Annotated in this window: 47 protein-coding genes, 1 tRNA gene and 1 riboswitch (2 of these 49 only partly in view); of the genes, 14 read left to right on the top strand and 34 right to left on the bottom strand. The window is 63.6% G+C overall.

All coding sequences use genetic code 11. From position 1 onward, the window contains the following. From ACFOPI_RS18450 to ACFOPI_RS18470, 5 genes are all read right to left on the bottom strand, one after another. A protein-coding gene (locus tag ACFOPI_RS18450) for a MipA/OmpV family protein (protein WP_382177048.1) crosses the window boundary here: on the bottom strand, positions 1–237 show its beginning. The gene continues 612 nt to the left of window position 1, outside the view; the window shows 237 of its 849 coding nt (coding positions 1–237); it begins with the start codon at positions 235–237; the stop codon falls past the left edge of the window. Further along, the gene (locus tag ACFOPI_RS18455; protein WP_382177050.1) at positions 234–1571 is read right to left on the bottom strand and encodes an NAD(P)/FAD-dependent oxidoreductase; all 1338 of its coding nucleotides are present in this window, start codon (positions 1569–1571) and stop codon (positions 234–236) included. The genes ACFOPI_RS18450 and ACFOPI_RS18455 overlap by 4 nt, the downstream gene beginning before the upstream one ends. 76 nt (positions 1572–1647) lie before the next feature. Then, positions 1648–3291, bottom strand: coding sequence for an NAD(P)/FAD-dependent oxidoreductase (locus tag ACFOPI_RS18460; RefSeq protein WP_382177051.1), 1644 nt, complete (start codon positions 3289–3291; stop codon positions 1648–1650). 60 nt (positions 3292–3351) lie between these two features. Next, positions 3352–4149: a beta-ketoacyl synthase chain length factor gene (locus ACFOPI_RS18465; RefSeq protein WP_382177054.1), complete on the bottom strand. Its 798-nt coding sequence runs from the start codon at positions 4147–4149 to the stop codon at positions 3352–3354. Continuing rightward, on the bottom strand, positions 4146–5351 hold the full coding sequence (locus ACFOPI_RS18470) for a beta-ketoacyl-[acyl-carrier-protein] synthase family protein (RefSeq protein ID WP_382177220.1): 1206 nt from the start codon (positions 5349–5351) through the stop codon (positions 4146–4148). The genes ACFOPI_RS18465 and ACFOPI_RS18470 overlap by 4 nt, the downstream gene beginning before the upstream one ends. A 136-nt stretch (positions 5352–5487) precedes the next feature. Here ACFOPI_RS18470 and ACFOPI_RS18475 point away from each other — a divergent pair, with 136 nt between their 5' ends. From ACFOPI_RS18475 to ACFOPI_RS18485, 3 genes are all read left to right on the top strand, one after another. Next, positions 5488–6174: a hypothetical protein gene (locus ACFOPI_RS18475; RefSeq protein ID WP_382177057.1), complete on the top strand. Its 687-nt coding sequence runs from the start codon at positions 5488–5490 to the stop codon at positions 6172–6174. Positions 6175–6210: 36 nt separating this feature from the next. Beyond that, a complete protein-coding gene (dnaE, locus tag ACFOPI_RS18480) occupies positions 6211–9777 on the top strand; it encodes a DNA polymerase III subunit alpha (RefSeq protein WP_382177060.1) in 3567 nt (1188 codons plus the stop codon). 109 nt (positions 9778–9886) lie between these two features. Next, entirely contained in the window at positions 9887–12112 is a 2226-nt protein-coding gene (locus ACFOPI_RS18485) for a CHASE4 domain-containing protein (RefSeq protein ID WP_382177063.1), read from the top strand. Positions 12113–12119: 7 nt separating this feature from the next. Here the strand turns inward: ACFOPI_RS18485 and tolA are convergent, their stop codons facing one another. The 19 genes from tolA to ACFOPI_RS18580 form a co-directional block, all read right to left on the bottom strand. Continuing rightward, entirely contained in the window at positions 12120–13040 is a 921-nt protein-coding gene (gene tolA, locus ACFOPI_RS18490; protein WP_382177066.1) for a cell envelope integrity protein TolA, read from the bottom strand. 10 nt (positions 13041–13050) lie between these two features. Beyond that, positions 13051–13500, bottom strand: coding sequence for a biopolymer transporter ExbD (locus tag ACFOPI_RS18495; RefSeq protein ID WP_382177069.1), 450 nt, complete (start codon positions 13498–13500; stop codon positions 13051–13053). Between the two features lie 2 nt (positions 13501–13502). Beyond that, complete coding sequence (gene tolQ / locus ACFOPI_RS18500; protein ID WP_382177072.1) at positions 13503–14207, bottom strand: protein TolQ; 705 nt, start codon at positions 14205–14207, stop codon at positions 13503–13505. A gap of 32 nt (positions 14208–14239) precedes the next feature. Beyond that, the gene (gene ybgC, locus ACFOPI_RS18505) at positions 14240–14680 is read right to left on the bottom strand and encodes a tol-pal system-associated acyl-CoA thioesterase (RefSeq protein ID WP_382177074.1); all 441 of its coding nucleotides are present in this window, start codon (positions 14678–14680) and stop codon (positions 14240–14242) included. Further along, entirely contained in the window at positions 14677–15897 is a 1221-nt protein-coding gene (locus ACFOPI_RS18510) for a pyridoxal phosphate-dependent aminotransferase (protein WP_382177222.1), read from the bottom strand. Before ACFOPI_RS18510 ends, ybgC begins: the two co-directional genes overlap by 4 nt. 17 nt (positions 15898–15914) lie before the next feature. After that, complete coding sequence (nusB, locus tag ACFOPI_RS18515; RefSeq protein ID WP_382177077.1) at positions 15915–16412, bottom strand: transcription antitermination factor NusB; 498 nt, start codon at positions 16410–16412, stop codon at positions 15915–15917. Between the two features lie 5 nt (positions 16413–16417). Further along, on the bottom strand, positions 16418–16882 hold the full coding sequence (gene ribH, locus ACFOPI_RS18520) for a 6,7-dimethyl-8-ribityllumazine synthase (protein WP_382177080.1): 465 nt from the start codon (positions 16880–16882) through the stop codon (positions 16418–16420). Positions 16883–16904: 22 nt separating this feature from the next. Continuing rightward, positions 16905–17537: a riboflavin synthase gene (locus ACFOPI_RS18525; RefSeq protein ID WP_382177083.1), complete on the bottom strand. Its 633-nt coding sequence runs from the start codon at positions 17535–17537 to the stop codon at positions 16905–16907. Positions 17538–17604: 67 nt separating this feature from the next. Then, positions 17605–18750, bottom strand: coding sequence for a bifunctional diaminohydroxyphosphoribosylaminopyrimidine deaminase/5-amino-6-(5-phosphoribosylamino)uracil reductase RibD (gene ribD, locus ACFOPI_RS18530; RefSeq protein WP_382177086.1), 1146 nt, complete (start codon positions 18748–18750; stop codon positions 17605–17607). Positions 18751–18754: 4 nt separating this feature from the next. Next, positions 18755–19258, bottom strand: a complete 504-nt coding sequence (locus ACFOPI_RS18535) for a type IV pilin protein (protein WP_382177089.1) — start codon at positions 19256–19258, stop codon at positions 18755–18757. 19 nt (positions 19259–19277) lie between these two features. Next, positions 19278–23420 carry a pilus assembly protein gene (locus ACFOPI_RS18540; protein ID WP_382177091.1) on the bottom strand — a complete coding sequence of 1381 codons (4143 nt, stop codon included), beginning with the start codon at positions 23418–23420 and terminating at the stop codon, positions 19278–19280. A 59-nt stretch (positions 23421–23479) separates the two neighbouring features. Continuing rightward, positions 23480–24079: a pilus assembly PilX family protein gene (locus ACFOPI_RS18545; RefSeq protein WP_382177094.1), complete on the bottom strand. Its 600-nt coding sequence runs from the start codon at positions 24077–24079 to the stop codon at positions 23480–23482. A gap of 41 nt (positions 24080–24120) precedes the next feature. Beyond that, a complete protein-coding gene (locus ACFOPI_RS18550) occupies positions 24121–25089 on the bottom strand; it encodes a PilW family protein (RefSeq protein ID WP_382177096.1) in 969 nt (322 codons plus the stop codon). 2 nt (positions 25090–25091) lie between these two features. Then, positions 25092–25685: a type IV pilus modification PilV family protein gene (locus tag ACFOPI_RS18555; RefSeq protein ID WP_382177099.1), complete on the bottom strand. Its 594-nt coding sequence runs from the start codon at positions 25683–25685 to the stop codon at positions 25092–25094. Positions 25686–25771: 86 nt separating this feature from the next. Continuing rightward, the gene (locus ACFOPI_RS18560) at positions 25772–26314 is read right to left on the bottom strand and encodes a GspH/FimT family pseudopilin (RefSeq protein WP_382177102.1); all 543 of its coding nucleotides are present in this window, start codon (positions 26312–26314) and stop codon (positions 25772–25774) included. A gap of 193 nt (positions 26315–26507) precedes the next feature. Continuing rightward, entirely contained in the window at positions 26508–27047 is a 540-nt protein-coding gene (locus ACFOPI_RS18565) for a GspH/FimT family pseudopilin (protein ID WP_382177105.1), read from the bottom strand. 136 nt (positions 27048–27183) lie between these two features. After that, a complete protein-coding gene (gene nrdR, locus ACFOPI_RS18570; protein ID WP_382177108.1) occupies positions 27184–27633 on the bottom strand; it encodes a transcriptional regulator NrdR in 450 nt (149 codons plus the stop codon). Further along, positions 27630–28874 carry a serine hydroxymethyltransferase gene (gene glyA / locus ACFOPI_RS18575; RefSeq protein WP_382177111.1) on the bottom strand — a complete coding sequence of 415 codons (1245 nt, stop codon included), beginning with the start codon at positions 28872–28874 and terminating at the stop codon, positions 27630–27632. Before glyA ends, nrdR begins: the two co-directional genes overlap by 4 nt. A 60-nt stretch (positions 28875–28934) precedes the next feature. Beyond that, positions 28935–29079: riboswitch (ZMP/ZTP riboswitch) on the bottom strand. Between the two features lie 54 nt (positions 29080–29133). After that, positions 29134–30051 carry a lytic transglycosylase domain-containing protein gene (locus ACFOPI_RS18580; RefSeq protein ID WP_382177113.1) on the bottom strand — a complete coding sequence of 306 codons (918 nt, stop codon included), beginning with the start codon at positions 30049–30051 and terminating at the stop codon, positions 29134–29136. Positions 30052–30770: 719 nt separating this feature from the next. On the opposite strand from ACFOPI_RS18580, the gene ACFOPI_RS18585 reads away from it, so the two are divergent. Continuing rightward, complete coding sequence (locus ACFOPI_RS18585; RefSeq protein WP_382177116.1) at positions 30771–33440, top strand: DUF349 domain-containing protein; 2670 nt, start codon at positions 30771–30773, stop codon at positions 33438–33440. Between the two features lie 22 nt (positions 33441–33462). Here ACFOPI_RS18585 and ACFOPI_RS18590 read toward each other — a convergent pair whose 3' ends face one another. From ACFOPI_RS18590 to ACFOPI_RS18615, 6 genes are all read right to left on the bottom strand, one after another. Next, entirely contained in the window at positions 33463–34311 is an 849-nt protein-coding gene (locus ACFOPI_RS18590) for a M90 family metallopeptidase (protein ID WP_382177119.1), read from the bottom strand. Further along, positions 34308–35102 carry a UDP-2,3-diacylglucosamine diphosphatase gene (locus ACFOPI_RS18595; RefSeq protein ID WP_382177121.1) on the bottom strand — a complete coding sequence of 265 codons (795 nt, stop codon included), beginning with the start codon at positions 35100–35102 and terminating at the stop codon, positions 34308–34310. Before ACFOPI_RS18595 ends, ACFOPI_RS18590 begins: the two co-directional genes overlap by 4 nt. Positions 35103–35125: 23 nt before the next feature. After that, the gene (locus ACFOPI_RS18600; RefSeq protein WP_066261378.1) at positions 35126–35632 is read right to left on the bottom strand and encodes a peptidylprolyl isomerase; all 507 of its coding nucleotides are present in this window, start codon (positions 35630–35632) and stop codon (positions 35126–35128) included. Between the two features lie 2 nt (positions 35633–35634). Continuing rightward, the gene (locus ACFOPI_RS18605) at positions 35635–36267 is read right to left on the bottom strand and encodes a peptidylprolyl isomerase (RefSeq protein ID WP_382177225.1); all 633 of its coding nucleotides are present in this window, start codon (positions 36265–36267) and stop codon (positions 35635–35637) included. A gap of 92 nt (positions 36268–36359) precedes the next feature. Further along, positions 36360–37604, bottom strand: coding sequence for a L,D-transpeptidase family protein (locus tag ACFOPI_RS18610; protein ID WP_382177124.1), 1245 nt, complete (start codon positions 37602–37604; stop codon positions 36360–36362). Positions 37605–37837: 233 nt separating this feature from the next. Then, the gene (locus tag ACFOPI_RS18615) at positions 37838–38800 is read right to left on the bottom strand and encodes a nuclear transport factor 2 family protein (RefSeq protein WP_382177227.1); all 963 of its coding nucleotides are present in this window, start codon (positions 38798–38800) and stop codon (positions 37838–37840) included. Positions 38801–39177: 377 nt separating this feature from the next. On the opposite strand from ACFOPI_RS18615, the gene cysS reads away from it, so the two are divergent. The 7 genes from cysS (at position 39178) to ACFOPI_RS18650 (ending at position 45785) form a co-directional block, all read left to right on the top strand. Beyond that, the gene (gene cysS, locus ACFOPI_RS18620) at positions 39178–40563 is read left to right on the top strand and encodes a cysteine--tRNA ligase (protein WP_382177127.1); all 1386 of its coding nucleotides are present in this window, start codon (positions 39178–39180) and stop codon (positions 40561–40563) included. Then, complete coding sequence (locus tag ACFOPI_RS18625; protein ID WP_382177129.1) at positions 40563–41213, top strand: DNA-3-methyladenine glycosylase family protein; 651 nt, start codon at positions 40563–40565, stop codon at positions 41211–41213. Before cysS ends, ACFOPI_RS18625 begins: the two co-directional genes overlap by 1 nt. Before the next feature lie 60 nt (positions 41214–41273). Further along, positions 41274–42257, top strand: coding sequence for an acetyl-CoA carboxylase carboxyltransferase subunit alpha (locus tag ACFOPI_RS18630; protein ID WP_066158442.1), 984 nt, complete (start codon positions 41274–41276; stop codon positions 42255–42257). Between the two features lie 8 nt (positions 42258–42265). After that, positions 42266–43249 (top strand): tRNA lysidine(34) synthetase TilS, encoded by a 984-nt coding sequence (tilS, locus tag ACFOPI_RS18635; RefSeq protein ID WP_382177133.1) that lies wholly within the window; start codon positions 42266–42268, stop codon positions 43247–43249. 108 nt (positions 43250–43357) lie between these two features. Then, positions 43358–44638: an aspartate kinase gene (locus ACFOPI_RS18640; protein ID WP_382177136.1), complete on the top strand. Its 1281-nt coding sequence runs from the start codon at positions 43358–43360 to the stop codon at positions 44636–44638. A 60-nt stretch (positions 44639–44698) separates the two neighbouring features. Continuing rightward, a tRNA-Ser gene (locus ACFOPI_RS18645) sits at positions 44699–44791 on the top strand. Between the two features lie 658 nt (positions 44792–45449). Beyond that, positions 45450–45785, top strand: a complete 336-nt coding sequence (locus ACFOPI_RS18650) for a DMT family transporter (RefSeq protein ID WP_382177139.1) — start codon at positions 45450–45452, stop codon at positions 45783–45785. Positions 45786–45881: 96 nt separating this feature from the next. Here the strand turns inward: ACFOPI_RS18650 and ACFOPI_RS18655 are convergent, their stop codons facing one another. Beyond that, positions 45882–46229: a KTSC domain-containing protein gene (locus ACFOPI_RS18655; protein ID WP_382177141.1), complete on the bottom strand. Its 348-nt coding sequence runs from the start codon at positions 46227–46229 to the stop codon at positions 45882–45884. A gap of 551 nt (positions 46230–46780) precedes the next feature. Here ACFOPI_RS18655 and ACFOPI_RS18660 point away from each other — a divergent pair. Continuing rightward, positions 46781–48133 carry a hypothetical protein gene (locus tag ACFOPI_RS18660; protein WP_382177144.1) on the top strand — a complete coding sequence of 451 codons (1353 nt, stop codon included), beginning with the start codon at positions 46781–46783 and terminating at the stop codon, positions 48131–48133. Between the two features lie 279 nt (positions 48134–48412). Here the strand turns inward: ACFOPI_RS18660 and ACFOPI_RS18665 are convergent, their stop codons facing one another. Further along, positions 48413–50413, bottom strand: coding sequence for an ORC-CDC6 family AAA ATPase (locus ACFOPI_RS18665; RefSeq protein ID WP_382177147.1), 2001 nt, complete (start codon positions 50411–50413; stop codon positions 48413–48415). A gap of 745 nt (positions 50414–51158) precedes the next feature. On the opposite strand from ACFOPI_RS18665, the gene ACFOPI_RS18670 reads away from it, so the two are divergent. Next, the gene (locus tag ACFOPI_RS18670; RefSeq protein ID WP_382177150.1) at positions 51159–51611 is read left to right on the top strand and encodes a hypothetical protein; all 453 of its coding nucleotides are present in this window, start codon (positions 51159–51161) and stop codon (positions 51609–51611) included. A 1-nt stretch (position 51612) separates the two neighbouring features. Further along, positions 51613–55773 (top strand): hypothetical protein, encoded by a 4161-nt coding sequence (locus ACFOPI_RS18675; RefSeq protein ID WP_382177153.1) that lies wholly within the window; start codon positions 51613–51615, stop codon positions 55771–55773. 362 nt (positions 55774–56135) lie between these two features. Here the strand turns inward: ACFOPI_RS18675 and ACFOPI_RS18680 are convergent, their stop codons facing one another. Then, the gene (locus ACFOPI_RS18680) at positions 56136–57101 is read right to left on the bottom strand and encodes a D-2-hydroxyacid dehydrogenase (RefSeq protein WP_382177156.1); all 966 of its coding nucleotides are present in this window, start codon (positions 57099–57101) and stop codon (positions 56136–56138) included. Positions 57102–57122: 21 nt separating this feature from the next. Next, on the bottom strand, positions 57123–57671 hold the end of the coding sequence (tkt, locus tag ACFOPI_RS18685; protein ID WP_382177159.1) for a transketolase. 1434 nt of this gene lie beyond the right edge of the window; 549 of the gene's 1983 nt are visible here — the last part of the coding sequence; its start codon lies beyond the right edge, outside the window — the gene reads right to left on this strand; it ends in the stop codon at positions 57123–57125.

Raw genomic sequence — 57671 nt, forward strand, 5'->3', positions numbered from 1 at the left:
GGCGCGCACGCCGTCGCGGTCGGCCTTGAGGAACTCGCCGCGGTAGACGAAGTAGGGCGTGGGCAGCACGAAGGCCTGGCGCTGGTCCGAGCCGCGGTAGGCGGGAAAGCTCACCGCCGCCACCCCGGCGCCGGCTTCCCACAGCGGCTTGTCTTCCGCGCCCTGGGCCGGGGCGGTGGCCCCCAGCAGCAGGCCGGCCAGACCCAGAACGGACGCGAGTTGGTGGAGGGTCTTCATGCGTTGTACATGGCGGGATCGTCCACCTTGCGGATGTTGAAGCGGCGCCGCTGCCAAGCTTTGAAAGCGCGCCGGGGCTGGGTGATGTTGGCGATGTAGTACATCGCCTTGAACACGAGGATCGAGCGCCAGATCGGGGTTTTGCCGAACACATCGCCCGCCAGCACCGACAGGATGGCTTCCTTGACGCGGAACACGTTCTTCGGACCCATCAGGAAGTCGCGCATGATCGGATTGGTGACGCGGTAAATGAACCAGGAAAACTCCTTGGGCCCGTGGCGCATCACCCGGTCGAAATGTTTGAACGCGGCGGCGGCGCGCTGCGGCTGGCGCAGGCAGGTGTCGATGGTGTCGGCGCCCACCACGGCGCTGTGCATGGCGAGCCAGACGCCCGAGGAAAACACCGGGTCGATGAAGGCATAGGCGTCGCCGAGCATGAGGTAGCTCTCGCCGTGGTTGCGTTCGGAAACGTAAGAGAAGTTGCCGGTGGCTTCCACCGGGCTCACCTGCGTGGCCATGGACAGGCGCTCGGCCAGCGGCGGGCAGGTGGCGATGTTGTCCATCAGGAATTCCTGCAGGCTGCGCGCGCCCTTGGACTTCATGTGGTACGGCCAGGTGACCATCCCGATGCTGGTGGTGCCGTTGGTCAGCGGGATGAACCAGAACCAGCCGTGCGCGAACCAGAAGATGCGGATGTTGCCTTCCTCTTCGCCTTCGCCGCGGCTGGCGCCGTGGAAGTGCGCGTAGAGGGCCGAGCTGTTGTGGCGCGGGTTGCGGTGCTTGATGCGGAAGCGGTTGGCCAGGAAGGTGTCGCGCCCCGAGGCATCGACCACGAAGCGCGCGTGCCAGCGCACCGCCTGGTCATCCGCGTCCATGGCGCTGACATGGGCGCCACCGCCGTCCAGAAATTCGACCCCGGTGACCTTGACCCCCTCCAGCGCCAGGGCGCCCTTGTTGCGGGCGTGGCGGAACAGGATGTGGTCGAAGTCGGCGCGCCGCACCTGGTAGGCGGCGGGCATGGACTTGTCCCAGGCGTCGGCGAAATAGAAGGTCTGGGCGCGGCCATGCTCCATGGAGACGAACTCCGCACCCGGCTTGTGCATGCCGATGGCCTTGATCTCGTCGGCGATGCCCATCTGCTCGAACAGCGGCAGGTTGGCGGGCAGCAGGGATTCACCGATGTGAAAGCGCGGGTGGTGGGCCTTTTCGAGCAGCACCACTTGGTGGCCTTTTTCGGCGAGCAGGCTGGCCACCGTGGAGCCGGCTGGGCCGCCGCCGATGACCAGCACATCGCAGGAAGGGGCGCTGACGCTGCCCGGGGCCGGTGTGTTCATGGCGTGGGATTCGGAATGCAATGCGGAGGCCGCCGGGCGGGCGCCGGCGGAAGCCCCGCATCATAGTCCGTTGCCCTCAGCAGACCGGCTCGGGCAGCCGGCCCGGAAGCAGGGCGCAGGCCGGGTCGCTGGCGCCGGAGTCCGGCGTCACCAGCCGGCCCAGTGCGCCGGTGTCCAGCCCGGGGTGCTCGGCCAGGGCGCGACCGAGGATCTGCCCGGCCAGGGTGTGCAGCTGGGCGTTGGACGTGCGGATGCGGGCCACGAAGCCGGCGGCGTCCAGCGTGTCGTTGAGGCTGCGGTTGAGTTCGGCGAACCAGGGCAGGGCGGCCTGGTCCAGCATCACGGCCGGGTTGCGCTTCTCGCTCACCGCCGACCAGGCGCGCAGGAAGTCCTGCACTGCGCGGTTGAGCGCCTGGCACTGGGCCAGCTCGCTGCGCAGCGCGGCCAGCGACGACAGGTCGGCCAGCCGGTCGTGGAACACGAACTGCGCCAGCACACCCCAGTAATAGGTGTAGTCCCAGATCACCTTGACCGGCAGCACCTCGGGGTCGCCGAAGATCGGGTACTGGTCCTGGTAGAGCGCCAGCGTGCTTTCATAGAACGAGTGCAGCAGCTGGTCGAACACCTGTACCCGCGCACCCAGCCGCTCGCCGCGCCGGTCCATGCTGACCAGCTCGGTGATGTAGGTGTTGCTGATGGCGATGAAGTCGCTGCCGGGCGAGTAGAAGGGATCTAGGAACAGGCCGGCCTCGCCGGTCAGCGCCCAGCGGTCGGCCGAATAGACCTGCTTGCAGCCGTAGGAGAAGCGCTTGAAGAAGGCGAAGTCCTGCAGCAGGTGGCGCTTGCCGTCCAGCTCGTCGAACAGCAGCGGCTGGTAGGTCTGGAACCAGTCCATGGCCTTGTCGAACGTGTCCATGGTGTCCAGTGGGTGGATTGCCGGGTCGGCCACGATGCCGACCGAGTGCGAGCCCGAGGACAGCGGGATCAGCCAGACCCAGTAGCCCGCACCGACCAGGTGGTTGGTCGACAGCCAGCGCGCCGGTGGGTCGCAGCGCCCGCGCCACTCGGCGTTGTCGGTCCAGCGGTCGATCTCGATGCGGTCCTTGATGCGGAACCAGATCGCGTGGGCGGCGTGGTTGTTCGGTTCGGCCAGTCCCTGCTTGCGCTTGATCAGGCCGGCGCGCCCGCAGGCGTCCACCACCCAGCGGCTGCTGACCTCGTGGTTCGCCCCGTCGTGGGTGTAGCCCACGCGGTGCAGGGCGGTCGGGTCGCTGGACGACTCGGCCAGGTCGATCCGGCGCACCATCGATCCTTCGACCACCTCGATGCCGCGGCGGCGGGCCTCTTCGACCAGGAAGTTCTCGAAGATGCCGCGGTCGATCTGGTAGCTGGGCACCGAGAGGTGACGGCTGGCGCCGATCTCGGTCACCTGGTCCAGATCGCGCCGGCCTTCGGAGAAGAAGAAACGGAAGCCGAACTTGCGCAGGTGGCGCTCTCGCAGGTGCTCGCCCAGCCCGAGGACCTTGTCGAAGTAGTGCGCGCCGACCTCGACCGTCGATTCACCCACCTTGTGGACCGCATCGGGCGCGGGCTCCGAACGCCGCTCCAGCACCAGGATGTCCAGGTCGGGCTCTCTCTGTCGCAGTTGCAGGGCCAGCGTCAGGCCGGCCAGTCCACCACCGAGGATCACGACGTCGCGGGAAGGGTGTTGCGGATTCATGGCGGCAGTATCGCCGCATTGTTTCGTTGTGCGGCCTTTGGAACAGGGAAACCCAGGGCTTCAGGGGGCGATGAGCAGGTCCAGCGACTGGTGGGCCGACAGGGGCCAGCGCAGCCGCGCCGCTTGCTCCTCCGCCAGGGCCTCGAACAGCGGCAGTGCGGGCGCCATGGCGTTGTGGCTGAGGGTCTGGGCGGCGGGGCTGCGGGTGGCTGGCGGATCGCCCGCGCCTGGACTCAGTTGCCAGTCCAGCCGGGCGCTGGTGGCAGACCCGGCCTGGGGCGCCAGCACCAGCGCCACGGCCAGCGCGCCCTGGCTGCGGGTGGTGTGGGTCAGGGCGCCGACAGCGGCGGTGTCGTAGGCCACGTACAGCACGGGGCGCTGCTCCGCCTCGCACTGCACCAGCGCCTCCAGCAGGCCGTGGGCGAAGCTGTGCGCGGCGCCGCTGACCGAGGTGTTGGCCTGGCCGTTGCGGGTGAGCATGCTCCAGAACCCGGCGGGCGCGTTGTGGATGGAGTGCAGGAAGCGCGTAGGCGACACGAGGGTGGGCGTGTGCACCAGGGTGCGGCACAGCTCGTCGATCACCGGCAGGTCACCGTGGGCCGAGGCAAACACCGCCAGCAGCTGTGCCGGGTCGTGGCCGCAGGCCGCCACCGCCTCGTGGGCCGCTGCCAGGGACAGCGCCACCGTCTGGGGCGCCCGGCGTCGCTCGGCCGGTGGCAGCTGGCTGGGCGCTGGAATCGGCAGGGGCGGGTCCGCCGGTGGTGCCTCGCCCCGGAGCGCGGAACGCGCCGCGGCCCAGCCGGGCAGGGTGGGCGACCAGAGCGCGATGCCGTCGATGTGGGCGCTGAACCTGCTCATGAGCCCGCTCCGTCGTCGCGACCGAAGACCAGCACGCAGTTGCTGCCACCGAAAGCGAAGGCATGGCTGGCCACGGTGTGCACCCGCTGCTCCCGCGGCGCCAGCAGCAGCCGGCCCTGGAGGCCCGCCTCGGGCGCGCGGGTGTTCACGGTGCCGGGCAGCAGGCCGTGTTCCAGCGCCAGCAGGCTGAAGACCGCACCCAGGGCGCCGGCCGCGCCCAGGGTGTGGCCGGTCATGCCCTTGGTGGAACTGACCGGCGTGTGTGGGGGAAAGCGCCGATCGATCAGGCGCGCCTCGACCTCGTCGTTTTTCGGCGTAGCGGTGCCGTGCAGGTGCAGGTAGTCGATGTCGCCGGCGCTCAGCCCGGCTCGGGCCAGCGCCTGGTCCAGCGCGGCCTCGGCGCCGGCGCCGTCGGGGTCGGGGGCGGACAGGTGGTGGGCGTCGCTGGACTCTCCGTGGCCCAGCAGCTGCAGGCCGCCGGCGCCCCGTTCGAGCAGCGCGAAGGCCGCAGCCTCGCCGATGCTGATGCCCTGGCGCGCCTCGTCGAAGGGTCGGCAGGGGTCGGGCGACACCAGCTGCAGCGCGTGGAAGCCGAACAGCACGCTGCCGCACAGGCTGTCGACCCCGCCCACCACGGCAGCGTCCACCAGCCCCAGGCGGATCAGGCGCTCGGCGGCTGCAAACACCTTGGCGCTGGACGAGCAGGCGGTAGAAATCGTGAATGCCGGCCCCTGCAGACCCAGCACCTCCTGCACAAAACCGGTGAGCGAATGCAAGGTGTGCAACGCCGGGTTGTCGGGCTGGGGCGGGAACACGCCGGTGGCGTCGAGCGCCTGGTAGGCGTCTTCGGTGGCGCCGATGCTGGCGGTGGACGAGCCGAGCACCAGGGCCACCCGGCCGGCGCTGTGGCGCCGCACCGCGGCGCCGACCGCATCCACAAAGCCGTCGGCCTGCAGGCCCCGCCAGGCCAGGCGGTTGTTGCGGCAATCCCAGTGCGCCCAGCGCGCCGGCAGGGGTTGGTCCAGCCCGGCGACGCGGCCGACCCAGGTGTCCAGGGGCCCGGCCATCGGGTTGGCGCCGAAGTCGTGCGGTCCGAGCGGGCGCAGGCCGCTGCGGCCCTGCGCGATGGCGTCCACCATCGCCGCCCGGCCGTCGCCCAGGGCCGACACGGCGGTGAAGGCGGGGATGCGAAGCGGAGGAATGGGCACGGTGATCGGTCAGGGGATGGGGTGGTGGCGGGCATTGTAGGGAGCCGGCCAGGGGCTGCGGACAGGCCACCCCCCGGTAAAATCACGGGTCCGTTTGTATGGCGCCTCCTGGCGCGCACCTCCTTACCCCATGCCCCCTTCGACGACCGAACTGCCCCCGCCGGCGGCCTCTTCCGTGTGGCCCTGGATCAAAGGCTTGGTGGCGGCCCTGGTGGCGGTGGCCTGGGCCGTGGCGTCGCACGTCGCGGCCGGCCAGAGCGAACCCTCCGGCTGGGGCGCGGCGCTGGCGCTGGCGCCCGTGGTCACAGCCCTGGTGCTGGGCCTGTGGAGCTTGCCGGCGCGCTCGCTGGGCCTGACGGGCCTGGCTCTGATGGCGGCGCTGCTGGTCGGCGCCTGGCCCTGGCTCACCGCCCGCGTACCGCTGCTGTTCTTTCTGGATCAGACGGGCGTCTATATATTGATGGCGGTGGTGTTCGGCCGCACCCTGTGGGGGCCAGGCGAGTCGCTGGTGACACAGATGGCGCGGCTGGTCCACGGCGGGGTGCTGTCGGCCCGGCAACTGGTCTACACCCGTGGGGTCACCATCGCCTGGAGCCTGTTCTTCCTGGCCATGGCCCTGGTGTCGGTGGCGCTGTTCCTGTGGGCGCCCACGCCGGTCTGGTCGACCTTCGCCTACTTGTTGGGCGGCCCGCTGATCGGCCTGATGTTCCTGGGCGAATTCCTCTGGCGGCGCCACGCGCTGGCCGGCGAAGACAACGCCACCATCGCCGACGCCATCCGCGCCTGGAAGGCGCACAACGCCGACAAGGCGCCCTGATTCCTTTCGTCCGCCGTCCGCGGGCTTGTTGCACCGATGTTCATCCACCTGCGCCTGCACACCGAGTTTTCCGTCGTCGACGGCACCAACCGCATCGACGACGCCGTGGCGGCGGCCCAGGCCGACGGCCAGCCCGCGCTGGCGATCACCGACCTCAACAACCTGTTCGGGGCGGTCAAGTTCTACAAGGCGGCCCGCGGCGCGGGCGTCAAACCGCTTCTGGGCGCCGAGGTGTCGCTGGCGGGCTTCACCGACGAGACGCCGGGCGCCATGCCCGGTGCCCACCAGCCGCCGGCGCCGCGCGTGATCCTGCTGGTGCAGGACAAGCAGGGCTACCTCAACCTCAGCGAGCTGCTCGCCCGTGCCTGGACGCGCAGCGACGGCCGGGCCGGTGCGGTGGTGCAGCGCGAATGGCTGGAAGAACTCAACGCCGGGCTGCTGATGCTCTCCGGCGCACAGGCCGGCCCGGTGGGCCAGGCGCTGGTGCAGGGCGACGCACAGCGCGCGGCCGACCTGGCGCTGCAGCTGGCCAGCCTGTTTCCGCACCGCTTCTACATCGAGCTGCAGCGCGCTGGCCGTGCCGACGACGAGCGCCATGTGACCGCCGCCGTCCAGCTGGCCGCACGCCTGCACCTGCCGGTGGTGGCCACGCACCCGGTGCAGTTCCTGACCGCCGACGACTACGAGGCGCACGAGGCCCGGGTCTGCATCGCCGAGGGCGAGATCCTGGCCAACAACCGCCGCGTGCGCCGCTTCACGCGTGAGCAGTACTTCAAGTCCTCGGCGCAGATGGAAGCGCTGTTTGCCGACATCCCTTCGGCTGTCGCCAACACGCTGGAAATCGCCAAGCGCTGCAACCTGACCCTGGTGCTGGGCAAGCCGCAGCTGCCCAACTTCCCGATCCCGCCGGTAGACGGCCGGGTCATGTCGGTGGAGGAGTACTTCCGCCACGTGTCCTACGAGGGGCTGGAAGGGCGCCTGAAGCACCTGTTCCCCAACGAAGCCAAGCGCGAGGAACAGCGACCGCGCTATGTGGAGCGGCTGGAGTTCGAGCTCAACACCATCCTGAAGATGGGGTTCCCGGGCTACTTCCTGATCGTGTCGGACTTCATCAAGTGGGCCAAGGAAAACGGCTGCCCGGTGGGCCCGGGCCGGGGTTCCGGCGCCGGCTCCCTGGTGGCCTACGCGCTGCTCATCACCGACCTCGACCCGCTGCAGTACAACCTGCTGTTCGAGCGCTTCCTGAACCCGGAGCGGGTGTCGATGCCCGACTTCGACATCGACTTCTGCCAGTCCAACCGCGACCGGGTGATCGACTACGTCAAGGACCGCTACGGCAAGGACGCGGTGAGCCAGATCGCCACCTTCGGCACCATGGCCGCGCGCGCGGCCATCCGCGACGTGGGGCGCGTGCTCGACTTCTCCTACGGCTTCTGCGACGGCATCTCCAAGCTCATCCCCAACAAGCCGGGCATGAGCGTGACGCTGCAATACCCGCCGGTGCCCAAGAAGGACGGCGACAAGAACAACTACGCCATCGAGATGGAGCCCATCCTGGCGGAGCGCATCGAGAAGGAAGAGGACGTCAGGACCCTGATCGAGCTGGCGCAGAAGCTCGAAGGCATGACCCGCAACATCGGCATGCACGCCGGGGGCGTGCTGATCGCGCCGGGCAAGCTGACCGATTTCTGCCCGCTCTACCAGCAGCCGGGCAGCGAATCGGCGGTGAGCCAGTACGACAAGGACGACGTTGAAGCCATCGGTCTGGTGAAGTTCGACTTCCTGGGCCTGGCGACGCTGACCATCCTGGAGATCGCGCGCGAGTTCATCATGAAGCGCCACAAGGGCCAGGAGAACTTCCGCTTCGAGGACGTGCGATTGGACGACAAGGCGGTGTACGCGCTGTTCTCCAAAGGCCAGACCGAGGCCGTGTTCCAGTTTGAAAGCCGCGGCATGCAGGGCATGCTGCGCGACGCCAAACCCAGCCGGCTGGAAGACCTGATCGCCCTGAACGCGCTGTACCGGCCGGGGCCGATGGACCTGATCCCCAGCTTCGTGAACCGCAAGCACGGCAAGGAGGTGGTGGAGTACCCGCACCCGCTGGTGGAACCGGTGCTGGCCGAGACCTACGGCATCATGGTCTACCAGGAGCAGGTGATGCAGACCGCCCAGGTGCTGGGCGGCTACTCGCTCGGTGGCGCCGACATGCTGCGCCGGGCCATGGGCAAGAAGAAGCCCGAGGAGATGGCCGAACACCGTGTCATCTTCCGCAAGGGCGCAGCCGAAAAGGGCATCAGCCAGGAGAAGGCCGACGAGGTCTTCGACCTGATGGAGAAGTTCGCCGGCTACGGCTTCAACAAGTCGCACGCCGCCGCCTATTCGCTGCTGGCCTACCACACGGCCTGGCTCAAGGTGCACTACACCGCCGAGTTCTTCTGCGCCAACATGACGGTGGAAATGGACGACACCGACAAGCTCAAGGTGTTGTGGGAAGACGCGCGCAAGATGGGCATGGCCTTCGAGCCACCCGACGTGAACCGCGGCGTCTACCGTTTCGAGCCGGTCACCGACAAGCTCATCCGCTACGGCCTGGGAGCGGTCAAGGGCACGGGCCAGCAGGCGATCGAGGCCATCGTCGCTGCGCGCGAAGGGCGCGGCGAAGGCCCGAACGGCGACGAGAAGGGACCGTTCACCAGCCTGTTCAACTTCTGCCTGCGCGTGGACCGCCAGCGCATCAACAAGCGCACAGTGGAAGCGCTGATCAAGGCCGGCGCCTTCGATGCGCTCAACCTCAACCGGGCCGAGCTGCTGGCCTCGCTGGACACAGCCTTCGAGTACGCCGCGGCCACCCAGGCCAACGCCCACCAGGGCGGGCTGTTCGACATGCTGGGCGGCGACGACCATGGCTCCAGCACGCAGGAACCGGCCTACGAGACCACCACGCCCTGGGGTGTGAAGGAGCGACTGACGCACGAGAAAACCGCCATCGGCTTCTATTTCTCGGGCCATCTGTTCGACGAGGTCGAGCGCGAGGTGCGGCGCTTTGCCCGCACGCCGCTGGCCGACGTGAAGGAAAGCCGCGACCCGGTGATCCTGGCGGGCATCGTCTCGGACTTCCGCGTCATCAACGGCCAGCGCGGCAAGCTCGCCTTCTTCAAGCTCGATGACAAGAGCGGCGTGCTGGAGGTCAGTGCCGACGAGAACCTGATCAACCAGTACCGCCACCTGCTCAAGGACGACGAGCTGCTGGTCGTGCAGGCGACCGTGCAGCCCGACCGATTCTCCGGCGGCTTGCGGCTGAAGATCCAGCAGATCTGGGATCTGGCGGCCGCCCGCTGCCGCTTCGGCAAGTACCTGCGGGTGGCGGTCAACGGCCACGCACCGGCGATTGCCCAGCTGGTGCGCGACTTCCCGCCCCGGCGCGAAGAAACCGAGCAGGGCGAGCTGGTCCGGGGGCTGGGTGTGCGGCTGATGGTGGAGCGCGCCGGCGCGCGCTGCGAGCTGCAGCTGGACGACCGGGCGCTGTTTTTCCCGACCGACGCGGCGCTGGCCAGCTGGATGGCGCAGGCTCATGACCGCCGCGCCGAGATCGTGTTCGACTGACGGCTCACCGCGTTTTTGCAAAAAACCCCCACGGGTTGTCAATCCTGTCACGCCCGGGTGTGCCAGGGCGGTCAAGTCGGCGCATGCTGCGCCGATGATTTCGACAACCATGAAACTGCAATACAAAGCCTGGGCGCTGGTTTTTGCCATCGTCGGGATCGCCGCCGGCTCGGCCATGCTGGGTGCCCGATACATCGTCGGTGAGTCGTTTGACCAGCTCGAAACCGACCGGGCCCAGCGCGAAGGCGAGCGGGCGCGGCGGGTGCTCGACCAGCAGGTGCAGTCCCTCAGCGCCACCAATCGCGACTACGCCCAGTGGGCGGACGCGGTCGACTTCCTGCAGGGGCGCAAACCCGGGTTCATGGACGACAACTTCGACGCCGGCAACCTGGGGTATCTGCGCATCTCCGAAGTGGCGGTGTTTGATGCAAAAGGTGCGCTGGTCACCAGTGTCACTGTGGACGACCAAGGGCACAAGGTGGCGGTGCCAGTGGCGCGCATCGAACCGCTCAGACCTCTGGCCCGGGAGGTGCTGGCGCCATCCGAGCCTCTTTCCTCTATCCATACCCTTCGCGTGGCCGATGGTCAGCTGGACATGGTGGCCGTGGCCGCGGTGCAACGGCCCGGCGTCAGCGGGGCGCCTGTGGTCGGAGCCATCGTCATGGTCCGCCGCTTCGACCAGGCCGAACTGGCACGCTTTTCGGAAGTGCTGATGACGCCGCTGTCGTTGTCGTTCGACGCGCCCAGCCACCGCGGGGAGGAATTGCACCTCGAACCGGTCGATGATCAGCGTGCCGATCTGCACGCGGTGCTGAAGGACCACAAGGGTCAGCCGGTGGCGGAACTGGTGCTGGGGCTTGACCGTTCGCTTGCAGAACAGGCAAGGGTGCTGACCTGGCAGGGCATCGGTCTGGCGGCGCTCGCCGGGCTGTTCGCCAGCGTGTTGCTGGCGTTTCTGCTGGACCGTCTGGTGCTGCGCCGCCTGCAGAAGCTGCACCACGACGTGAAACGCATCACCGTGGACGGGCCCACTGCGGGCCACGAGGTCCGAGTGGCCGGTGACGACGAACTCACCCAGCTGGCCGAGGGCGTCAACGGTCTGCTGACACGTGTCCGGTCCGATGCCGAGGCCCAGCGCGAAGCGCACGTGCGGCAGGAAGCCCTGCAGGTGCAGCTCATGCAGTCTCAGAAGACCGAGGCGCTGGGGCGCCTGACCGGTGGCATCGCACACGACTTCAACAACTCGCTGGCAGCCATCACGGGCTGGATCCGCCTGGCCAGCGAAGACCTGGACAGCACCCACCCGAGCCACGAGGCCCTGCAGCAGGCGCTCAAGTCGACGCGCTACGCCGACGGGCTGATGCGCCAGTTGCTGGCCTTCGGCCGGCAGTCCGCACCCCGGCTGCGCCGCCTGCACTGGGCCGCCCTGATCGAGGAGACGAAGGTCATGGTCTCTGCCGGGCTGACGCGCGACTGCGAGCTGGTGGTGCACTACGAGGTCGATGACGATGAGGTCGATGCCGACCCCACACAGTTGCAGCAGGTGCTGGTGAACCTGCTGATCAATGCGGCCGATGCCATGAATGGGAAGGGGCGTATCGATCTCACACTGGGATCGGTGGAGCTTCCACCCGGGCATGGCCAGGAGCTGACCGCCGGCGCATCCGGTCTCCCCGATGGGCGCTATCTGGTGCTGCGGGTGCGCGACCATGGGCCCGGCATCCCGCACGAGCATGTGGACCGCGTGTTCGACCCCTTCTTCACCACCAAGGCCAAGGGCAGGGGCACCGGACTGGGTCTCTCGGTGGCGCAGGGCATCATGGCCCGGCACCATGGATCGCTGGGGCTGGTCAATGGCCAGGACGGTGCGTGTTTTGTGCTGTGCCTGCCCGCCAGCCGGCGTGACGAGGCGGTGGCTTCCGTCACCACCCCGGGCGGGCCTGGCAAGGGGCGCCAACTGCTGTTCGTGGACGACGACCAGTCGGTGCGCCACGCCTGGGCCGCGCTGCTGGAGCGCAAGGGCTGGCAGGTCACGCGCTCACGCGACGGCGAAGAGGCCTGGAGCCAGTTTTCGCAGACGGGCAAGCACTTCGACGTGGTACTGACCGACCAGTCGATGCCCCGTCTGGACGGGGTGGGGCTGGCCCAGCGCATCCGTGCCACGAATGCGCCGCCTCCGGTGGTGCTGATGAGTGGTCACGTTGACGAGGTCGAGGCGGGCCTGCTCAAGACCCTGTTCGCAGCCGTGCTGCACAAGCCAGTGGACCCCACCGAGCTGGACCGGGTGCTGCAGGGGCTTCCGTTGCCGGAAGAAGCGTCCGTCAACCCGGTATGAGCGCGGGTCAGTCGGTCGGGCGGACCACGATGATGATGGGAGAGGGGACCCGGCCATCGACATCGCGCGGCAGGGATCCGGTGCGATCAATGGCCTTCAGGGCCGCCTCGTCCCAGGCCGGGTTGCCGCTGCTATCGACCACGCGCCGCGAGGTGATGGTGCCGTCGGACAGCGCGCGCACCTCGATCTCCGTGCGCAGCGAGCGCGGGAAATCCTCCGTGTAGCGGATGTTGGGGCTGACCTTGGCCCGGACCCGGCCCGCGTAGCCCGACGACGGGCCACTGGACTGTTGGGCCGAGCCTCGGGCTTCGGGGCCACCGCTGGCGCCCACCTGGCCCATCATGCGGGCGATCTGGTCGCGACGCATCTTATCTGCCAGTTCATCCTGGCGACGCTCAGCTTCCCTGCGCTCCTGGTCCTGCTTTTTCCTCTTTTCGGCGAGTTCCTTCTTCTTCAGGTCGTCTGCCTTCTTCTTCTCGGCCAGTTCCTTCTCTTTCTTCTCGCGCTCAGCCTTGTCTTCGGCCGCTTTCTTCTTCTTCGCCGCCTCTTCCAGCTCGCGCTGCTTCTGTTCTTCCAGCTTTTTCTGCCTGGCCTTCTCGGTCGCGATGTCCGGCTGCTTCACCGCCGGCTGAGGCGGTGGTGGCTCGGGCTTGGGCTCCGGCTTCGGGTCGGGTTTGGGTTCCGGTCGGGGTTCCGGCTCGGGTGGCGGCGGAGGGGGTGGTTCCACCGCCCGCGGCGCGGCCTCGCGCGGCAGGGCCGACCAGATCTCGGCCTCGAATGCCACCTGAGGTTCGTCCTGCTTCCAGTGCACCCCCCAGGTGAGCGCCGCCATCAGCAGCACGTGCGCGCCCAGGGCCAGCGCCAGCGGCGTGCCCCAGCGGCCGGAGCGCGGCGGCTTGAAGTCGATGGCGTCGGTGATGATCTGCATGTCCGGGCGTTCAGCGGCTGGCCTGGACCGCCAGGCCCACGCGGTCGACGCCCGCGCGCTTGAGCGTGTCCATGGCCTTGACCACGGTGTCGTACTTGATGTCCTTGTCGGCGCTGATGACCACCGGCACGGCGTCGGCCGGGGTGCCCGCTTCGGCTGCCGTGCCCTGCAGCTTGCGGACCTCTGCCGCCAGCTGCGGCAGTTTCACGCCCTGGCCGCCCTTGCTCGCGGTGCCCAAGCGCACCTGGATGGTTTCGTCCTTGCTGATCACCACCTGCACGAAGCTCTTGGGCTGTGCGTCGGCCTGGCCCACGCTGGGCAGGCTGATCTGGCTGGGCGAGATGAGGGGGGCTGTCACCATGAAAATGATCAGCAGCACCAGCATCACGTCGATGAACGGGACCATGTTGATCTCGTTCTTGGTGCGGCGGGTGCGGCCCCGCGAGGAGACTGCGGCCATGTTCAGTGTCCCGACGGCGTGGCCTGGCTGGGCTGCTGCCCCAGGTTGCGATGCAGGATGTTGGAGAACTCTTCCATGAAGGTCTCCATGCGATTGGCCACGCGGTCGATGTCGGTGGCAAAGCGGTTGTAGGCCACCACCGCGGGGATGGCAGCGAACAGGCCGATGGCGGTGGCCACCAGGGCTTCGGCGATGCCCGGGGCCACCGTGGCCAGCGTCACCTGGGCCAGCGCGGCCAGGCCGGTGAAGGCGTGCATGATGCCCCAGACCGTACCGAACAGGCCCACATACGGTGCCACCGAGCCGACGGTGCCCAGGAAGGAGAGGTTGGTTTCCAGCACATCGAGTTCCCGCTGGAAGCTGGCCCGCATGGCGCGGCGCGCGCCGTCAAGCAGGGCACCTGCATCGCTGATACGGCGCTCGCGCAGCTTGTGGTATTCGCGCATGCCGCTGGCGAAGATGCGTTCCATCGGGCCGCCGTGGCGCGCGCTCTGGGCGGCGGCCGAGTAGAGGTCGTTCAGGTTGGTGCCCGACCAGAACTCCTTCTCAAAGTCCTCGTTGTGCCGGTTGACGCGCTTGAGGGTGAACACCTTGCGGAAGATGGCCGCCCAGCTGATCACGGACATGAGGACCAGCAGGGCCACCACGGCCTGCACGACCCAGCTCGCGTTGAGCATCAACTGGACGATGGAAAGATCTTGGGACATGTCGTTGAGGGAGTTGGAGTCGGGTCAGGGGGTCATTGGTTCCCGGGGACGAGTGCCTGCAGCACGGCCGCCGGAATGCGCTGGGGGCGAAGCTGCACCGCATCGACCCAGCCGATGCGGATGCTGCCTTCGCAAAGCAGGATCGGTGCCGAGCCGTCGGCGGGCTGCAGCGAGGCGGTCTGCTCGATTGTGAGCGAGGCCCGGCCCGGTTCGGTCACACGGGCGGTAACAGTCAGCAAATCGTCGAGCCGCGCCGGGCGGTGGTAGCGCAGCTGCGTGCCCGTCACCACAAACATGCCGCCCACCTGCTCGCGCAGCTTCTGCTGCTCCACGCCCAGGTGGCGCAGCCATTCGGTGCGCGCGCGTTCGAAGAACTTGAGGTAGTTGGCGTAGAAGACGATGCCGCCGGCATCGGTGTCTTCCCAGTAGATGCGCACGGGCCAACTGAAAACCTGATGATCCGAGTTGCTCACAGTGCGGCCTCCAGCCGGTGCACCGCTTCCTGCAGCTGGGGCAGGGCGTTGGCGGTGGAAAAGCGCAGGTAGCGGCCGGGGTTGGCCAGGCCGAAATCACGACCGGGCGTGGTGGCCAGCTGGCAGCGGCGCATCAGCTCGAAGGCCAGCGCCCAACTGCCGCCTTCTTCCGGGCGCCCATCCGGCGCCTTCAGATTCCAGCGCTCGCACAGCGTGGAGACATCGGCCCAGGCGTAGAACGCGCCGTCGGGCATCACCGGTACGGGCAAGCCCAGGCGGTCGAGCGCTGGGATGAAGAAGTCGCGCCGCGCCTTGAACTCGGCGCGGCGGCGTTCGTACTCGGCCAGGCTCTCGGGTTCGAAGCAGGCCAGCGCCGCGTGCTGGGCGACTGTGCTGGCGCAGATGAACAGGTTCTGGGCCAGACGCTCCACCGCCGGCACCAGCGCCGGTGGCAGCACCAGCCAGCCCAGGCGCCAGCCGGTCATGTTGAAGTACTTGGAGAAGCTGTTGACGCTGATCACCTCGTCGCCCAGGCCATCAGGCAGGCCCAGCGCGCTGTGGCCGTAGGCGTCGTCGTAGGACAGGCCCAGGTAGATCTCGTCCACCAGGGTGACCCCGCCTTTATCCCGCACGAAACGGGCGATGCGCTCCAGCTCGGCGCGGGCGATCGAAGTGCCGGTGGGGTTTGACGGCGAGGCCAGCAGCACGCCGCGCGTGGCTTCACCCCAGGCCGAGGCCACATGGTCGGCGCTGAGCTGGAAGCGGTCTTCGGGGCCGGACGGAATCAGCACGGGCGTGCCCTCGGCCGCCTGCACGAACTGGCGGTTGCAGGGATAGCAGGGGTCGGGCATCAGCACCTCGTCACCGGCCTCGATCAGCGCCAGGCAGGCCAGCTGCAGCGCGGCGGACGCGCCAGCCGTCACCACGATGCGGGCCGGGTCGATGTCCAGACCGAAGCGGCTGGCGTACCAGCCGCTGATGGCCTCACGCAGGGCGGGTAGGCCGGTGGCGGGTGTGTACTGGCTGCGGCCCTCCCGGATCGCGCGTTCGGCCGCGGCCTGCACCGGGCCGGGTGCGGTGAAGTCCGGCTCGCCGATGTTCAGGTAGATCATTGGCCGGTCGCCTGGCCGGGCCTGCCGCGCCATGTCGGCCGCGGCCTTGGCCAGCTCCATCACATAGAAAGGTTCCACGCGCCGGGCGCGGCGGGACAGGCGCAAAGGCTCCGGGCGCAACGTCATTCCGCCTTGGACGACTTGCGCGCGCCGGCCGGCGCAGCGGCCGCTTCGTGCGGGCGCAGCCGGGCGCCCAGCTGGTGCAGCACCCCGTTGACGTACTTGTGGCCATCGGTGCCGCCAAAGGACTTGGCCAGCTCGACGCATTCATTGATGACGACCCGCAGCGGCACGTCCAGGCAGTGCTGAAGCTCGTACGCGCCGATCCACAGAACGCCGTGTTCGATCGGCGAGATCTCGGCCATCGGCCGGTCCAGCAGCGGCGTCACCAGGGCGTCCAGCGTCTCGGCTTGCTCCACACAGCCGTGCAGCAGCGCGTCGTAGTGGGCGCTGTCTGACTTGTGGAAGCCCGAGAGATCGCGGGTGAAGCTGTCGATGTCGCTGGCGGCGTTGCGGCCCACGAGGTGCTGGTAGAGCGCTTGCAGCGCAAACTCCCGCGCCCGGGTGCGGGCTGATTTGTCGGCCGCCTTGCGCGGCTTGGTCGGGCTCTGGTCGTTCATGGGGTTCAACCGATCTGCTCCAGCACATGGGCCATTTCGACCGCCACGCGCGCCGCATCACGGCCTTTTTCGGTCTGGCGGGCCACGGCCTGTTCCAGGTTCTCGGTGGTGAGGATGGCGTTGGCGATCGGCGTGTGGGTGTCCAGCGAGACACGGGTCACACCGGCGCCCGATTCGTTGGCGACCAGTTCAAAGTGGTAGGTCTCGCCACGGATGATGCAGCCCAGCGCGATCAGGGCGTCGTACTCGTCCTGCTCGGCCATGGCCTGCAGGGCGATGGGCACTTCCAGTGCGCCCGGCACGGTGACGTGGGTGATGTGCTTCTCTTGCACACCCAGCGCGAGCAGCTCGGCGTGGCAAGCCTCGAACAGAGCGTTGGTGATGCCTTCGTTGAAGCGGGCCTGGACGATGCCAATGGAGAGCTTCTTGCCGTCGAGCAGGCTGGTGCTGCCTTTGTCTGCGCCAAACATGGGGGTCTTTCTTGGGTGATGGTCAGTTCTGGGAGGGCACTGCGCCGAGCATGCGCTCGACATAGCGGGCCACGGTGTCGATTTCGAGGTTCACCGCGCTGCCGGCGCGCAGGTCGCCCAGGGTGGTGTTCTGGACGGTGTGCGGGATCAGGTTGATGCTGAACTCGCAGCCATCCGGGCGGTCTTCAATGCGGTTGACCGTCAGGCTCACCCCGTTGATGGCGATCGAGCCCTTGTAGGCCAAGTACTTCGCCAGGGCCGGCGGCGCGAGCACACGCAGCTCCCAGCTCTCGCCCACGCGCTCGAACAGGGTGACCTGCCCGACGCCGTCGACATGGCCGGACACGATGTGGCCGCCCAGGCGGTCATTGGCGCGCAGGGCCTTTTCCAGATTGACCCGTCGGCCAGCTTCGGAAAGACCTGTGGTCTTCGAGAGGGATTCGGCCGAAACGTCGATGGTGAAGCGGGAGGCGGCGGCGTCCAGGGTCGTGACGGTCATGCAGGCGCCGTTGTGGGCGATGCTGTCGCCCAGGGCGACGTCGTCGAGGTATCCCGGCGGCGCCTCGATCGTCAGGCGCCTGCCGTGGTCCAAAGAGCTGCCCAGGGGGTGAAGGTCGGCGATGCGGCCCACACCGGTGATGATGCCGGTAAACATCCGCGTATTTTCGCAGGGTTTGGCCCGGCGCCGCGCGCGGTGCCAAAAGGCTGGCGGTTTGCAGACCTCAGGCGTGCATGAAACGGTCCCGGCCCTGCACCCGCGCCAGGATGCGCAGGTCCTCGCCCACCGGCTCCACCGAGGCGAACCGCAAGGGCAGGCGCTGGTCCAGCGACTGCAGGGGCCCCCAGTTGGCCAGCCCCGACCCGCCGACACCCAGCATCTGGGGAGCCAGGTACAGCAGGAACTCGTCGACCAGGCCTTCGCGGATGAAAGATCCGTTGAGCTTGTGGCCGGCTTCCAGGTGCAACTCGTTCACCTCCCGGGAGGCCAGGTCGCGCAGCATGGCAGCCAGATCGACCTTGCCGCCCGGGCCGGGCAGGGCGATCACGGTGGAACCCAGCTGCTCCAGCGCCGCCTGGCGGCTGGTGTCGGATGCGGCGCAGTAAATGAAGATTTGGCGCGCCAGCCCCTGCGCCGGGGCCTGGAACAGGCGGGCGGTGGGCGGGGTTTCGAGCTTGCTGTCGATGATGACCAGATGGGGCTGCCGGGGCGTCGGCACCTGCCGCACATCCAGCATGGGGTCGTCCTCCAGCACGGTACCGATGCCCGTGAGCACCGCGCAGGCGCGCGCACGCCAGGCGTGGCCGTCTGCACGGGCCGCTTCTCCGGTGATCCACTGGCTGACGCCATTCCCCAGGGCTGTCACGCCGTCGAGCGACATGGCCGCCTTCATGCGCACCCAGGGGGTGCCGCGGATCATGCGGCTGAAGAAGCCGATGTTGAGTTCGCGCGTGGCGAGGGCGACAGGGTGTTCTGACGGCAGCAGTTCCACCTCGATGCCCGCGGCGCGAAGACGTTCCAGACCTCGCCCGGCCACCTTGGGGTTGGGATCGCCCGTGGCCACCACCACCTTCGCCATGTCGGCTGCGATCAGCGCATCGCAGCAGGGAGGGGTGCGGCCATGGTGGGAACAGGGCTCCAGCGTGACGTATGCGGTCGCGCCCCGGGTGGATTCGCCACGCTGCGCCGCATCGCGCAGAGCCACTACCTCAGCGTGAGGGCCACCGGCCTGCTGGGTGTGACCTCGCCCGATTTCACGGCCATCGGGTGCGAGGATCACGCACCCAACGCGGGGGTTGGGGTTGGACAGCGTCAGGGAATGCCGAGACCTCTCAAGAGCGTCGGACAGCGGACCTTGATCCACCGGCATGCGATCAGGAGGCCTTGAAGCACTCGGCGCGCCGGGCTTCAAGCTCAGTTTCAGAAAGCCCCGTGAGCCCGGTAAGTATTTTGACGCCTGTGTTTGAGATTTGCAGATTTCCGCAGCGATCATTCGCCATGCTGCCGGTACGGGTGGCCTGCAAGGTAAACGAAGTCGCCGACGCATCTGTGGTGGTGTCCACAACCTCTCCGCCTTCTATCAACTCGATGTTGTAGGCGGCAGGTCCCATTCCTGTGCGAGGAGACGTGAGCAGGCCTGCTGGCAGCGTAATGCCCTCAAACGTATCTCGCGAACTGAAAAAACGCCTCATGTACTGCTCGGCCTCCATCAGGGCCCTCTGGGCGTCTGCCCTCCGGGATTTGGCAACCTGCTCTTGATACGACGGATAGGCAATGGCCGCGATGATTCCGATGATGGCCACCACGACCATCACTTCGATCAGTGTGAAACCGCGCTGCACCCGTTGGTGTCCGACCTTGGTATGTACTCTGTTCATGGTGAAGCTCGTTTTCTCGTCAGTTCGACGGCGGTGCACTCAGCTGGATCTGGGTACGGCTCCATGCTTTACTGGTTGGGCAGTTGTCTTCGATCGGAGGTCCTCCCAGCGGGTTTGCGCCTATTGCTCGGGTGCCGATCGCCCCGCATGGTGGATCAGGTGTGTCCTCGCCCAGGCTGCTCCCCCCGTCCAGATACCTGCGCAGATCTTTGTCGACATATCCGTCGCAGTTGCCTTTGCATTCTGTCTCGGTCGGGGGCTCCGTGGGAGTCTCGAAGGTTGGAGGAAGCACCACGGCTCGGGAGAAACCTCCGCTCTCAATACGGCCAACGACGAAGCCATCGCCCTTGCCGTCAGTGCCAGAGTTGTCGTCGTCGTCAAGGACATCGAACGATGTACCGTTCCTGGCGAGTGAACCCGTCAAAGCGTCCAGGACATATAGGTAGTTAACTGGCAGGTCAGAAATCTTGCAGATCTCTTCGTCTTCATCATCGGACTCAGCGATGGCGACAGTGCTCAAGAAGATAGAGGCCCCAAAGTTCTGCACCCGGTCAATGTTGCGTTCACCTTCGTCGAGATAGCCCAACTCGACGGTCCATCCATGGTCTGTCGTCCAGTCCACTTCATTGTTGGAAATCGTAAAGTAGTCTCCGAGGCCGGACGTCGTTCTTGATGATTGGTCAATGGTTTGCGAGACCAGGTTGGCTGCTTGACGGGTTGTGAACGACACATCGTCTGCACCCACGGGAGTCGGGTCCCAAATTCCATAGATAGCTTCCCTTTCAGCGGTGTCGCCGATATCGTCGTCATCCAACAGCATGCCCGTGGCAAACACCACGATGTTGCCTCCCTCTGGGTGCTCTTGCCAGGCTGGCGCGCCATAGATGGGGCGCTCGCCCACGGTTCTGAAAACTGGTTCTCCCCCGTATGAAACTCTCCAGTCGGCGGGCGCGCCCCGCAGGTCGAAGCGCCACAGATTTCCTTTGGCGTCGCCGGCGTAGGCACCCACAATGCGCTTTTCCTTGCGCATGAGAGTCACCGCCCCCAGGCCACGGCCTGCGTCTGCTGCCCCGGGCAAAGGTATGTTCCTGAGCAGTTCGCCGGTCGAAGCGTCCAGCACGATGAGGCCATGCTTTCTGTTGTTTGCAACGCCGTTGTAGTGACCACTGGGGAGGATGACCACCCAACTGCCGTTTTCAGTCTGACCACCGATCGCAGGGGTAGTGATGTAACCCATGGTCAGTTCCCCGTTGTTGATCTTGTCAGGACCGGTTTCCCAGGCGAAATCGCCCATTTCCGGTGTCCGGTCGGCCGTGTTGTCAGCTGTATCGCCCTTCAGTGGGGCTGTGACGGCGTACACCAGCTGCTCACCACGCCCGCCGGTTCCTACAGCCATGTGCTGCCAACCCAAGGTGGTGTCGTCGACGGGGTTTCGAATGTAGAGATCGTTCTCGCTGATGGGGCCGTCTAGGATGTACTGGAAGTCATAGTCCACCTTTGCGTAGTCCAGTAGACGTCTCATGCTGCGTCTGGGCATAAAGCCTGCCAGTTCGACTCCAGTAGAGGCACTCAACGCATGCAGAACCCCGCCGTTGGTGGCCACATACAACGATGCAGGGAAGCTGCGCCGCTTCTGCATGTAGACCTGGTAGTCGGAAGAACCCTCGACATTTCCCACCAGGTCGTAGATCAGGTCCTGATTGCCACCCATGTAAATGGACGGTGGATTGACCATGGCCGCGATGGGAGTAGCTCGCTGGCGGAACAATACATTGTCCACGTCATTCACAGGGTCTTTGCCACGCAGGTAATCGACAAAGCTGGTGTCGTTGGCAATGCGTCCGCTGTCGGGGCCTGTCTTGAGGGCTGCCTCTATGTCATCCGGCAAGCTGGTGAACGTGCCTGTGAACTCAAAAGGCGTGTTGTCGTTGCTGATGGAGTAGACGTTGCGCTCATCGTAAGTCGGCATCATTGTCGATGCGGTCCAGAGAACCTCAGATACAGAGCCATCCGCCGCCAATTCCTGTGCTTCGATGTCACCCGTGTTGTCGATGGTGCGGTAGCTGACGCTGTACTTGACACGGTCCTGGATGGTGCTGGTGGCCGCGCCTGTGGTGGAACCGCTCACGGCCACACCGGCATCGTTGCCAGAGGAATTCAGGATGTCGGACAGCACCGTATCGAAGATGTTTCGCACGTCGTCAGCGGAACGCGCGCTGAATCCCCGACCGCCGCCGGTGTAGCCAGCTTGAAGGAAGTCGTTCACCCGCAAGGTGTCGGCCACGGAAGAACTGGTCAGGTCGCCAGTGGGCCAAGAGGGTTTGGTCGCGGCGGTGTAACCATTTTGGGCGTATTCGCTCTGGTACTGGGTGATTTGATCGAAGGTCAGGGGGCTTGACGGCGCAATCTGGTAGCCGACCGTGTACGTGGTCATGTTCTGCCAGAAAGTAGGTTGGCCGGCGCGTGTGGTCACGCCATTTTCCAGCGATTCGCGCAGGTCGGTGTGCCAGAAGTACTCCGCGGTAAGGTCTGCTAGGCCGCCGGTGGCGGTGGCTGGATAGGGGGTGTACTGCTTGCGGCCCAGGGTGGTGTTGATGCCACGGCGCAGATACCTGAAATACTCGGTGGTTCCATCTGCCCTGAGGCGATCAAACCCTGGTTCATCCCCGTCCTCGTTGTCGTGATCGTCACCGGAGTTGGTCGACAACGTTCTGGTCCACGCGCCGTCCGAGAACAGCAGGTTGAACGAGCGGCGGCAGGACATTTCGGGGTTGCTCGTGGCGTTGGCCAAGTCCGCCGGATTGGTGGACCAAGGGTTTTCACGCACCCCCGTCGTATCTGCCCTGTAGTACTGGGCCACCTTGTCCACGGCGTTGTGCAAGGGTGTCCCTCCGCGCGGCACCTGACTGTATAGCCAGTTGTACAACTCTTGGTTGTCCGTTGAGCCGCTGTCCAACATGCGAACGCCACGAAGGGTGTCTGTGTTGGTGGTGTTGACGCCGGGCACCAAGTCCATCACGGAGCCGTTTTTGCGGTTGATCAGCATGTAGCCGACGCGGATTTCTCCCTCAAGATCCGGGTTGGCCAGGGCTTGACCAATGGCCGACGTGGCGGCCTCCTGCCGGTTGAAATAGTAGCGATACCAGTTCTTGACGTTCTCGGTTTCCTGCGCAACCGAGCAACGGTTGGTATTGCCGCTGACATTGCAGTCGGTGCGGGCGTGACCCGTGGGGAGATCGATATAGGTTCTGGTCACCGTTCCCGTGGTGGTGCAGACTCCGCCGACCACGCAGGTCGTGTCCGAGGTAGTTGCGTTACCAGCAAAGGTGATCGTGGTGGTGGTGAATTGCCTGCAACCGTCTTGCAGACCGCTCTCGGGGTTTGTCATCACATCGTTGCATCGGACTGATGTGAACCCAGGAGTGGCCGCCGTGGCGCTTGTGTACGTGATGTGCTTGGGAATACGGAAAGCCGCGTAGAGGCCATACGCCGGGGCTCCAGTTGGCTCGGTTCCTGTTCGGATTGAGTAATAGGCGTTGTCACCCGTGCTCAGCGAGGAGTGGTAGTACAGGGAGTCGGAACGGTACTCGTAGGCGGTATGGATGCTGCCTTGGTTCGAAACGAACTGGAAGGCATCGGGGGGCGTGATGTTGTTGCCGCTGGCATCGACCCGCAGCCGGTAGGTGATGTTGGGGTTGTAGTAAACCGGGTTCACCTGGGGGGACCGCTGGGCAGACCAGGAGCCGACCACTTGCCGGGGCGTTGGGTAGTTTGAGCCAGCCTGCCAGACCCATGATGTTCCGCCCCAGGTCAGGCAGATTCGAGAGGTCCCTGCGGTCTGCGCCTGTGGCGTGTTTGTTGGTCTGCCTCCCAAAGCGAGCCCGTACGCCGGATATCCGCTGCCTCCCGGGACACAGCGGCGAATCGTGGTGCTGGCGTCCGTGTCCGCAAGGACACCATACGTTTCATGGTAGCTGTAGCCCATGGAGCCTGAGTTGTCCAGGACCACCATCAAGTTGGGTTTTGCACCGGACACCGTGGTCAGCAAAGGCTTCTGCGACGGCTGAGCCAAGGCACTGGAAGCGGCCAACACGGCAACGCACGACAGCAGGCCGAACAACGCTCGATCTGGCAATCTGCGGGTCACGGGTGATGTGTTCATGGAGAGCCTCTCTGAAATCAATGACATGCTCGAATGCAGGAAAAAGGTACTTGTGTGGCTCACTTCCACCCTCCGTTGTCATCCAGCATGGGAATGGCTGGCGTGAGGATGGACTGCAGCCAGACTTCCGATCCGGCGGTCAGAACGCCGTTTTCATCAACCTGGGCGTCGTTCGAAAGACCGCGTGAAGTGACCAGGAAACGGTCGTTGACCATGGTCTGAATGATGCAGGTGGGGCTGTTTTTCAGCCTGGGGTTCTTGCCGTCTTCGTCCTGAACGTTCTCCCCATAGGTGGGTACGACGGTGATCAGGTTGTCAGCGCCATCGGCCCAACTGGCCTTTGTGTTCCAGAGCCCGCCCTTTATGGACACGTCGTCGTCGGCTGCAATTTCTGTTTCAGAGATCTTGGCCGCATCGTCCGGAACGACCACAGCCGGGTCATCCTCGGCCTCCGCCTTGGCTTTGGCAATCCGCTCGCATTGGCGCAGCGCATCTTCTGCAGCCAGCCGCGCCACCTGAGTGGTGCGCAAGTTGTTGGAGAACTGCTCGAAGGTGGCCGAGTTGCGGGCAGCCATGAGACCTGCGAACGAAATGATCACCAGCATGATCAACGCCATAGGCAGCACGATTCCTCGCTGGGGTGTGGGTTGTTGGGGCATCTGATGGCTTCTCATGGCATTGCCTTCTGGGTGATGGCGGCTCATTCCTCGTACAGGAAGGCCCATGGATTGGCGCCGAGGGACCATTCGGCTGGCAGCGCCGGACGGGCATTGCGAAGCTGTATGGTGGTCACGTAAGCCCTGCGCAGATACCGGTCGCTGGAGGTCAGTTCCTCGCCATTGCATCCGCGATAGAAGCCAACGTCGTCGAGGCTGTTGTCGCCCGTGGGAACCGGCGTGGCGCTGCGTGCGATCAGGCACACGCGTATGGCAGCCACCCGCGACCAGTTGGCCGCTGTGTCACCCAGTGCGTCGTGGCTGGCGTTGACGTAGCCAGCCACCTGGTGGGGAATGACCTCGTCAACCACGGGCAAAGCCGTGACCGCGAACTGCACCTGCATGTCCTCGATGTTGGGAATGAGTGCAGTGGCATCACCGAACCCTGCTCCCGTGCGCCCCTGGCAGAACAGGGCGGGAGTTCCATCGGCATCGGCGGCAACGTAATAGCGGTTGTCTGCCAGCCTCATGTTGTCGATGCCACCTTCCCCTGCCGCTGCCCATTCTGCAATTCCTTCATGGGCACAGTTGCCAGGGTCGCCGGCCGCATCCTGGCTGTTGAGAAGGGTGGCCTCGTAGCGGACCGAAATGGCATCGCTTGCGGTTCCGGCGCCGTTGCACGCCAACGCATTGAAGTTCGCATCAGTGGCGGCGAATCCCAGATCGCAGCCATACACCGCACGGCCAGAGAACCGCCGGGCGCCGGTGTTGTCAGCGTTGGAAAACCCCGCCAAGCGGATTTGCTGTTGCAGCAACTCCAGCGCCAGGGCAGCGTCTTCGTTCATCTGGGACTCCAGCGTGCTCGCTCGCGAAGAGTTCGACGTGTTGACATAGATGATGCCGACCGCGCCCATGAGGAACAGACCGATGGTCAGGGCGACCATCAGCTCGACCAGACTGAAACCGCGCTGCGAGCGGCGGGACAGACCAGAGGAAAGCGGTTTGACGGCCATATTCAGAGTCCCACCTTGAAGTACATGCAGCTGTATTCACTTATCTGCTCGTCGTCGAGGTTGGTCGGGCAGTTGCCCTTGGCCTCATCGAACAGTGAGAAACCGCCTTTGTCATCGTCCTCATCACCCTCGTCGGTCTTCGGTTCCTTCCAGAGCAACCACACGTCAAGGCTGCGGGCGTCAGCCTGCCGACTGACCACGACAGCGTCGCCCTGAGGCAAGCGGCTGCTAACGCTGCGGAGGAACTGATTGACGTCTGCGGAGGCGAGCGAGTTGGCAGCGGCCAAGGCGTTATCCGCACTTGATGGATCCGGGTCCAGAAGTGCAATGTTGGTTGCAGCCACGGCTGCGGCCACATCTTCTTCGTTTTCCGATTCGGCCAGAACCGCGAAATTGTCACTCAGGTCGATGTCGTAAGCACCAAGGTCGTATCCATAGACGTTGATGCGGGCGCGATCGGCGAAGTCGTTGACAAGAGCCAGTCCAGTAAGCCGCATCTGGGCGACCTTGTTGTAGTTGAATGTGGCGCCCGAGAGTCCGGCGATGCCCAGTAGTCCGATGGACACGAGCAGGATGGATACTAGGACTTCGATCATGCTGGCGCCAAGTTCGCGACGACTGGCAGCTGATCGAAAAATGAGACCTGAGTGGATAGAGTGCATAGCGTTTCTCTCGTTCAGGGCTATTCGACGGTCACGGAAGTGCGCCCTACAGTGTTCAGTTCCAGCTTGTTGACTTTTGTCGCCGACGTTGCGCCAGAGGGCGTCACGGTAAAGGTTGTCGCCCCTGCGGCCATCAGTCCGTTGGGCATGAACTGGAGGGCAGTGACGTCGTCGTCGTTGGTCAGGGAGGCGATTCCGCCCTGTGCTTCGCTCACGCTGATGATGCGTTCGCCATCGTCGTAAGCTAGATCGGTCGCGCCGTCATCAACAAACACGATCCAGCCGTCTTTCCAATCGCTGCTGTCAGCACAGGTCTCGCCATCGGAACTGGAGCACACCACCAGTCTTCGCGACGACTTGATGGCCTCTGTCCGTGCCAGTTGAAGGCTCGATGACAGCGCACGGGTGGCGCTGTCGCGACGCCACTGACGGAGTGTTTCACTGAAGGTAGGGAAGGCGAGGGTGGAGACAATCGCAACAAGCGCGATGGTCACGACCAACTCCACCAGCGTGAATCCGTGCTGTCGGGCATAAGGCATCAAGGGTGAGGGCAGGGTGTTCAATTTGCAGCTCCGTACTGCAATGTATCGCCCGCCTTCGAGGGACTTCTGTGCGCCCTGACGCGCGGTCGTGTTTGGCGTGCTCAGCGGCAAAAAGCATTCATTTCTCACGCGGCTGTGGCTTTGGGTCGCCACATTCCGCCACCAGACCTCCGTCGGTCTTGCTCCGTCAAGGCTCCGTCCGGCGCATTTGGCTTCATTCGACAGGTGGGTCGGTGCTGAGCCGGATTCTTCCAATTCGATTGACGATGATTCTCTGGCTGGCGCCCATATTGGGAACAATTTCCAGCGTGCCCATTCCAGATGCCATCATGCCCGTTGGCATGAAAACGAAGCGCTGAAGCAGTGCATTCCCCCGGATGCTCTGAATCCCATTGGCGCCCTGCGAAACAGCGATCAATTTGTCGGTGGGACTGAATTGGCCGTTGCCATCGATGTCCTGAAAAACGAGCCACCCCGATTTCCATTCTCTGTTGGAACTCGGAGAGCAGTTGAGGCCATCGACACTGCTGCACATCACCACGCGCCGGGACCAGCGAATGGCTTCTGATCTGGCTAGCGCAAGGTGGTCTGTGATGGCTCGGGTGGCATGGTCTCTTTGCCAGTCAGAGAGCAGCCGGCTCATGGAAGGAATAGCGAGCTGAATGAGAACGGCCAGCAGCGCGGTGGCCACGACCAGTTCCATCAAGGTATAACCACGGAATTGCAAGGGATGCTGGCGGGATGGCAATCGCATGATGAGTTCGAGTATGTAATGCGTTCGAACTCATTATTCCCATGCGTCGGCGCCAAATCATGCCTCCGATGAGGTAAATGACGACGACGTGTCCCTCTATTGAAGGAGGCGCCGTTTTCAACAGCTCAGTCGGTTGTTATCGGCGGACCTCATCCACGAGCGCTCGGAACTCGTCGATGTCCTCGAAGCTGCGGTAAACGCTGGCAAAGCGGATATAGGCCACCTTGTCGAGCTTCTTGAGCTCGCGCATCACCATTTCGCCTAGCTTGGTCGAAGCGACCTCGCGGGTGCCGAGGTTGAGCAGCTTTTCTTCAATGCGCTCGATGGCGGCGTCGACCTGTTCGGTGCTGACCGGCCGCTTGCGCAGGGCCAGGGTGAACGAGGCGCGGAGTTTGGCCGGCACGTAGTCCACGCGCCGGCCGTCCTTCTTTACCACCGCCGGAAAGCTGACTTCCGGCCGCTCGTAGGTGGTAAAGCGCTTTTCGCAGTGGCCGCACTGCCTGCGGCGGCGGATGAAATCCGCGTCTTCGGAAACCCGGGTCTCGACGACCTGGGTTTCCAGATGGCCGCAGAAGGGGCACTTCACTTGTAGACGGGGAAGCGCGAGGTCAGGGCGTTCACTTTGGCTCGCACCGCCTCGATATTCGCCGGGTCGCGCGGGTTGTCCAGCACGTCGGCGATCAGGTTGGCGGTCAGGCGGGCTTCTTCGTCCTTGAAGCCGCGCGTGGTCATGGCCGGGGTGCCGATGCGCACGCCGCTGGTGACCATCGGCTTCTCCGGATCGTTCGGAATCGCATTCTTGTTGATGGTCATGTGGGCGCTGCCCAGCACGGCCTCGGCTTCCTTGCCGGTGATGCCCTTGGCCCGCAGGTCCACGAGCATGACGTGGCTTTCGGTCCGGCCGCTCACGATGCGCAGGCCGCGCTGGGTCAGGGTTTCGGCCACGATCTGGGCGTTCTTCACCACCTGTTGCTGGTAGGCCTTGAACTCGGGCTGCAGCGCTTCCTTGAAGGCCACCGCCTTGGCGGCGATGACGTGCATCAGCGGACCACCCTGCAGGCCCGGGAAGATGGCGCTGTTGATGGCCTTCTCGTGCTCGGCTTTCATCAGGATGATGCCGCCACGCGGGCCACGCAGGCTCTTGTGGGTGGTGGAAGTCACCACATCGGCGAACGGCACCGGGTTCGGGTAGACACCCGCAGCGATCAGGCCGGCGTAGTGGGCCATGTCGACCATGAAGATGGCGCCGATTTCCTTGGCGATCCTGGCGAAGCGCTCGAAATCGATGCGCAGGCTGTAGGCGGAGGCTCCGGCCACGATCAGCTTGGGCTTGTGCTCGCGCGCCTTCGCTTCCATGGCGTCGTAGTCGATGGCTTCGTTCTTGTCCAGGCCGTAGCTGACCACGTTGAACCACTTGCCCGACATGTTCAGCGGCATGCCGTGCGTGAGGTGGCCGCCTTCGGCCAGGCTCATGCCCATGATGGTGTCGCCGGGCTTGAGAAATGCAAGGAACACGGCTTCGTTGGCCGAGGCGCCGCAGTGCGGCTGCACGTTGGCGGCATCGGCACCGAAGAGCTGCTTGACACGGTCGATGGCCAGCTGTTCGGCCACGTCGACGTACTCGCAGCCGCCGTAGTAGCGCTTGCCGGGGTAACCCTCGGCGTACTTGTTGGTCAGCTGGGTGCCCTGGGCGGCCATCACGGCCGGCGAGGCGTAGTTCTCGCTGGCAATCAGCTCGATGTGGTGTTCCTGGCGCGCGTTTTCGGCCTGGATGGCGGCGAACAGCTCGGGGTCGGTTTGCTCGATGAGGATGTTGCGGTCGTACATGGTTGGCAGTCTCGGGGTGGACTCTGGAGAAAGGGACCCCGCGCATTCCGGTGGAACGGCAGGGACTGCCCAGGCGAACGGCTGAACACCCTTGGATGGGGCGGTGCGCTTCCCAGTGGTTGTCCCGCTCGCGGGGAGCGGGGGGCCACGTCAGCGCGGACGGCAGGTGACTGCCGCGCGCCTATCGCCAGTTGCGCACCCCGGTAGTTTATCCGAGCGACAGACGGGAGCAGCCGCAGGGTCTTGGCGGTCTCTGCAGTCAGGAGCTGGTGAGCGCAGTGTCAGCTGCTGGCTCGACCGGCTGGCTGGCAGGAGTCGCTTCGGGTGGGGAATCGAGCAGCCCGGTCTGGGTCGGCTCGATCTGCTCTGGCGTTGCAGGTGCAGGCGCGGCGGTGAAGATAGGGAAGGACGTCGGCATCGGTTTGCCCAGCGCGACGCTCTGGATGCGAAGGTGCTCGGCCATCACCTTGTTGATGTAGCCGCTGCCGTCGGTGGTCACAGCTCCCACGTAGAGCCGCAGCCCGCCTTCGACGGAGCCGGCCTGCTTGATGCAGTCCTGGAGCACCTTGACGCCGACACGCAGATTGGACAGAGGGTCGAACGCGGCCATGGCGCCCCCGTAGTCGTCGTACTTGTCGGTGTGCACGCGGGTCAGCACCTGCATCAGGCCCTGGGCGCCCACAGGGCTCTGTGCATAGGGATTGAAGCGCGACTCAATGGCCATCACGGCCAGGATCAGGGTCGGATCAAGACGCACCTTGGCTCCGACCGCAAAGGCTTCTGCCACCAAGGCGCCCAGCGGTTCCGGCGCTACGCGGTATTTGCGGCTGAGCCACTGGGTCACGGCGGCCTGCTGTTTTGGCAGCAAGGGGGGAGGAGCAACCGCGAGGCGATCGTCGCTGCTATCGTCGGGCATGGCGGTGTCATCTGCCACCACGGCGGAGTCCTGGCGTTCTTGCAACCAGCTCAGCAACTGCTGCTCCACGTCCGTACGTAGGTCGCTCTTTACGGCGAGAGTGATGACCAGCGCTGCGAGGCCCGCACCCAGCAAGGCCATGCCGTTGCGGGTAAGGGCGACGAAGCCTCTGTACGCATCGGAGAGTGCGATGAGCACGGAAGACTGGACGGTTGAGGCGTTGCTCTTGTGCTGCGCCTCTGGAATAGAAAGCGTTGTCATGTTGTCGCTCCTTGCAAGGCTGCGCCGACCACGAGGTCTGATGCAGCGGTGAGGGGGGGCGCCATCAATGGCGACTTCGCGGGCACCGGCGGTGTGAGAGGTGGTGCCGACGTCGTGAGGGTTTACCCGGAACGGGAAACGGGGCGAATGGTATGTGCCTGTTAATGCGCAGTCAATGTTTTAAACGCCGTTTAAAACAATATTTGGTTATTAGGTGTGTGGTTGAGCCGCCCTTGTTTGCAGATTCCTAGCGGCCGGTCCAATGAATATGCAGGCTGCCGTCCGTCTGTCTTTTAGATACCGTTGGTCGGATATGGCATCTGTCTCGTGTGTTCGACGCAGGGAGGTCGCCGCCAGTCGGATGTCTTGAATCGTGGGGGTAACAGAGCGTCTCGGCGCTTGAATTCGAGACGCTTTCGGCGTAGTCTTCGGGCGTCGGTCGTGACGACCGGCATTCAGCCGATCAGGCAGTTCAGCTGTCAGTCGGCTCCCAACGGAAGCAATCTCTTGCTTCCAGGCGTCAGGGACATTCAACTCCCTTTCTGCCAACCCCCGACGGCAAGTGCAATTTGCCCGCCGTCAACCCCGGCAGGTTTTCCTGCCGGGGTTTCTCTTTTGGGCCGGCGCATCAGGTCGGCGGCGGGTCATCCCGGGCGACAATAGCGGATGCGGTCCATCGCCCATCGGCGTGGGCGTCTCTCATTGCTGTACTCACTACTATGTCGCTGTTTTCTCTGCGCAAGAGCGCGCCCCAGTCTCCCACGCCCGATCCCGCCGCGACGCCGGCCGGTGGTGGCGGGGCTGCCTCGACTCCGTTGGCCCATCCGCTGGATGCCTTGACGGGCGGTGCGTTCTCCGCCCCCACCAGCGGAGAGCGTGCGGCCCGCGTGCGCGCTTGGTTGCAGACAGAGCCAAGCTGGGAGGCCATGAACGAGGTGTTCAAGGAACTGTCCCAGCGGGACCGCGGTGCCTCCAAGCCTCTGAAAGAAAAGCTCGACGAACTCAAGCGCCAGAAGGCCCAGGAACACATTGGCGTGGAATGGGCCCAAAAAGCACAGACGCTGATCGCGCAGTCGCGGCTGAACCTTGCCGACGCGATGGCTTGGCAGCGCGATGCCGCAAGGGCGGGCGCACCACTGTCGCGCGAACCGCTTGCAGGACTTAAGGCCGCACTGGCCGAGCGCGTCAAGGCCATTGAAGACCTGCAGCACCGGGTGCAGGTGGAGCGCGAGTCCGCGGTATTGATGGCCCAGCGCATTGAAATCCTTTCGACCAAGTCATGGAAAGAGGCGCAGGCGGGCATCGATGGGTTGCGGACCGATGTCCAGCTGTGGCAAGCGCAGGCCAGTGGGCTGGCCGACGACCCCCAATGGCCCAGCGTGGACGTCCGGTTCCCGCCCATGCTGGAGGCGTCGCGGCAGCAACTGCAACTGGTCTGGGACGCCTTCGAAGCTGCACTGGCCCTGGCTGTGGCCGCTGATGCGGACCCGCTGGCGCCATTGCCGGCTGTGCCGGTGTGGGCCGACGAGTTGCGGCAGGCGCGTGGCGTTGAGTCACCTGCAGAAGCCGACAAGACCGACACGCAGGCCGCCGAGCGCCGCGCCCGTGCGCAGGCGGAGATGCAGAAGGCACTGGAAACGCTGGAGCGCGAGCTGGCGCAGGGGCATGGCAAGGCCACGCCCAAGGCGGCGGCCGATGTCCGCGCGCTGCTGCGCTCGTCTGGGCGGCTGGTCGGGGCTGAACTCGAAGGCAAGGCGAATGCGATCCTGGCGCAGGCTGGCGAGCTGGAGGACTGGCAGCGCTGGCGTGCCGATCAGCTGCGTGAAGAACTGGTTCGCAAAGCCGAGGCGCTGATGGCCGCACCGGAAGGGCAGCGTCTGGGTGGCCGCAAGATGCAGGAAACCTTGCGCAGCCTGCGGGACCAGTGGAAGACGACCGACCAGGGCGGCCAGGCCAACCATGCCCTCTGGAAGCGTTTCGATGAGGCGTGCACCCTGGCGCACAAGGAGGTCGAGGTCTGGCTGACCCAGGTGCGCCAGCAGGCGGAGGTCCATCGGGCCCAGCGGCTGTCCATCATCGAGGAGGTCAAGGCTTGGACCGCGGCCCACGCCGGGCAGAGCGACTGGAAAAACCAGATCCGTGACCTGCACGCGTTCTCCGAGCGCTGGCGCGAGGCTGGCCATCTCAGTGAAAAGGCATTCGCCGAGCTTCAACCCCTCTGGAAAGCCGCCATGCAGGCTGCCCACCTTGAACTGGAGGCCGCCCAGGCGGAGAGCGTGGCGCGTCGCCGTGCCATGATCGATGAGGCGGTGGCATTGGGTGAGGCGCCTCAGTTGCGCATCGATGCGGTGAAAGCCCTGCAACAGCGCTGGCAGGCGGAGGCGCATGCGGTGCCGCTGGAGCGAAAGCAGGAGCAGAAGCTCTGGGAAGCGTTCCGCCAGCCGATCGACGCCGCATTCCAGCGCAAGAGTTTCGAGCGGGAACGCGCAGTAGCCACGCTGAACGCACACGATCAGCGCGTGATGGAGGCTGCTCGTGCACTCGATGCCGCCAGCGCCAGTGGTGATGCCCAGCAGATCCGGGCAGCCCAGGCGGCGCTGGAACAGGCGGTGCGGGGTGAAGCCCCTGCTCGGGAAGAGGCGGTCAACGCTCCCGCCGTGGATGAAGGGAGACCACAAGCTGAGGCAGCCTCCGAGGCCGCCGATTCGCCCGATGCAGCGCCGAAGGCTGCACCCGCGCCGGTCCGCAAGCTGGTGGCCATGCGTGGCGATGACCGACCGGGCATGAAAAAGGCAGAACCCGGTGGGCGGGACGAGCGCCGTGGACCCGCAGGACGGGATGGCCGCGGGGCTCGGGATGCTGGAAGAGGCTCGCGCGATGGCTGGGGGGATGCCCGTCCGCCCCGCGAACCGAGGGGTGCACCGGCGCCCAGGCTGGGCGACGCGGCGTTCCGTGCACAGCGCCAGGCGCTCGAACACGCCGAAGCGGCGCTGCGCAAGCTGGCGGCGCAGGCGCATGGCGAGGTGCTCACTCAGTTGCTGACCGCCTGGGAGAAGCGCGATCCGTCGGCAGTGCCGGCCGCGCAGGCCCTGGGTGCTCGTACCGTGGCGTCAGCGCGCAGCGTCTGGGTGCAGTCGCTCGGGACGGCGCCTTCGGCAACCGTACCTGTCGAGGCGTTGTTGCGTCTGGAGATGGCGGCCGAAGTGCCCACGCCCGCCGAGCAGGTGGAGGCTCGCCGGCTCCTGCAGCTGCAGCTGCTGACCCGGCGCCACGAGGCTACCCCCTCCGACACCTGGCCACAGGATGTGGGGCGTGTGCTGGCCGCGCCGTTCGATGAGGGGGCCGCGCGGCGCCTGCAGCAGGCGCTGAAGGTGCTGCTGCGGCGCTGATCCTTTCGGACCGCCCGGGTGCTCAGGCGTCCGGGCGGAAGAAGCCGTCGTAAAGCGCGAGGAGTGCGGGAAACTCCTGGCCGAATCGGGGGCGGCTGACGAAGTAGGCCTCGCAGGTCACGGCAAAAAACTCCGCCGGGTTGGTGGCCGCGTAGTCGTCCAGCCAGGGGCGTTCCGCGCCGAAGCGCTCTGCCATGGACACGCTCTCCCGGAAGTGGTCGTAGGCCTGCGTCATGGTGTGCCGCCAGTGTTCCCGGGCCTGGGCATCACTGCTAGTGCCCCAAAGTCCTGCGACCAGGGCAGGTGCGCCGTCGGGGCTGCCACCCGCATGCATGCCCCGCATGTCGATCTTGTGCACGAACTCGTGAATCACCACGTTGCTGCCGGTGCCAGCGGCATCGGGCGCCTGGCTCACCTCTTGCCAGCTCAGCATGACCGGCCCCCGGTCCATGGCCTCGCCAGCCAACACCTCGTCATAGTGGTGAACCACCCCGCTGGCGTCGGCCACGCGGCGGCGGGCCAGCGCGGCCCCCGGCTGCACCACGATGCCGACGAAATCGTCGTACCAGGTCAGAGCATCCAGCGGATTCGATGCGGTGCGGCCTGATGGCGGACGAATGTGCAGCAGGGGCAGACAGGCCTGGGCGGCAATCGCCAGCGCCATGGGGTCGGTTACGACCAGCCCGTGGGCACCGTGAAATTCTTTTTCCATCAGGAAGTGGCCGCTGAGCTGGCGCAGGCGGGCGCGATCAGGCCCCGAGAGCTCCGCCAGAAAGGGGTGAGATTCAAGAATGGCCGACCAAGGCCCATCGGGCAGTTGGGGTTCCGGTCGCCAGCGGCGCGGAAGCCAGCGCTGCAGCGTCTGTATCACGGGCGCAGATGCGAAAAGCCGCTGTGGTCCAGCCGCAGGATGTCCATCCGGGCGGGGTTGGCAGCGGCGTCCCAGTCGCTGAGCACCACGCGTTGCAGACCATCTCCCAGGTCGTGCGTCGCTGGCCGGTGGGTGTGTCCGTGGATCAGCGTTCGGGCGCCGGCGGCCCGGAGCCAGCGGCGCGCTTCTTCTGCGTCCACGTCGGCCCACAGTGCCGGGTCATGCGCCAGGCTCTTCTTGCGGGCTTCGCTGCCTTCGCGCAGGTCGCGCGCCACGGCTTCCCGCTGTGCGAGCGGTTGGGCCAAGAAGCTGCCCTGCCATTCAGCAGAGCGGACCATGGCCCGGAAGGCGAGGTAGTCGGTGTCGTCCAGGCACAGCGCATCACCATGGCTGAGCAGCCAGCGCTCGCCCATGATTTCCAGCACCGTGGGATCGTCCAGACCTTGCATGCCGCAGGCGGTCAGGGCAGGGGGGCCGACCAGGAAGTCCCGGTTGCCGCACATGAAGAACACCGGCGTGTCGCGGCTGTACTGGTGCAACTGTCGTGCACACAGCGCACCGAAGGAGTCCGGATTTTCCAGCGCATCGTCTCCTACCCACACTTCAAACAGGTCACCGAGGATGAACAGCGCATCTGCCCGTGCAGAGGGAGGTCGTTCCAGATAGCGCCGCCAGGCGTCCAGCGTCTGTGGCTCGCCGGGGTGCAGATGGAGGTCTGAAATGAAATCGACCGCCTGCCAGTGCGCGGGCGCGCGCAGCTCAGCAGGGCGGTCGATGGGCAGGTTCGTCATCGGTCAGGGTTGCACCCCGAGCCTCAGAGTGCGACGGCCTTTTCGATCACCACGTCCTGCTTGGGAACGTCGTCGTGGAAGCCGCGACGACCTGTGGGGGTGGCTTCGATCTTCTTCACCACATCAGACCCCGAGACCACCTTGCCGAACACCGCATAGCCCCAGCCCTGGGCGCTCGGAGCGGTGTGGTTCAGGAAAGCGTTGTTGGCGACGTTGATGAAGAACTGGGCGCTGGCTGAATGCGGGTCGCTGGTGCGCGCCATGGCCACGGTGTAGATCTCGTTGCGCAGCCCATTGTTGGCTTCGTTCTGGATCGGTGCGTCGGTGGCTTTCTGGTTCATGCCGGGCTCGAAACCGCCGCCTTGCACCATGAAGCCGGGGATCACACGGTGGAACACGGTGTTGTTGTAGTGGCCTTTGTTGACGTAGGCCAGGAAGTTGGCGGTCGTCAGGGGGGCTTTCTCGGCGTCGAGTTCGAGCGTGATGACGCCGAGGCCCGCGATGTGCAGTTCGACCTGGGGGTTGGCCATATTCAGTTCTCCAGAGTGGCTTTGAGGATGGTGACGGGCGTCTTGGGAACGTCCGTCGGGAAGGGGCCGCCGGCACCGGTGGGCGTGGTCTTGATCTTGTTGACCACGTCCATGCCGGCAATCACCTTGCCGAACACGGTGTAGCCAAACAGCTGTCCGGCTGCCAGCAGGTTGGCGCGAGGCACATTTTCATAGACACGGCCGCCGTATTCGAAGCGCGGCACCGGATCCCCTGGCGGGATGGGGGTCGGGTCCAGAAAGGCATTGTCTTTCACGTTGATGAAGAACTGGGCGGTCGCGGAGTGCGGATCGTTGGTGCGCGCCATGGCGACCGTACCCACCACGTTGCGGGGACCTCCCCGTTCCAGTGCGGCCTGGCCCTCGTGTGCGACCGGTGCGCGGGTGGGCTTTTCCCGATACTTTGCGTCGTACCCGCCACCCTGAACCATGAAGTTGTCGATCACGCGGTGGAACACCGTGCCGTCGTAGTGTTTGTCGCGGACGTACTGAAGGAAGTTCTCGACCGTCTTGGGTGCCTTGTCGGGGTACAGCTCCAGCACGATGTCACCGGCCGAGGTGCTCAGGCGGACCTTGGGGTTCGATGCGCCAGCGGCCCCGGCATCGGAAATGGACAGGGTGCCGAAGGTGCATGCCGCCAGGGTGGCGAGTACAAGGGTGCGCACCGTGGCCCGGCGGTCCAAGGTTGTGTGATCGAACTCAGACGGCATCAGGGAGTCCCTTCATGAAAAATTTTCCATTGGTCGCGCTCCAGGGTCCAGTACTGGCGCCGGGTCACCCCGCGGCTTTGCCCTTGTGGTACTTCTCCGAAGGTGACCACCATCGTGTCCTGCTGGTCCTTCCAGCGGAGCACGGAAACATCCTTGATGTCGACTGCTTTGATCCCTTTTGCCAGCTCTGGACCGACCTCCGGGCGGCCGCCGCCAGACCCGCCTCCGGCGAGCAACTTGCTGGAGTAGAACGTGCTCAGGCGGTCGCTCTGGCCGGTGCTCTTGGCCTCTTTCCATGAGGCCAGCGTGCTCTCGAATGCACGCCGTTCTGCGTCTAGCTCTTGCGGTTGCACCCATTGGAGTTCGGGGGCGATCACCACTGGTGTGGTGCGGATCTGCACGGTGGACAGCAGGCGCTCAAGATCTGGGTTGGATAGCACCACGCAGCCGTCCGACGCCTGTGGTGCACGGACAAACTGCTCCCGTGGCGTGCCATGCAGCCAGATACCGCTGCCGGTCTTGCCGCGCTGCAGGTCCAGCGGGTTCGGGTAGTTGATGGGCAGCGCACCGACACCATAGAGGTCGGGCAGGCTGTCGGGATGCAGGTTGCTGGTGATGTAGTACACGCCCAGAGGCGTGCGCTTGTCGCCTTCCACTTCCTTTTCGATGCCCGACAAGCCGACCGAGATGTAGTAGTCGCCCAGCAGCTTGAGCTTGGGAGGCGCCGCCAGCAAACCGTCCGGGCTGCCGGATGGTGTCTGGTTCTCGAACAGATACAGGCGTGACCGGGATGCATCGACAGCGATCGCATGCCTGCTCTGGGAGGCAAGGCTCAGGAACTGTGACGGAACAGCGCCTTCAGGAGGTCTTTCGGTCAGTGCGCGCAGGCGTCGGCGCGACTCGTCCCGAAGAACGGCGAGCTGCTGCCCCGCAGCAATGGCGGTGGTGTCGGGCACGTCACCCAGTTGGCGGACGGGCCTCACCTGCAGGCTCAGCAGGTCTCCGTGCACAAGATGTGCAAGGTGGAAGTTGGGGTGGTCGCGGACCAGGCGCTCAGCTTGTGACAGCGCCTCACGGTGCTGGCCCTGGCTGATGAGACGGTAGATGTCGATCAGTCTGGCCTCGGCCCGACCCAACAAGGGGGCGACGCGGGCCATCGCATCGTCCGATAAAGGCTGTGTTTGCAGACCGGTGGGTCTGGCCACTGACTTGATCGCATCGGACGCGTCGTGCATCCGGGCCATGGCGGCCTCAATGATTGACGGGCCAGATCCTGCGGTGTCCGCTGTGGTCGATCCGGTAGGGAGGCGAGAGAGCAGGGCACCCGCAGACCTCTGGTGCAAGAACGCCAGGAGAGAGCCTGACAGTGCGGCAAATGCCAGTGCCCCGATCAGCCATCGGGGCAGGCCGGAGACGGTGCGCAGGGAGGCGGCTGGTACGCTGGCGTGACCCCGTTGGAAAAACCGCCGACCGGCCATCAGGATCCCGTGGATTCGCGCACGATCAGCCAGCGATTTCCGCTCTTGACCAGATCCAGTGTCTTGCGGCTTGTCACACTCAGTGAGTCGGATGAGTAAGCTTGGCGGAACTTGGCCGAGGCCCGGTCACCGTTGACCGAAACGCTGAGTTCGCTGATGTCCACGTCGATGCGGTTGCGCGGCATGATGCGGGCCTTGCGGTCGGCCTCCCACTCGCTGCGGCTTTGGCCGCCAGGAGGGGTGAAGTTGCCGGCGTAGGCGCCCAGGTAGCCCGACATGTTCTTGCTGGACCAGGCCTTGGCCCAGGCCGCCACGGCTGATTCCACGTCGCTTTCTGCGTTGCCGGTGGCGGCAGGGGCCTGGGTGGCCGGTGCCGCGACGGGAGCAGACGCTGCGGGCTTGGCTGTGGCAACCGAAGGCGTTGGTGCTGCAGGAGCTGTTGCTGCTGGCTTGGCGCCCTTGGCATCGGTGGCGAACAGGTTGCGGATCAGGCTCAGCTTGGGGGCGACCCCGGCATTGCCCGCATCCAGCTGCAAGGCCTTGCTGTAGGCCTGGCTGGCGAGCTTGGCGTAGACGTCACCCAGGTTTTCGTGCGCTGTGGCGTAACTGGGGTTGGTGCGGATCGCCATTTCGAGCGCTGCGCGCGCCTTGTCAAACTGGCTCTGGCCTGCGTACAGGACGGCGAGGTTGTTGTAAGGCTCCGGCAGTTCGGGGAACTCTTCGGTCAGCTTCTGGAAGGTGGCGACCGCATCGGCCTGTTTGCCACTTTCGGTCTGGATGACGCCTTTGAGAAAGCGCATCTGAGGGTCCCTGGGCTTGCCAGCGAGGTACTGGTCGGCCTTGTTCATGGCCTCCGAGAACTGCCCGGCGCGCAACAGGCGATTGACCTCTGCGTAGTCGTCGGCCTGGGCTTGCACCAGAGGCGCCGCGAGTGCCGCTGAAACTGCGACGCACAGAGCCATCAGGCGCAGCGGAGCGAGGGGGCGCCGGGTACCGAAACTGCGGGACTTGACGGGCTGGGCAGAGGGAAATTGCATGGGGTTGATCATGTGACCTCAGATGGCGACAACAGCAAACCGAAGGCCGGCCTGCGCCGGTCGGCGAATACTATAGCGCTCCTGTGTGCGGGCATCGAAAATGCCTGTGGCGCAGTGGGCTGGATATACTGGCGCATTGTATCTGAGGGTCCTCCGCCAGGCCCTGCAGTCCGGTGGTCGCGCGACACCGGTGTGATGTCCGCTGTTCTCGCGCTTCTTTGTTCCTGAATCCTGTCGACGCCCGGGTCGAGGTGTTTCCTGCCTGCAGGTGCGCTCCGGTCGGGTCATTCGGCTGGCCTTCCATGTCCTTGCGAATCTTCAACACCCTCTCGCGCGGCGTCGAGCCGTTCCTGCCGCTCGATCCCGGGCATGTGCGCATGTATGTCTGTGGCATGACCGTCTACGACCTCTGTCACCTCGGTCATGCCCGGTCGATGCTGGCGTTCGATGTGGTGCAGCGCTGGCTCAAGGCCAGCGGGTATCGTGTCACCTATGTGCGCAATGTGACGGACATCGAAGACAAGATCATCGCCCGCGCGGTCAAGAACGGTGAGACCATCAAGCAGCTGACCGACCGCATGATCGAGGCGCTGCACCAGGACGCGGACGCGCTGGGCATCGAGCGTCCGACTCACGAGCCGCGCGCCACCGACTACGTGCCGCAGATGCTGGACATCGTGCGCCAGCTGGAAGACAAAGGGCTGGCCTATCGCAGTCCCAATGGCGATGTGAACTATGCGGTGCGCAAGTTTGCTGGGTACGGCAAGCTCTCCGGCAAGTCGCTGGACGACCTGCGCGCCGGCGAGCGTGTGGCGGTGGACGATGGCAAGCAAGACCCGCTGGATTTCGTGCTCTGGAAGTCAGCCAAAGCCGATGAGCCTGCCGAAGCCAAGTGGGATAGTCCGTATGGCATGGGCCGCCCCGGCTGGCACATCGAATGCTCTGCGATGAGTTGCGAGACGCTGGGCGAGAGCTTCGATATTCACGGCGGTGGTGCCGACCTGCAGTTTCCGCACCACGAAAACGAGATCGCCCAGAGCGAGGGTGCTACCGGCCAGCCGTTGGCGCGTTTCTGGATGCACAACGGCTTCGTGCGGGTGGATAACGAGAAGATGTCCAAGAGCCTGGGCAACTTCTTCACCATCCGTGAGGTGCTGGAGAAGTACGACGCCGAAACGGTGCGCTTTTTCGTGCTGCGGGCTCACTATCGCAGTGCCCTGAACTACAGCGACGCTCATCTGGACGACGCGCGTTCGGCCCTCAAGCGCCTCTACACCGCGCTGGCCGCGGTCAAGGCCGAGATGCCTGCGAGCATTGACTGGAAGCAGCCGTTTGCCGCCCGGTTCAAGGCCGCCATGGACGAGGACTTCGGCACGCCCGAGGCCGTTGCCGTGTTGTTCGATCTGGCCACTGAAGTGAACCGCACCCGCGATGCCGCGCTGGCTGGTGTGTTGCGGGCGCTCGGGGGCGTGCTGGGTCTGCTGCAGCAGGATCCGCAAAGCTATCTGCAAGCGGGGGGCACCGGTGATGGCCTGGACGAAGCCGCCATTGCCGACCAGATTGCGGCCCGGGCCGCCGCCAAAGCCTCCAAGAACTTTGCCGAGGCCGACCGCATTCGGCAGGAACTGCTGGCCCAGGGTATCGTGCTCAAGGATGGCCCGGCTGGCACCACCTGGGAGCGCACCTGATGGTGACCTCGCAGTTGCCCGATGTTGGGCCAGATGCGCCGCTGTACTGGCAGGAAGCATGTCGGCATCTGATGAAGCGTGATCGCGTGATGAAGAAGCTCATTCCTCAGCACGCGGGCGCCAGCCTGCAGTCGCGAGGCGATGCCTTCGTCACGCTGGCCCGCAGCATCGTGGGGCAGCAGATCTCGGTCAAGGCAGCGCAGTCGGTGTGGGACCGCTTCGAAAAGCTGCCGCGCAAGATGACACCGGCCTATGTGCTCAAGCTCAAGGTAGACGACATGCGGGCGGCCGGTCTTTCGGCGCGCAAGGTCGAGTACCTGGTTGATCTGGCGCTGCACTTTGCCAACGATCAGGTGCATGTGGCCAAGTGGGCCGAGATGGACGACGATGCCATCATCGCCGAGCTGGTGGCCATCCGCGGCATTGGCCGCTGGACCGCCGAGATGTTCCTGATTTTTCACCTGATGCGCCCGAACGTGCTGCCGCTGGACGACATCGGCCTGCAGAACGGCATCAGCCGGGCCTACTTTTCGGGGGAGCCGGTCAGCCGCAGCGAGATCCGTGAGGTGGCTGCTTCCTGGGCGCCTTACTGCAGCGTCGCCACTTGGTATATTTGGCGCTCGCTGGACCCGCTGCCGGTCAGCTACTGAGCCCTTCGGGGCTTTCCTGTTTCCGGACGTCGTTCGCACAAAGACCAAAGGAGTCATACCTTGGCCAAAAGAAATTTCCTCGACTTCGAGCAACCCATTGCCGAACTCGAAAGCAAGATCGAAGAACTCCGCTATGTGCAGACCGAATCCGCGGTCGACATTTCTGCCGAGATCGAACAGCTGTCGGGCAAGAGCCTGCAGCTCACCAAGGACATCTACAGCACTCTGACGCCTTGGCAGATCACGAAGATCGCGCGCCATCAGGACCGGCCGTACACGCTGGACTACGTGAACGAGATCTTCACGCACTTCCAGGAACTGCACGGCGACCGTCATTTCTCGGACGATCTGTCCATCGTGGGTGGTCTGGCCCGTTTCAACGGTCAGCCCTGCATGGTGATCGGCCACCAGAAGGGGCGGGATACCAAGGAGCGTGGCCTGCGCAACTTCGGCATGACCAAGCCGGAGGGCTACCGCAAGGCGCTGCGCCTGATGAAGCTGGCTGAGAAATTCAAGCTGCCGGTCTTCACCTTCGTCGACACGCCCGGTGCCTATCCCGGCATCGACGCCGAGGAGCGCGGCCAGTCCGAGGCCATTGGTCGCAACATTTTCGAGATGGCGCAGCTGGAGGTCCCGATCATCTCCACCATCATCGGTGAAGGTGGTTCGGGCGGTGCACTGGCCATCTCTGTGGCCGACCAGGTGCTGATGCTGCAGTACTCGGTGTACTCGGTGATCAGTCCCGAGGGCTGTGCGTCGATTCTCTGGAAGACCAGCGACCGCGCCAGCGACGCGGCCGAGGCGCTGGGCATCACGGCGCATCGCCTCAAGGCGCTGGGTCTGGTCGACAAGATCGTCAACGAGCCGGTTGGCGGTGCGCACCGCGACCCTGGTCAGATGGCCGCGTTCCTCAAGCGAGCCCTCAACGACGCTTGGCGTCAGGTGGCCGATCTCAAGGTCAAGGAGCTGCTGGAGCGCCGCCACGCGCGCCTGGACAGCTACGGCCGCTTCACCGACACCAAGGCCGACAGCGCCAAGCGCTGAGGCGCTTTGTGACGGCGTCGTCCAACCCCTGCGGCCCGGCGCTGTTGCGCTGGTCTGCGCAAGGGGGTCCGGACACCTGGACCAAGCTGGCTGTCGCTTACAGCGCCGGTGCCGATTCCACCGCGCTGCTGGTGGCGGCCCACGCGCTCTGGCCGGGGCGCGTGGTGGCCCTTCACGTGCATCATGGCTTGCAGGCTGCGGCAGATGCCTTCGAAACCACGGCAAGGACCACTTGTGATCGTCTGGGTGTGCCATTGCATCTGGCGCATGTCCGTGCCAGGCCTGCGCGAGGCCAGAGCCCGGAGGACGCTGCGCGCCTTTATCGTTACCGTGCACTGGCGGATCTGGCCAAGTCCGCAGGTGCAGGTTTGGTGCTGCTGGCCCACCACGCCGACGACCAGGCCGAGACCCTGATGCTGGCGCTCAGCCGCGGCGGCGGCCTGCCGGGGCTGGCAGCCATGCCCGATCACTTCGAGCGCCACGGCATGCGTTTTGCCCGTCCCTTGCTGGAGATTCCCGCCGGTGCTCTGCGGGCCTGGGTCGAATGCAGTGGGGAGCCTTTTGCCGACGACCCGAGCAATGCCGACTTGCGTTTCACGCGCAATCGCATTCGCAAGACCTTGTTGCCCGCATGGGAGGCCTGCTTCCCGGGTTTTCGCCTCATGCTTGCTCGCAGTGCGCGCCATGCCGCGCAGGCCCAGCAGTTGCTGGACGACCTGGCGCGCATCGATCTGGCAGCGGTGGGTGAGCCTCCCTCCATTACCGGTTTGCAGGTGCTCAGCCGGGAGCGCCAAGCCAACGTTTTGCGCCACTGGTTGCGGTCTGGTTGGGGAGTGGTGCCCACCACGGCCCAGATGGAGCAGGTGCTGAACCAGGTGACGGCCTGCCTGACGCGGGGGCATCGCATCGAACTCAAGGTGGCCGACGGGACCCTGCGCCGGGACGGTGGGCATCTGACGTTCGGCCGGCCGACCAGGGCCGCGCCGATATAATTCCAAGGCTTTGCCGGAAGCATCCGGCGGCCCGGCTGGTTCCGGCACCGGCCCAGCGCGACCAACACCCGCGTGGTCACTCCAACGATCCTCTTCCGATCCAACCCGATGGCTTTGATTGTTCACAAGTACGGCGGCACCTCCATGGGTTCCACCGAGCGCATCCGCAACGTGGCCCGGCGTGTCGCCAAGTGGCACAAGGCTGGTCACCAGATGGTGGTGGTGCCCAGCGCCATGAGCGGCGAAACCAACCGCCTGTTGGCCCTGGCCAAGGAACTGCAACCCGCCCAGCTCGGAAAGGCCTATGGCCGCGAGCTGGACATGCTGGCCGCCACCGGCGAGCAGGCCTCTTCGGCCCTGCTGGCGATCGCCTTGCAGGCCGAAGGCATCGACGCCGTCAGCTACGCCGGCTGGCAGGTGCCGATCAAGACCAACGACGCCTATACCAAGGCGCGCATCGAATCCATCGACGATGTCCGCGTGCGCGCCGACCTGGCCGCCGGCAAGGTCGTCATCGTGACTGGCTTCCAGGGTGTGGACCCCGATGGCAACATCACCACGCTCGGCCGCGGCGGCAGCGACACCTCGGCCGTGGCCGTGGCCGCTGCAATGAAGGCCGCCGAATGCCTGATCTATACCGACGTGGACGGCGTCTACACGACCGACCCGCGCGTGGTGCCTGAAGCGCGGCGCCTGGAGCGCGTGAGCTTCGAGGAAATGCTCGAAATGGCCAGCATGGGCTCCAAGGTGCTGCAGATCCGCTCGGTGGAATTTGCTGGCAAGTACAAGGTGCCGCTGCGCGTGCTGTCCAGCTTCACGCCCTGGGACATCGACCTGAACGAAGAAGCCAGCTCTGGCACCCTGATCACTTTTGAGGAAGACGAAGATATGGAACGAGCCGTTGTTTCCGGCATTGCCTTCAACCGCGACGAAGCGAAGGTTTCCGTGCTGGGCGTGCCCGACAAGCCGGGCATCGCCTACCAGATCCTGGGGGCTGTGGCCGAGGCCAATGTCGAGGTGGACGTGATCATCCAGAACCTCAGCAAGGACGGCAAGACCGACTTCTCCTTCACCGTGCATCGCAACGACTTCCAGAAGACGCTGGACCTGCTCAAGGGCAAGGTGCTGCCGGCCCTGGGCGCGGCCGACGTGGTGGGCGACAACCGCATCTGCAAGGTGTCCATCGTCGGCATCGGCATGCGCAGCCACGTGGGGGTGGCCAGCCGCATGTTCAAGTGTCTGAGCGACGAGGGCATCAACATCCAGATGATCTCGACTTCCGAGATCAAGACCTCGGTCGTGATCGACGAGAAGTACATGGAACTGGCTGTGCGCGCGCTGCACCGCGAGTTCGATCTGGATCAGACGGCTGATACGATTTCGAAGTGAAGCCGCAAGCCAATGGCCGCCCCGGAAACGGGGATGACTTGAGGCATAATACGCGGCTCTGGAGTGATGACCGAGTGGCCGAAGGTGCTCCCCTGCTAAGGGAGTATGGGGTGTAGAGCCTCATCGAGGGTTCGAATCCCTCTCACTCCGCCAGTAAGACAAGGCTCCCACGCAAGTGGGGGCCTTTTGTCTTTCTGGACCCAGTGTTTTCGCGGGTTTGCGGACGGTGGCTTTTTCTCTGTGGTTTCTCTCGCTGCTGCTTTTCTGGCCTTTGCCGCGGGCCATTCTCTAACGCAGCTTTTTGGCAGTGAGGCTTTTGTCAAACTGCACTCCAGCTCAATCAGCGCAGGGATTTGATCGGCATGCCGCTGAGCGATCTCGCCAGACCATTTGAGATGTATGGCGAATAGCTTTGTTGAGGAGGGGAGGGTAGTCCGGTCCGCAGCGCTTGCCTTCTGTCGCAGACAGAAACTGGATTCACAGTGCCAGGCACGAAGCCGCCATACTCTCTTAGCAGCGCGGCAGCATCAATGGCCGGTATCGAGGGAGCTGCAGTCATGGCAGCAAGCCAGGGCACAGGTTACCCCGCCAACTCTTCAGCAGATCAAAGGAGCGATTTCACGCTGTCGACCCCCTACAGTCCTTCGACAGGATCCGCAAAGCGGTCCCTCAGGGCAAGGGAAAGGGCTTCAGCGGACTGGAGTTGTCTGCCGCCTTGCTACACTGTGCATCTAAAGTTGGTACCGCTCCACCGCACTGCTCGTGTCACTCGGTACAAGTGACAAGCGAGCAAGTACGGCAGAGGTGCCACATGAATCCAAACCTGTTGGCCTGGCTGCTCGTTGCAACCAGCGTTATCGCAGAAGTTGTCGGAACGGTCGCGCTCAAGTACTCCGATGGCTTCTCCAAACTCTTCCCATCTGCCACAGCGGCTGCTTGTTACGCGCTTGCAATCTGGCTCATGGCTGCTTCTATGCGGCACCTCGACATGGGAATCACTTACGCGGTCTGGGCCTCAAGCGGTACTGCAGCAACTGCTCTGGTCGGAGTCGCGGTCTTCGGGGAGCAACTGGGCATCGTCAAGGCGCTGGGCCTGGTCTGCGTAGTTGGCGGCGTCGTCATGCTCAATCTCGGCAACCAGCAATGACGCCTGACCTTCGCTCGAGCCGCTCGGCTCGAACGTTGAACGTCCGCTTCAAAAGTATTCGACAGCCTGCTCTTAGTCGACGGCTGTCTTTACAGCCTATTGCCGGTACTTCTTGGGAATAGGGTGCGTGCGACAGTCGAAGGGGCCGTCAGATCCGCTTCCACGAATGCGGGTCTGGAAGAACTCGCGCTTTGAGCTGGCCTGAAGAAGACCTTGAACAGTTGAAGCGTCGATCTCGCAGTAGTGGTAGTGCGTGGCCTTCAGCCGAATGACCATGTACCGCTCTGCTTTGTCGTAACAGATCCTCGAAACGTCGCTGCTCTCGCTAACCGCTGTGCAGGCGAACGAGTCCAATGCCACTGTACCGTGGTACTTCACTTGAACCGTCTCGGCCGTGGCGAGCTGGCATACGAACACCAGCGCTGAAAGAATGACGATCTTCAAAGTGCCCTCCAAATCCCTGACATGTTTTCAAGCTTGCCGCAGCGTCTGCCGGCCGTGGCGAGTGTACTGTCGCCCGACAGCAATGTGGTCCTGCCAGGATCAGGCACCCACAGCCGTTCGGTGTGGGCATCGCACCATTGCCGTGCCAACGCACACAGTCCCTGATTCACGACTGCCGTCGCGTTGCGCAGGCGGACCAGCATCCGGTGTGACCCACGACCGGCCAACGTACCCAACAGCTTGTCGCAGCGCAACAGCGCGGCGGTGGGCGTCGGCAATGCAGCGATAGCCGTCGTATGACATCGGTGCTGCATGTCTGCTTCCTTGCACGAAGCTGTTATCAATTCATCCGCTATGCCGCTGGTTCCCGAACGATCGTGGAGGCTGTTCTGTCATCCATCCTGCGTGTTCATAGTTGGCGACGAATCAAAATTCCGCCCCGTCATTCTCCAGGGTTGACGGACTTCTCTCGTTTACCGTGGTATGGCTGGTGGGGGCAGGTCAAGTTCGATTAACATCCTCGAATCTGAGAACCATAGGGATAGAGAGAGATGCGTGGATCTGAATTTGAAAAGCGGGTGGCTCAGCGCGATCACCTTTCGGCAGTCGACGTGCTTGGCACATTTGATTTTAGCACCGCGGTAATCCACTTAAAATCACTTGTCGCCGCAGACTTAGACCGCGCAAGAACAGCACTTAATGAATTCAAGCCTGAATGGAATGATGGTAAGCCAAATCTGATGGCGGGGCAGCAATTCGCCGCTATAGCAAAGGCACAGCCTTTGGTCGTGCACGAGTACACCCATTTCGTCGATGCCACCTCTACGCTATGGGGCTTGCGACATCTGCTGATAATGAGCAAGGCTTATAGCTCCATAAATCGTGATGAGGGAAACTATTACAAGGCCAGGGAGTTTTCCGACCATGCACGAAACATCAGGCTACCGAACTATTATACCGTTTTGTACAAAGCCCACGAAGGTCGGCCATGGCAATCAAAAATAACAATTGGCCGAACATTTGATGCCAGGGGAAGGATATCAAGTCGGCCTATTTTGTTCTCTCAATTTCGCAATTCAGACGAGCAATTAATGGTGCGATCGCCGGTGTCAACCGTGTCGATATTGGAGGCCTCGGCAATGGCGCAAGAGATAATGAGTGTCTCCCGTCTACTCCAGTTGACCGATCCGGAATACAGAATAGTTGAGGACCGAGAGTTTCATCACAAGACGATGCAATTTCTCTACTCAAAAAATTTCACCGAATACTCCGTATGCGTGCATATCCTTGCAAACAAACTTGGGTGCAAGGATGCACTTGTGGCTTTCGCGCTATGTTCGCGATTGACGCGCGTAGCATTAAACATACCAGAGGTCATATTCGACAAACTCGCTGAAATCTGTCCAATCGAGGAGGTGTTGAATATTCCCATTCAACATGAGTTTTCTAAAGCAATTAGAGATGGACTCAAGAGTCGTGATCTCGGAATAATCTACTACCTGCTATGCAACGCACTTCCAGAGAATGTCATTGAAAGCGAAAGGCATGCCACCACTGCAATTGCAGCTGCTTTGAATGCGCTTGGCACTTCAGAGGACGAATTATCTGTTGCGGCACAAGCCGAAGCTGATTTTTTGCTCAGATCGCTCGATGAGACCGATATTGAACACATAAAGATATTGGCGCGCTCTGGTTATGCGAATTTCAAAACCATTGGCTTTCAATCCGCGGAATTGGATTTTCGCCAGCTAAATCTGCCTCCCGCATTATTAGGAGATGACACTATTGTAAATGTCTTTGCTGGGGACAAAAACTCCCTATCGACCTTCGATATAGAAGGCTGCTTCTTTGAGCTAGACGACGGTATGTCCTGGGTCACGCGATTCTCCGAGGCTTGTCTCTAGTCCATTTGTACTGATCTGTAACTGAACGACCGCTGAAGGCCGACGCTACCGTTCGGATCAACGCACTCTAGTGACTCACTTCAGCCTGGGATCGCCAAAGGATACGAAAGACGCTTGCGCAACGGTGGCGGTCGTCCGACGGTAAGGGCGGAACTCACGGCGCTGGCTCCTAGGCGTTCATTGAGGCACCCTGACCTGCAGGGTCGCACGTGACGATAGGGGTGAATATCCTCGGCTGGAGCGCAAAACGCCCGTTAGACTTCCGTGATCTTTCCTCGGCTACCTTAAATTTTCAGAAGATCCACTGGTACCACCGCCGTAATAGAAAAGCTTGTTTTCCGTTGGATGAGTCTCGCGCTTAACAACACCGACCTTTTCCAAGCGCTCGCCGAACTTGGAAACCTTCTGCACGTAGCAGCCAACATCATCGGCAATCTGTCTTGCAAAAACTTGGTCTTCGCGAGCTGCCGAACGTATGGAACCGATGATCTTGGTTTCTTCTTCGGTGTACTGAAGTCTCGAATCAGCCGATTGTTGGCTGACCAGATCTGCTCTGTCTCTCGGACAAAACATCAACTGTGTGCCTGCAACTATGAGCTCGCTTTCAGCGTATACCGTGCCGCATTGCGGACACCGGAACGTCGCTTCTGGAGTCACTCCGAAGTACTTCTCAAATCGGGTAAGCGCATCGTCATACGCAAACCGCTGCTGCCTTATCACGTTTTTGTCCGTCGTAAATCCGAGGTTGTTCTCCTCGCACACGCCAAAGTCAAAGCAGTACAAGTTCCGGGATGACCGCTCCTTTTTCGTGGTGCGTCCTTTTGTTAACAAATGGACCAGAAAGAACATGTTCAACATCGACAGCATTTGCTCGTTCCGAACTAAGATCAGAAAATGACTTGCTGCCACGTCAGGCACCTTTGTCTTTTCTGCCTGCGCACGCATCAGCAACGAGTTCCACATGTCTTCGTGAAACGACGGAATCGCAACGCCATCTCTCGCTGCGCCTAGAAGCTGGTTCAGGTACGCTGTTGACGCATATCGGATTCCAAAGCTGATGTCAGATTTCCGAATCTTACGCGCACTACCTTGTCGCGATCGACTCCAACTCTGCTTCAGCACAATACCAAGAGTTCGCGGCACCCCCATCGCAGACTTGCTCAGAAGGGCGTATGTCTCTCCGGGTTCCTCAAAGATCTCCTCGGGTGGAGGACAGGAGTAGGCAGAAAGACGAGAGCGAACAATCTTTTCTGAGTAATCCGCCAATCCTTCCATTGCATCGTTAAGCGAATGGGATCTTTCGACAAATGCATCGAGGTCCAGTGAAAGCTCAAATAAGTCACGCTGCAAAATGATGGCACTTCCTAGGGCGTACTTGTCAGTGATGGCGCTCAGCTTGATGAAAACCCCAGCGTGTGAGCCCAACAGCTTCTTCAAAAGAGTTGAAAATCGGCGCTGCAAGTCCGTTGAGAGTGCGGAGAACTCATCTATGAATAAGTACGTTGCAGATATCCCTGCCTTCTCTCGCAAATCTCCAAGAATGCGAAGGATGTCGGCAACAGTGAGTCGATAGCTGGTTCGCGTGCTGTATGAGCGCTCGTTTGCACGTGACTCGATACGCCCCTCGTTCAGCTTTGCTGTGATTGATGGGTCACCGTCACTGAGTTTTGCTCCGAGCTCAGCGCTATTTGTCTGCGTCGACCCGGACGACTCCTTAACATCGACCGCGGAGGACCGGTCAATCACTCGCGGTAGGCCCTCACGCAAAAGTCTTGCGATGCCATCGAGAACACCCCTTACTTCGGCGACTTGGTTGCTCTCGGCTGCCCTGAACAATTTGGAGAAGTATCCTGGTTCTTGAGCCAATGCAGGCCAGAAACGAGTAAGCTGCTCCGTAATAGCATCGCAGACATCACTAACAAACGCATGCTCAAATGCTACAAAGTCTGTATCAGCAACATCTTCGATGTATTGGCACTTACTCAGATCCACATAGATGCCTAGCGTCCTTTGCTTGGGAGCGATGTGTTCCGGATGATCGTGCCGCCAGGATTGCATACAGCCCACAAACGCCCGGTACAAGAGGGTCGTCTTGCCAGTCCCACGTCGGCCGACGATCAGCTGGTCGGTGTCGGACAGCACCTCTGGGATGAGGCCAAAGTAATCTACGTAGTATTTCGCGAGAAGACCCAGCCGATCTGTATCGTTCAGCGATATGTAGTCGGTGCGGAGCATGGAGTTGAATGCTTCCGTTATCTTGGCGTCGGCGTAGGCAATCATCTGGGCATAAAGTTAGTGGTCAATTCACTGGAAGCATCACAGCGGAGTGCCTCAGTAGGAATTAGGCCATTGTCGTTCAATTTGTGACCCCCTCTGTTCGGGGTGACCCCGCATGAGCTGGACTTGCTTTGGTGCCATCCGCTCCACGCCAGTAATTCGCCGCAGTGAGGCGACATCGCGTGATGTACGCGAGCTTTAACACCGAGAGTTGCCCTGGGCATTCAGACGCCGCTTCCCGTGGCGCCCTAACCGCGACCGCATGGGGTCGAGGGTCGCACTTCGCAGCGGATGGGGGCCACCGTTAGCCAGCCGAGGCATGTCGACATGCTTCCGCGCCCATTGAAGACTGGTTTTGAATCAAAGACGGGCCCACGCCGGGGACGCCGGCCAATGTCGGGTATCGGCAACCGTCGACAGTGGGCAGCCAAACCGCATCGTCAGCAATCAGCCTTGAACCGCCATCCTGATGCCAAGGACGGACGTGAGTGTAGCGAGTGCCGTCTTTCGGCCACCAACCTCGCTCCCTCTTTTAGCCATAAGCCAGCCATTGGTTTGCTTGAAAATTGGCCAGGCGAGCGGCTAATCTAAGGGTCGCAGTGCTAAGGGTCGAAGTGGAGTTGGCTCTGACCAGCGTCAAATCAAGCGGGCGTGGTTCGTCTAGAGCGCAATCGTCCGTTTTCCTTGTCATGGATCCACCGATCGGGTACAAGCCAAGGGAGTAAGTAACTTGGGAGGAGAGCGTTTCATGGAACCATTGAGCGTCGCAACAGCAGTTCTGGCTGTGATTACGCCCTATCTCACGAAAGCAGGAGACGGGGTACTTGAAGAGTTGGGCAAGCAGGGCTTGGCGAAGGCGCAGGCCGTCTTCCAGGCACTGACGGCGCGCTGGCATAACAAACCCAAGGCACTGCAACGATTGAAGGCCTATGCTGGAGATCCGGTCCTCGGCCGAGAGGGCCTGCTGGCGGCACTGCGGACCGAAATCGACGACGATGATGACTTTGCTGCCGCCTTGAAGGCCCTGCTAGAAGGCTTACTCCAGCCTGAGGCCTTCATCCGTCAGCAGGTGGGCCAGCACGGCGAAGCTTTGGCCGCCGACATTCTCAATTTCCGCGGCGGCAGCCTCGATGTCGAACAGGTCGGCGCGGACAATGCCAAGCTTATCGGGATCAGGGTGGACAACTTCGGCGGTCATTGACTTGACTTCTCCTGGCAGCTCCGAACTCACACCGCGGCCCGAGCTCGACTTTGCCCTTAGAAGCTGGCTTCGCGAGGGCCAACAATTGATGCTGGTAGAAGGGCCGCCAGGTTCCGGCAAGACGGCCTGGGCGGAGATGCTCGGCGCGGCCGGAGACTTACGCAATCCAGACGGAACGGCGCTCGCACGGCTAATGGCGCTGCATCACTGCCGGCGCAATGACGAGCGGTCAGCCGACGGGGTACTCTTTCTGCAGAATCTGTTCAACCAGTTCGCTAGCCGTGAGCCCCGTTTCAGCGAGGCATTCGCCAGGCACAGCGCCGGCAAGCGAAACTACCAGATCCACGTTAACCAGGATTTGCGCGGATCGAGCGGCGCTACGGCCGTTGGCATGCAGATCCAAGTCCTGAACCTCCAGGGTCTCTCGGTGGCTGAACTGCTGGCCGACTTGCTCGCTCCGCTGGACGACCTGCTGGCCGATCCTGGGCCGGACTGGCTGGTGCTGGTTGATGCGCCCGACGAACCAGCCAATTCTGAGCTAGCCGAGCTGCTAACCTCGTTAGGCGATATGCCGCGGCGTCTTCGCTGGCTCATTACCGCCCGGCCTGGGGCGGCGTTTTCGAGGCGCCTTCCGGAGTCGCTCACTAGCCGTCTCGACCTGCGCACGCTGGACTGCGACAACAGATCGCTTGAAGCCTTTATACAGCAGCGAGCCCGAGCTTGCGGCCTACTTGATCGGCTGGATCCCTCCTTGTCTGCCGCCGTCTTCTTGGCGACGGTGGCCCAACGGATGCAGGGTAGTTTCCTGGCCGCCCGTTGCTCTGTTGATGCGCTTGCTGCGAACCCAGGCGTCCTGGACAAGACTGCGCTTGAGCGCCTGCCAACTGAGCTGACGCAGCACTACCGTGACTACCTCCGACGCTTGCCCTCGCATCTACTGGACACATGGCCCGACGGTTGCGGACCGCTGCTGGGTAGCCTTGCCGCAGCGCGAGCGCCACTGGCTGAGGAAGAACTGGCTGCTGTCACCAGGCTGCGCGCCAGCCTTGTTCGCTACGTCCTCTCGCGTCTCAAAGGCTATCTACAGGGGGACGCCAGCGGCTGGCGACTCTTCCATGCGAGTTTTGCGGAGTTCCTTCTCGACAGTAGCGCGGCCGAAGAGTTCTGGTGCCCTGAAGTGGAGCAGCACGAGCGTTTTGCCGACTGGATCCTCAGCGTAGGGAATTGGGCGGCGGTGCCAGCCTACGGACTCACGAATTTCGTTAGCCACACGCTTTCAGGCGAACACCAGCCCCAGCGTGAGCGGCTGGAGCGCGCCTGTGAGCCTGGTTTTGTCGCGGCGCGGTTGGCGCGGGCGGAAGCCGCATTTAGCATTGCCTCTGACTTCAGACAGGCGCTGAGCGCTCTGAGTAAGCGAGAGAACGTCGGCCAGACGCTCTTTCTGACTCTGCTGCTCGCGCTGTGGCAAGACTGCGCTGGCTCGGTCGCTGCCACGCCATCAACCGCACTGCTCGCCTGCCTAGGCCGTATCGAACAGGCCACGGCGCTGGCACTGCGGCAGGAGGCGGCTGGTCATAGTGAACATTCCGAATCCGAGCATGCCCGTGCTAGCTTTGCCGCACGTCTGGTTTCCATCGGTGAGGCGGATGCTGCGATCTGCTTTGCGCTTCAGGCCGAGGGGAAAGGTGACACCCACGCACCACGCGCTGTGCTGGAGGCTCTAGCGATCTGTTCGCCAACTCGCGCGTTGACCTTTATCAACAAGGCTTGGCCGTTCCGCCAGCCGCTGCCCTCCTTGAGCGCTGCAGCCTGCCGCGGGCTGGCCGTCGTGCCCGAGGGCGTCGCCATTGCACTGGCCCGCCGGCATCCCCACGATTCATCTGCCTTGATCGCTATCGCTGAAGCTTGCGCTGAGCACGATCTAGAGCGGGCGTTAGCTCTCGTTCGCCAGGCCGGCTTCGATGCAGAGTGGCTGGGTGGCGAACATCTGGCCATGGAGCCTAGGCTAGTCGTCTGCCGAGTGCTGATCGCCCATGCCCGCCGCCATCCGGCCCTGTCTCAGCAGGTTTGGCGACGAGCGTGCGAGGTGCTGCCCGGAGCCTGGCCGGGACCCTATGGCTTCCTCCTTGCCGCTGCACTGGCCGTTGGAGACGGTGGGCTGGCCGAACCGGCCTACAAGCGTCTAAGCCTGTATGAATTCGGTGTCGCAAGGCGAATCGCCGCAGCTTGGATTGATGCGCAGAGCGGTTCAGAGCTGCTCAATGGACTTGCGGAACTGGAGGATTTTCAACACCAAAGGGATGTGGGAATAGTTGACCCCAGCCTGCACGTAGCGATGCAGATGCTCGCGATGATTGAGCCTGAAACTCTGCCCCGTTCAGGCAAAGTCTTCGAGGCGATGAAGAAAATTGGCGACGCTCTGCTTCAGTCACTGGGCCAGCAAGAGCGGATTCCGGAAAGGCATGCAGATGGCGCTCGTGTGCTAGGGCGCTTCTTTGGCTGGCTCGGGTTGGACTTTGCGCAGCAGTTGCGGCATTTTGGAGAGGCACATTGGCCGAACTCTGGGTGGCGCCCTGAGTTCGCCGAGGGCCTTTCGCTTAGTTTGGCCCATCAGAGTGTAGATGCATACTTAGACGCTTTCGCGAATGCCTTCCCCGAAACTCGGTGGGAAGGAGCGGCAATCCTTGCCGTAGACATACTCGCCCGTCGTGATCCGCAGGCGGTGCTGCGCTTTATTGACAGCGTGCCAGCGAAGTATTCAGGTACGCGTGCCGAACTGGTGGGTGTCACCGCCATCGCATTCCGGCAGACCGGGCAAAACAAACTGCTGCGCGAACTGCCATCCCGGCTCAGCGCCTATGCCGAAGGCGCGGTCTTCCAGGATATTGCGACTCGGCTGCGAGTGGCTTTGGACGATGCAGATGATTTATCCGACTCCGTCCCGTTGGCGCTTGCCCTGAAGAACGCCCAAGCCGCAATTGCCGACGGCAATGCCTCGGGCTTGGAGCAGGCCGCCGAGGAAGTTGAGGCTTTTACGCTGTCGGTCGGCCAACGCTACCGGGGCCAGACGCTATGGCCCGAATACATTCGTAGGCTCCTAGCTAAGGCCATCGCACCTCAAGATCCGGCACGCGCTCTTTCGCTACTACTACCAAAGGCGAGTCTGGAAGAAATGCGAACCATGGCGCGTGAAGTTCGCGCCCGGCTCATCACGGGCACGGAAAGTGAACTCGCCTCGGCAGTACAAATAATCGCCTTTGACGCCGGATCCAGTATGCACGACGGCACTTGGACGTTGCAACTCGTTTTGGCCTTCGCCCTCGAAACGCCGGAGGGTAAGCGCAGCAACTTCCTGAAAGCACTCAACGCCTCGGCCAAGCTCAAGTTAATCGTGACCGAAGCGATCGAAGCCATTGCTGATCCGCGCCGCGGCTTGGAGCGTCTATCTAGCCGATCGGGCGAATTTTACAAAGATTGGATCGCCGCGCATGCACTGGCAGCGCTGTGCCGGACAGAGGCTCCTTCGGCTTTCGAGCTACTCGCGAGCCTCGATGTTGGCAGCTTCGCCGAACAATCTCTGCTTAATGTAATCGCCGAGAACTGGCCGCTTGAATCGTGGCGCGCAGGCATTACCCTTGTTCTGACATGGGCCGATCCAGCACGCCATGGCAAGGCCTTCAGGGTCGGCCGTTTCCTCGAAAAGCTACTAGCCCGCGCTGGCACTATCGAGCTTGCCGAAACGCTAGACGCATTGGACTGGATCATCGCCGCAACTGAGCCTGACACGCTTCACCGCAGCCATGTCCAGAGAGTCATCATCAAAGCAGTCTGTGAGGTGAATCACATCTCTTCGCAGCATTGGACAATGCTGGTTGGCGAAGCCGTCGCGATTAGGGACATTGCCCCTCGGTCTGACGCTCTCGAAAGCCTACTGGCCGCATTGCCGCGTCTGCCGCCAGAAGACCGCACCTACTGCACGAGCATCACGCTCGCAGCTTTCGGCCATGGGCCTCCAAAGCCGGTGCTGCAATGCGCCGATGCGTTAATCTACGCAGCGCTAGCTGCAGAGCCTGCATTGAAAGGCCAAGGAGAATCTATGAGTGAACGCTTGGCGATGCTGATTGCAGAGTTGCAGAGTAGCTTTCTCGCCGTGGCCCGATGATGTGGTTTGTTCGCCCTTTTTTGTACATGTCGTGCTATTGGCAGTAGGAGTTGCACCCTGGAAGGTGCGGCAGACGATGATCGACCATTGCTTTGCAACTAGGGACTGGACGTCCAAAGACCTCCAATTGCAGTGGCCGCATAGGCGACTGCTTCTTGGCGTCCGAATTGGAAAGACGAATGACGCTGACTGGTCGAAAAGTAGATGTTGCACTACTGGCAGCGAACGACCGCAACCAGCCTGAAGCCGCCACGCCAGAGGACGGGAGTACAGCGATAGAGAATGGTCATCTACAGGCACTGCAGAACCGTCACGGCAAATAGCAGACCGTTACAGGTTGGTTGGCTCAACTGCCCCACCGATTAAATGCCCTTGGGGTGAACGACATTACGGGGCTGGCCAGACACGAATGACTCGACATTTCCAATGAGCTGATCGGCCAGCGCCTGGATGGCCTCTTCGCTGGCCCATGCCACATGGGGCGTGAGAATGAAGTCGGGTCGATCCAGCAGGGCCATGAACGGGTGATCGGGCGGTGGGGGCTCCACGGAAGTAACGTCAAAGGCCGCTCCCGAAATCTCGCCGGCGTTGAGCGCCGGGCCCACGGCAGCTTCGTCCACCAGACCACCACGGCCGGTGTTGATGAGCAGGGGACGGCGCTTCATCAATGCAAATTCTGGTGTGGAGATCATGTGGCGCGTGCGCTCATTGAGCGGACAGTGCAGCGTGAGAACGTCGGCCTCCCCCAGCAACTGCTCGAAAGGCGTGTAAAGGCGCCCCTGACCTGTGCGCCCCTTGTGCCCCGAAAACAGCACGCGCATGCCCAGCGCACGACCGATGGCAGCGACCGACTGGCCGAGTTCACCGTCGCCGATGATGCCCAGCGTGGATCCCGCCAGATCACGGATGGGGTGGTCGAAGAAGCAGAACTGCCCGGCGGCCTGCCAGCGCCCAGAGCGTACCGCATCGCGGTAGGCGCAGACGCTGCGCCGCAGGGCAAAGATCAGGGCGAACGTGTGCTCGGGTACGGTACGGATGGCATAGCCGCGAATATTGCTGACCACGATGCCACGGGCAGCGCATGCGGCCAGATCGATGTTGTCGGTGCCGGTGGCGGCTACAGCGATGAGCTTCAGGCGCGGGGCCTGCGCCAGCACGGCAGCGGGCAGCTTGACCTTGTTGACGATGACGATGTCGGCCTGCGCGATGCGCTCGGCCACCTGCTCGGCACTGGTGCGATCGTGCGCCTCCCAGGTGTGCTCAAAGTCGGGGCGCCGCAGCTGCGTCTGAGGCGAGAGGGTTTCGTGATCGAGAAAGACGATATGCATGATGATGGAATGCGTTGTGTGTCAGGCTTGGAGCAGGCGTCGTGCTTCTGTGGCTACCGCTTCGGCGGTGATGCCGAATAGCTTGTAGAGGGCGTCCGCCGGGCCGGAAGCGCCAAAGCCCTTCATGCCCACGAATCCCCCCCGCGCGCCAAGGTATGCATCCCAGCCAAAGCGACCGGCGGCTTCCACGGCGACCCTCACGCCGTCGCCCAACACCAGCTGGCGGTAGTCCCCTGGCTGTTCATCAAACAGCTCCCAGCAAGGCATTGAGACCACGGCGGTACCCACACCTTCGCTTTCGAGCAGGTCGCGCGCCTGGACGGCGAGTGCCACTTCGGAGCCGGTGGCCAGCAGGGTGACCTGCCGTGGACCCGCCGAGGCCTCGTGCAACACGTAGCCGCCACGGGCGCAACGGTTGTCCGGCGTGTGCTCCGAGCGAACCAGCGGCAGGCTCTGGCGAGCAAAAACAAGGCTCACGGGTCCGGCCCGGTGGGCCAGCGCCAGTGCCCAGCATTCGGCTGCTTCGACCGCATCGGCCGGCCGCATGACCCACATGTTGGGCATGGCGCG

The sequence above is a fragment of the Hydrogenophaga luteola genome (assembly GCF_042648585.1).
In the GTDB taxonomy this organism is placed as follows: Bacteria; Pseudomonadota; Gammaproteobacteria; order Burkholderiales; family Burkholderiaceae_C; genus Hydrogenophaga; species Hydrogenophaga luteola.

What these genes read in the sequence shown, in the direction of transcription:
- ACFOPI_RS18455 (WP_382177050.1), bottom strand. Translation starts at nt 1,571, where the DNA reads ATGAACACACCGGCCCCGGGCAGCGTCAGCGCCCCTTCCTGCGATGTG.
- ACFOPI_RS18460 (WP_382177051.1), bottom strand. Translation starts at nt 3,291, where the DNA reads ATGAATCCGCAACACCCTTCCCGCGACGTCGTGATCCTCGGTGGTGGA.
- ACFOPI_RS18465 (WP_382177054.1), bottom strand. Translation starts at nt 4,149, where the DNA reads ATGAGCAGGTTCAGCGCCCACATCGACGGCATCGCGCTCTGGTCGCCC.
- ACFOPI_RS18475 (WP_382177057.1), top strand. Translation starts at nt 5,488, where the DNA reads ATGCCCCCTTCGACGACCGAACTGCCCCCGCCGGCGGCCTCTTCCGTG.
- dnaE (WP_382177060.1), top strand. Translation starts at nt 6,211, where the DNA reads ATGTTCATCCACCTGCGCCTGCACACCGAGTTTTCCGTCGTCGACGGC.
- ACFOPI_RS18485 (WP_382177063.1), top strand. Translation starts at nt 9,887, where the DNA reads ATGAAACTGCAATACAAAGCCTGGGCGCTGGTTTTTGCCATCGTCGGG.
- tolA (WP_382177066.1), bottom strand. Translation starts at nt 13,040, where the DNA reads ATGCAGATCATCACCGACGCCATCGACTTCAAGCCGCCGCGCTCCGGC.
- ACFOPI_RS18495 (WP_382177069.1), bottom strand. Translation starts at nt 13,500, where the DNA reads ATGGCCGCAGTCTCCTCGCGGGGCCGCACCCGCCGCACCAAGAACGAG.
- tolQ (WP_382177072.1), bottom strand. Translation starts at nt 14,207, where the DNA reads ATGTCCCAAGATCTTTCCATCGTCCAGTTGATGCTCAACGCGAGCTGG.
- nusB (WP_382177077.1), bottom strand. Translation starts at nt 16,412, where the DNA reads ATGAACGACCAGAGCCCGACCAAGCCGCGCAAGGCGGCCGACAAATCA.
- ribH (WP_382177080.1), bottom strand. Translation starts at nt 16,882, where the DNA reads ATGTTTGGCGCAGACAAAGGCAGCACCAGCCTGCTCGACGGCAAGAAG.
- ACFOPI_RS18525 (WP_382177083.1), bottom strand. Translation starts at nt 17,537, where the DNA reads ATGTTTACCGGCATCATCACCGGTGTGGGCCGCATCGCCGACCTTCAC.
- ribD (WP_382177086.1), bottom strand. Translation starts at nt 18,750, where the DNA reads ATGCCGGTGGATCAAGGTCCGCTGTCCGACGCTCTTGAGAGGTCTCGG.
- ACFOPI_RS18535 (WP_382177089.1), bottom strand. Translation starts at nt 19,258, where the DNA reads ATGAACAGAGTACATACCAAGGTCGGACACCAACGGGTGCAGCGCGGT.
- ACFOPI_RS18540 (WP_382177091.1), bottom strand. Translation starts at nt 23,420, where the DNA reads ATGAACACATCACCCGTGACCCGCAGATTGCCAGATCGAGCGTTGTTC.
- ACFOPI_RS18545 (WP_382177094.1), bottom strand. Translation starts at nt 24,079, where the DNA reads ATGCCCCAACAACCCACACCCCAGCGAGGAATCGTGCTGCCTATGGCG.
- ACFOPI_RS18550 (WP_382177096.1), bottom strand. Translation starts at nt 25,089, where the DNA reads ATGGCCGTCAAACCGCTTTCCTCTGGTCTGTCCCGCCGCTCGCAGCGC.
- ACFOPI_RS18555 (WP_382177099.1), bottom strand. Translation starts at nt 25,685, where the DNA reads ATGATCGAAGTCCTAGTATCCATCCTGCTCGTGTCCATCGGACTACTG.
- ACFOPI_RS18565 (WP_382177105.1), bottom strand. Translation starts at nt 27,047, where the DNA reads ATGCGATTGCCATCCCGCCAGCATCCCTTGCAATTCCGTGGTTATACC.
- glyA (WP_382177111.1), bottom strand. Translation starts at nt 28,874, where the DNA reads ATGTACGACCGCAACATCCTCATCGAGCAAACCGACCCCGAGCTGTTC.
- ACFOPI_RS18580 (WP_382177113.1), bottom strand. Translation starts at nt 30,051, where the DNA reads ATGACAACGCTTTCTATTCCAGAGGCGCAGCACAAGAGCAACGCCTCA.
- ACFOPI_RS18585 (WP_382177116.1), top strand. Translation starts at nt 30,771, where the DNA reads ATGTCGCTGTTTTCTCTGCGCAAGAGCGCGCCCCAGTCTCCCACGCCC.
- ACFOPI_RS18595 (WP_382177121.1), bottom strand. Translation starts at nt 35,102, where the DNA reads ATGACGAACCTGCCCATCGACCGCCCTGCTGAGCTGCGCGCGCCCGCG.
- ACFOPI_RS18600 (WP_066261378.1), bottom strand. Translation starts at nt 35,632, where the DNA reads ATGGCCAACCCCCAGGTCGAACTGCACATCGCGGGCCTCGGCGTCATC.
- ACFOPI_RS18610 (WP_382177124.1), bottom strand. Translation starts at nt 37,604, where the DNA reads ATGGCCCGGATGCACGACGCGTCCGATGCGATCAAGTCAGTGGCCAGA.
- ACFOPI_RS18615 (WP_382177227.1), bottom strand. Translation starts at nt 38,800, where the DNA reads ATGGCTCTGTGCGTCGCAGTTTCAGCGGCACTCGCGGCGCCTCTGGTG.
- cysS (WP_382177127.1), top strand. Translation starts at nt 39,178, where the DNA reads ATGTCCTTGCGAATCTTCAACACCCTCTCGCGCGGCGTCGAGCCGTTC.
- ACFOPI_RS18625 (WP_382177129.1), top strand. Translation starts at nt 40,563, where the DNA reads ATGGTGACCTCGCAGTTGCCCGATGTTGGGCCAGATGCGCCGCTGTAC.
- ACFOPI_RS18640 (WP_382177136.1), top strand. Translation starts at nt 43,358, where the DNA reads ATGGCTTTGATTGTTCACAAGTACGGCGGCACCTCCATGGGTTCCACC.
- ACFOPI_RS18650 (WP_382177139.1), top strand. Translation starts at nt 45,450, where the DNA reads ATGAATCCAAACCTGTTGGCCTGGCTGCTCGTTGCAACCAGCGTTATC.
- ACFOPI_RS18660 (WP_382177144.1), top strand. Translation starts at nt 46,781, where the DNA reads ATGCGTGGATCTGAATTTGAAAAGCGGGTGGCTCAGCGCGATCACCTT.
- ACFOPI_RS18665 (WP_382177147.1), bottom strand. Translation starts at nt 50,413, where the DNA reads ATGATTGCCTACGCCGACGCCAAGATAACGGAAGCATTCAACTCCATG.
- ACFOPI_RS18670 (WP_382177150.1), top strand. Translation starts at nt 51,159, where the DNA reads ATGGAACCATTGAGCGTCGCAACAGCAGTTCTGGCTGTGATTACGCCC.
- ACFOPI_RS18680 (WP_382177156.1), bottom strand. Translation starts at nt 57,101, where the DNA reads ATGCATATCGTCTTTCTCGATCACGAAACCCTCTCGCCTCAGACGCAG.